Raw genomic sequence first — 42,178 nt, 5'->3', positions numbered from 1 at the left:
CGGTCATCGCCACTGGCAGCAGGCCTGGCGCAGCCCGGAGCTGAAGTCGCAGTACGATGTGGTGATCATTGGCGGCGGCGGCCACGGTCTGGCGACGGCTTATTATCTGGCGAAGGTTTACGGCATCCGTAATGTCGCGGTGCTGGAAAAGGGCTGGCTCGGGGGCGGCAACACCGGCCGCAATACCGCGGTCAGCCGCTCCAACTATTTCTATCCCGAGAGCACGCGTTTCTACGAGCATTCCCTGAAGGCCTATGAAGGCCTGGGGCGCGAGCTGAATTTCAACATCATGCTGAGCCAGATCGGGATCATCAACCTGGCCTGCAGCCGCCACGAGCTGGAGATCTTCCGCCGCTGGGCCACCGCTATCCAGGTGCAGGGAGTGGACTCCGAAGTGCTGAGCCGGGAGCACATTGCCGATATGGTCCCCATGCTGAATATGAGCGCCGGCGCCCGCTATCCGGTGCACGGGGGCTTTATCCAGCGTCGCGGCGGCATCTCCCGCCACGATGCGGTGGCCTGGGGCTATGCCCGCGCGGCCAGCAGCCTGGGGGTCGACATCATCCAGAACTGCGAGGTGACCGGGATCGAGGTGAGTGACGGCCGGGTGCGCGGGGTCAGGACCAGCCTGGGCAGCGTGCGCACGGACAAGCTGGGGATGGCCGTGGCGGGGCACAGCACAGTGGTCGCGGCGCTGGCGGGGGTGAAGCTGCCCATCGTCAGCCAGACCCTGCAGGCGATGGTCAGCGAACCGGTCAAGCCCTGCCTGGACCATGTGGTCATGTCGCCGATGGTGCACTGCTACATCTCCCAGTCCGATCGCGGCGAGATCGTCATCGGCGGCGGCGCCGATACCCACCCCTCCTACGGCCAGCGCGGCAGTCTGCAGTCGACGGAGGCGGTACTCAACGCAGCGGTGGAGCTGTACCCGATGCTGAGCCGGATGAAGCTGATGCGGCAGTGGGGCGGTATCGTCGATATCGCGCCGGACGCCAGTCCCATCGTATCGAAAACGCCGGTCACCGGTTTCTATGTCAGCACTGGCTGGGGTACCGGTGGCTACAAGGCCATTCCCGCTGGCGGCGAGACCCTGGCCCACACGATTGCCCACGACGCACCGCACCCGCTGGTTGAGCCTTTCTCCCTGGACCGTTTTGCCCGCGGTCGCTTGATCGACGAAGGCGCCGCGGCGGGCGTGGCGCACTAGGATGGCAGCGCCATGATGCGTATCGAATGTCCCTGGTGCGGAAGTCGCAGCGAAGACGAATTCGTCTGTGGTGGCCAGTCCCATATCGTCCGGCCAGACCCCGCTGCCGCCAGCGATGAAGAGTGGGCGGTGTATCTGTACCAGCGCGACAACCCCAAGGGCCTGCATTGCGAGCGCTGGCTGCACCGATTCGGCTGCGGCCAGTGGTTCAATCTGGTGCGGGACACCGTGAGCCACAGGGTTCACGCGGTCTATCCGGTGACCGGCCCCAAACCGGAATTGCCCGCTGCCGACGGAGGCGGGGCGTGAATCGCAGCCGCGAGCGCCTGTCCCATGCGCGGGTGGATACCCGGCAGCCGCTGACGTTCCAGTTCGAGGGCGAGACCTATCGGGGCTATGTCGGGGATACCCTGGCCTCGGCCCTGTTGGCCAACGGTGTGAGCATAGTCGGGCGCAGTTTCAAGCTGCATCGGCCGCGGGGCGTGTTCGCCGCCGGCCGGGAGGACGCCAATGCGCTGGTGCAGTTGGAGAGCGGCCCCCGGACCGAGCCGAACGCGCGGGCCACCCTGGTTCCGCTGTACCCTGGTCTTGTCGCCAGAGGTCAGAACGCCTGGCCTTCACCGGCCTGGGACCTGCTCGCCACGCTGGGCCTGTTGCAGAAGCTGCTGCCGGCGGGGTGCTACTACAAGACTTTCATCTGGCCCAACTGGAAGTACTGGGAGGGCCTGGTGCGCCGCCTGGCGGGGTTGGGGCGGGCGCCATTGGCACCGGACCCGGAGTACTACCTCAAGCAGACCGTGCACGCGGAGGTGGTGGTCGTGGGCGCCGGCCGCGCGGGCCTGGAAGCGGCGCTTGCTGCGGCACAGGATCCCGCCTGCCGGGTGCTGTTGCTGGATGAGCAGGAAGCGCCCGGCGGCAGCCTGCTGGCGAGTCCGGACCCGGTGGACCGGGCCTGGCTCGCCAGCACCCTGGAGCGCGTTGCGCAGTGCCCTAACCTGACCCTGATGCCCCGGACGTCGGTCAACGCTTACCATGATCACAACCTGCTGGCCGCCCTGCAGCGGGTCGGCAATCACCTGGGTCCACAGGCGGATCCTGCCGAGCCACGGGAAATCTTCTGGCGTATCTGCGCCGGGCGGGTGGTGCTGGCAACCGGCGCCCTGGAACGGCCGCTGGTGTTTCCCTACAACGACCGGCCCGGCATCATGCTCGCCGGCGCGGTGCGGGAATATACTCACCGCTACGGTCTGACCCTGGGCCAGCGCATCGTGTTCTTCACCAACAACGACTCGGCCTGGCACACCGCCCTGGAGCTGGTGGCCTGCGGCGTTCCGGTAGCAGCTGTGGTCGATGTACGGCTCCGTGTTGCGCCGGAGCTGCTGCGGCAGGCTACGGCGGCGGGCATCCGGGACAGGCTGGGGTACAGCGTGGTGCATACCCGGGGCCGGCGGGCGCTGCGGCAGCTGCTGATACAGCGTCTGGCCAGTGGGGGTGATGGTCTGCAGGGGCCGCGGGAAACCCTCGATTGCGACCTGTTGGCGATCTCCGGGGGCTGGACGCCCACCCTGCACCTCTACTCCCAGTCCGGCGGCAAGCTCGACTGGCGCGACGAAGACAGCTGCTTCGTGCCCGGTGCGGCGAGCCAGGCGGTGACCGCAGTCGGGCGCGCCAACGGCGATTTCCCCCAGCCGCTGCACACGCAGGCGCAGTGGCTCACCCCCGGCGTGGCCGCCGACTGCCAGTGGGTGGACTTCCAGTACGACGTCACCGCCGCGGACATCCAACTGGCGGCACGGGAAAACTATGTCTCGGTAGAGCATGTCAAACGCTATACCACCAACGGCATGGCCATCGACCAGGGCAAGACCAGCAACGTCAACGGCCTGGGCATTCTGGCGCTGGCGACCGGGCGCAGTATTCCCGAAGTCGGTACCACCCGCTTCCGCCCGCCGTACCATCCGGTCACGATCGGCGCCTGGGCCGGTGTTGAGCTGGGCGCCCTGTACCAGCCTTTCCAGCGCCTGCCCGCGCATGCCTGCCACGCCGCGCTGGGTGCACAAGTGGCCGATATCGGCGGCTGGCAGCGCCCTGAATACTACCCGCAGGCAGGGGAGAGCGAAGCGCAGGCCATCGCCCGGGAGGTGCTGGCGGTGCGCAATGCCGTGGGACTGCTGGATTACTCGCCCCTGGGCAAGCTGGAGGTGCACGGCCCCGATGCCCGGGAATTCCTCAACCGCATGTACCTGAACCATCTCGGAACCCTGAAGCCGGGCGCGGCCCGCTATGGCCTGATGCTGAACGAACAGGGCATTGTCGTGGACGATGGTGTGGTGGTGTGCCTGGCGGAGGATCACTTCCTGCTGCATACCACCAGCGGCGGTGCCAGCGCGGTGCACCGCGCCCTGGAGGAGTGGTTGCAGTGTGAGTGGGTGGGGCTGCGGGTGCTGGTCAGCAACGTCACCACCCAGTGGGCGACATTCATGCTCAGCGGGCCCGGCGCGCGCGGCGTGCTGGCGCAATTGCCCTGTGATATCGACTGCAGTCGTGATGCCTTTGCGCACATGCAGTTCCGCAGCGGCAGCCTCTGCGGGGTGCCGGTGCGCATTCTGCGCGCCAGCTTCACCGGCGAAGTGTCCTTCGAGGTCAGCGTGCCCGCGGCCTGCGGCCAGTCCCTGTGGGAGGCACTGCTGGCCGCGGGAGAAGAATATGGTATTACGCCATTTGGCATAGAAGCCCTGATGGTGCTGCGCACCGAGAAGGGCTATCTCCACGTGGGCTCCGACACCGACGGCAACACCATGCCCCAGGACCTGGGCTGGGGTGACACCATCGGCAAAAAGCCTGTCGATTTTGTCGGCCGCCGCTCGCTGGCGCTGGAGGTGGGGAAGGATCCGCAGCGCCTGCAGTTTACGGGCATTGCGCTGCTGGACGAGACCGCAACCACTGTCAGCGGCGCCCATGTCCTCAGCGAGGATGGCAACAGCAGCGCCGGCTACGTCACCTCGGCCTGCTTCAGTCCGACCCTCGGCCGCACGGTGGCGCTGGGGATTGTCGCCGGCGCCCGGGCGCGGCAGGGTGAGACGGTGTCGGTGTACTATGAGGGCAAGACCCAACCGGCGCGGCTGGTGGCCCCCTGTCAGGTCGACCCGGAGGGTGTGCGTCTGCAGGCTGACGTGGCAACACAGCCGCCGGCCAGACCTCGGTCGTCGGCCGTACCTCAGCCGGCCAAAAACCCGCAAATCCTGACGCCCCGCAGCCCCCTGGCTGGCGACAGTGGCATTGCCAGGCCCGGGTTCCGCCTGCGGGAAGAAACAGGCATTGAACTGCTGCGCCTGCAGGTCTTTCATCGCGGCGAAGGCCAGGTCGAGGCGCTGGCGACGGCACTGGACACGGCGCTGCCGAGTCCCGGGATCGCGCACCCGCAGGGGGCGCGGACCTGGCTCTGGTGTGCTCCCGGTGATTGGCTGCTGGCGGTGCCGGCCGGCACCGGCGCCACTGAGCTGGCGGCGTTGAGCGCCGCTGCAGACGAATTGCTCGCGGTCGCAACCGCGGTGACCGACAGTCGGGTGCTGCTCAGGCTGGGCGGTGCTCGGCTGCGCGATGTGCTTGCCCGCGGCACCACGCTCGATCTGCATCCGCAGCAATTCGGCGACCGGCAATGCGCGGTCACTCGGTTCGCCGGGGTGCCGGTGCTGCTGTTGGCAGAGGGCGATGAGATGTTGCTGCTTGCCTGTCGCTCGCTGGCAGCGTACCTGCTGGCGTGGTTCGGGGCGGCCAGCCGGGACTGCTGAGGTCGTGGATGTGTCAGCGCACCAGGTTTACGGGTTAGAATGCGTTGATGAAGACTCTGGAGCAACAAGTGACCGAAATCCTTGCGAGCCATTCGGAACTGCGTTTGGCAATTCTGTTCGGCTCGCAGGCAAGTGGTCAGGCGACTACTGACAGTGATATCGATGTCGGTGTGCTTGCATATTTCCCCCTGTCTGCGGAGTTCAAGCTGGAGTTGATGCAGCAGATCGCCCTGGAGTGTGGTCGTCCGGTTGATATCGTGGACCTGCACAATGCCGGTGAACCGGTTCTCGGGCAGGTTCTGAAGGGAAAGCGCCTGCTGGGCGACGATACGAGTTATGCACAGTTGTTGACCCGCCACCTTATGGATGCGGCAGACTTCCTGCCACTACAGCGGCGGATTCTGGCTGAGAGAAAAGCCTCGTGGATCAACTGATCATCGAGCAGAAGATGGAGTCATTGCGGCGCTGCATACAACGCATCGCCGAGAAGACGCCGCCGGATGTAAGCCTGCTGATTCGTGACCCTGATCTGCAGGATATCCTGGTCCTGAACCTCACGCGCGTCGTCCAGCTCTGTGTGGATATTGGTAGCCATAGCATCAGTGCTACCGATGAATCTGCACCGACCACGATGGGTGAGGTTTTCACCAAGCTGGAAAAGCTGGGTGTCATATCCCCCGCCACAAGCGAAGCGATGCGCAAGGCGGTTGGCTTCAGAAACGTTGCGGTCCATAACTACGAAGCGATTAACTGGGAGATCGTTTTTGCCATCTGTAGCAAGTTCTTGTCTGACTTCCAGAGGTTTGTAGCAGAAATAACCATCGCCGCTGGTCGTTAGCCAGCTGAGTTTCCGCGTCATCGGCACACTAACGCGAAAAACTCACAAACTGCGAATAATTTATTCAACATTCGGCCTGTATCCGACTCATTACGGCAAGCTTTTGCGCCAGCCCTGGGCTATTGTCGACCGGATAAGACAAGGAGCCACCATGCACCAGATACCCGCATTCGGGGACAGCCCGCTTCAGCGCTTTTCCCTGCATGAGAACCTCGCGGAGGCCATCGCTGCCTTCAGCCTGCCCGACATTCTGGGTTTCGGTTCGGTGTTTGCTCCTGCGATGTTCCGCGCCGACTACCGCGAAGGGAGTTGGCAGCCCGGCGAGTTCCAGCCCTACGGTCCGATCAGCATTGATCCCGGCGCCAAGGTGCTGCACTACGGCCAGGAGGCCTTCGAGGGGCAGAAGGCCTACCGGGTCGGCGACCAGCCCACGGCTCTGTTTCGCCCAGCCATGAACTGGCGGCGGCTGAATGCCTCCGCCGCCAGGCTGTGCCTGCCGCCGCTGCCGGAAACCCTGTTCCTGGATGGCGTGTTCGGCGTCACCGCGCTCAATGAAGCGTTCATTCCCGGTGCCAGCGGCCAGTCCCTGTATCTGCGTCCCTTCCTGTTTGGTACCGAGAGCAACCTGGGCATGGCCGCATCGCGTGAGGTCAGCTTCATGGTGATCGCGAGCCCCTCCCAGGCCTACCACGCCGGCAGCATGAGCCTGCTGATCGAGCGCGCCGAGTCACGGGTTGCCGGTGGTGGCATAGGCGCCGCCAAAGTGGGCGGCAATTATGCCTGCGCCCTGCAGTCGGCGGCCCGCTGCGCCGAGCTCGGCTACGACCTCACCTTGTGGCTGGACCCGCTCCTGCAGCGCAATATCGAAGAGCTCAGCGGCATGAACTTTTTTGCGGTGGTCGACGGCCGTCTGCTGACTCCGGTGCTGACCGATTCGATCCTGGCGGGCGTCACCCGTGATTCGGTGATTCAGCTGGCCCGTGCCCGGGGGCTGGAAGTGGTGGAGTCGTCCATCGCCATTGAGGAGCTGCTCGGCTGGATCGAGACGGGCCGCTGCAGCGAGTGTTTTGCCTGTGGCACTGCGGCGATAGTCGCCCCTATCCGGGAGCTGGGGGAAGCCAACGGTACCCGCTATGCCTTGCCGCAGGCGGAAGGTGAAATCACCGCGCTCCTGCGCAAAGCGCTGTTGGATATCCAGGAAGGCAGGGCGGAAGACCCATTCGGTTGGATGGCACCGCTGCCGCGAGAGTACCGACAGCTGACTGGCAGGAACGACCGGGCATGAGTTCAGACAACGTTACCTACGCGCATACCTCTACCGTTACCGGGGGCACCCTGGCCGAGATCCGCCCCGAGCAGCGCCAGGGCGCCCTCCGCGGCGCCCAATTGCTGGCGAAAGCCCTGCAGGCGGAGGGCGTGGAGGTGCTGTTTGGCTACCCCGGCGGCGCCAACCTGGAAATCTTTGACGTGCTGCGGGACTTCGGTATCCGCTGCATCCGCACCGAACACGAGCAGGGCGCGGTGCATGCGGCCCAGGGCTATGCCCGCGCCAGCGGCCGCGTCGGCGTGTGCCTGGCAACCTCCGGGCCCGGGGCCACCAACCTGGTCACCGGGATCGCCGACGCCAACAGCGATTCAACGCCCATTGTTGCCATCACCGGCAACGTGCCGTCGCACCTGCTGGGCAAGAATGCCTTTCAGGAAGTGGACATCGTCAGCATTACCCGGCCGGTCACCAAGCGCAGCACCCTGGTAAAAAAGGTGACCGAGATTCCCGAAGTGGTGCGGGAGGCCTTCGCCCTGGCGGGGGGTAACCGCCCCGGGCCGGTGTTGATCGACATCCCCAAGGATATCCAGCAGCACTACCCCCGCGATGCGGACGGCAATCACGTGCCGCCGCGGATTCCGGCGGTCGTCGAGCGCCCGGAGCCGGAGATCGGCGGTCTCACCGCCAACCAGCTGGAAGAGGCCTGCCGCCTGATCGGCGAGGCGCGGCGCCCGGTAATCTACGCCGGCGGCGGCATCATCTCCGCCAACTGTGCGGACCTGCTGTTGCAGCTGGCGGAAAAACTGCAATGCCCGGTGACCACCACCCTGATGGGCCACGGCGCCTTTCCGCCCGGACACGCGCTCGCCCTGCACACCCTGGGCATGCACGGGTCAAAATACGCCAATGTGGCGGTGAACGAGGCGGATCTGGTCATCGCCGCCGGGGTGCGATTCGACGACCGTGTCACCGGCAAGGTGGATGCCTTTATCGCCGCGGGCAAGATTATCCATATCGATATCGACCGCGATGAGCTGAACAAGAACAAGACCGTCACCCTGCCCATCTGTGCGGACATCGCGCGCGCGCTGGCGCAGCTTTGCGATTGCGATCTCCGCGGAGATGGCCGCAAGGCCTGGCTGGACTACCTGGCGGGCATCAAGCGCCAGTTTCCCTACGACGTGCCGGAAGGAGAGGCGATCAGCCCGCAGTTCGCAATCCGCCTGCTCAATGAGATCACCGGCGGCGACGCCATCGTCAGCCTGGGTGTCGGCCAGCACCAGATGTGGGCCATGCAGCACTACCAGCCGCGGCAGTCGCGCTCTTTTCTCAGCAGCTCCGGTTTCGGCACCATGGGCTACGGCCTGCCCGCCGCCATCGGCGCCAAGGTCGCCTGCCCCGGGCGCCAGGTCATCGACATTGACGGCGACGGTTCCCTCAACATGACCATCCACGAGCTGGGTACCTGCCACCGCTATGGCATCGGGGTCAAGGTGGTGGTGATCAACAACCAGTGGCTGGGCATGGTCCGGCAGTGGCAGGATATGATCTACGAGGGCCACCGCTCGGGTTCGGACCTGTCGGACCCGATGGCGGTGAAAGCGCCTGGAGATATCGACATCTATCCGGATTTCCCCGCCATTGCCGCGGGCTACCGGGTGCGCGCCGAGCGGGTATCGGCGCCGGCAGAGTTGGCAGCTGCTTTCGAGCGCATGCTGGCGGATCCCGATGAACCCTACCTGCTGGATGTGATCGTCGCCGCCGAGGAGAACGTGTACCCGATGATCCCGGCGGGCGGCACCTACCGGGATATCATCATGGGGCCCGGCGACATGCCGGCGGCGGCGCGGGAGCAGCAGGGGAGCAATGTGTAAGTTCAGCTCCCCGCCTTGTCAGCGTTTTGCTACCAGCCCGGTAGCCCGCAGGGCAGTTTCCAGCTGCGTCCAGCGCTGTTCCAGGCTTCCGCTGTAGCCCACGGCTATGCGCACCAGCCCGGGGCTGATCGCGGCATTCTGCAAGGCCTCCTCCGGCATTTCGCTGGAGGTGCTGGAGGCAGAGCAGGACAATAGCGTATCAAAATAGCCAAGGCTCACGGCTACATAGCCGAACTGGTGATCGTTCTGCAGCGTGTTCATCAGCGCCATGGCCTTCTCCTCGGTGCCCGCATCAATGGTCAGGAGTCCGCCGTAGCCAAAATCCGGATGGCGCAGGCGCTCCAGCAGCGCCTGGTCCGGATGCCCGGAAAGGCCGGGGTATCCCACCGTTACACCCAGCGTTGCCATGCGCCCGGCCAATGCCAGGGCGCGCTCCCCGTGCGCGGCCATGCGCAGTGGCAGGTGTGGAAGCCGCAGGGCGACGCTGGCGGCGACCGAGGGATCCAGGGTCGGGCCGAGGATCATCAGTGGCCCCACATGCAGGTCCATGAGATTGCCGATGAACTCGGCGCTGGCGCAAACCGCGCCGCCGATCAGGTCCGAAGCACCGCCGATGAACTTGGTCAGGCTGTGCACAACGATATCGGCTCCGAGGCGTGCCGGGGACAACACCAGCGGTGAGAACGTATTGTCGACCACCAGCGGAATTCCCGCTTCATGCGCGATGCCGGCGAGCGAGGGAATATCAGCCACGCGCAAGGTCGGATTGGACATGCTCTCCACATAAAGCAGCCGGGTCCGGTCGGTGATTGCGTTCTTCACTGCAGTCAAGTTGGTGGTATCGACGAAACTTGTCTGCACGCCGGTCTTGGCGGGCATGAAGTCATTGAGCAGTGCCCAGGTACCACCGTAGATCGTGTGACTCGCCACCACATGGTCGCCCGCGCTACACAGCGCAAAGATGACCGCTGAGATGGCCCCCATCCCGCTGGCGCTGCAGTAGGCTGCCTCTGTACCTTCCAAGGCTGCAAGCTGGCGACCTAGCTGGTAGACGGTGGGGTTGAAGTGGCGACCATAGAGATAACAGCCACCGCTCTCAGGGCTTTTACGGCCCGCGAAGATGTCTGGCATGGTCGCCGGATCGACCACCGTGAAGGTCGAACTGGCTTCGATGGACATGTTGACGCCACCGTGTTCACCAAATTCATGGCGCAGGCTGGCGAGGGCTTCAACGGGTTCATGGCGGGTCATGGCGCGGCTCCGGTACGTAGGCTATGGAAGGACAAAATTCTGTCCATTGGCGCTCAATATGGACTATATTTGGTCATATATTTAAACGACGAAGAATATTTGGAGATCATGGCAGAAAGCGGTTTAGATAGAACAGACTTCGAAATTCTTCGGCAATTGCAGAACAATGCGCGGATCAGCAACAAAGAGCTGGCACGCAGGGTGGGGTTGGCGCCCTCGACCACATTGGTTCGTACCCGGCAGCTGGAGCGCGCGGGCGTCATCCGCGGCTACCGGGCCGAAGTGGACATGTCCGCGGTGGGCATGGGCCTGCAGGCGCTGATCGCAGTGCGCCTGAAGCAGCACACGGCAGCAGATGTTGCTGCGTTCCGGGACTACGTGCTGGAACTTCCCGAGGTCCTGCGCCTGTATCATGTTGCCGGAGCCGATGATTTTCTTGTGCATGTCGGGCTGCAGGACTCCAATGCCTTGCGCGACTTCGCGATGAATGCCCTTACCACGCGCCCCGAAGTTGCTCACCTGGAGACCGGGCTTATTTTCTCCTGTGTCGCGCCCTGGGAGGACTGAGCCTGGTGCCACAGCCTCTCACTGGGCACGCTGTAGTCAGCGGCACGTGGCCGGCGAGCTACCCTCCCGGAGCCTGCGGGCGGTAGACGAACCCAGAGCGGCCGAACCCGGTGCACTCTTCAACGCAAGAATTCACACGCTGGACCCGGATGCACCGACTGCCGAGGCCATGGCCTGGGATGAACAAGGTCGTATCGTATTCCTCGGCGCGAGTGATGAGCTGAACGCCTCCCACCCGGAATTGCGGTCCGTCGATGCGCAGGGGAAGACAATCCTGCCCGGCTTGATCGATGCCCACGGACACGTCATGGGCCTGGGTTTTTGCGAAAATTCAGGCCGACCTGACTGCCGCCGAGAGCCTGCAGGAGGCCATTGCGACGCTGGAGGCGCACGCCGCAACCCTGCCAAAGGCGTCTGGCTGACGGGGCGTGGCTGGGATCAGACACGCTGGGAAGGCCAGGCCTTTCCCGAGCGCCCGGTGTGGCTGGTACGCGTCGACGGCCATGCCGGCTGGGCAAACAGCGCCGCGCTGGCGCTGGCAACGAAGGATCTGTCGGGCGCCTGGCAGCCCCGGGGCGGGGCCGTCCAACGCGACGCCACGGGTCAACCGAATGGCATCCTGATCGATACGGCCATGCGCTTCATCGAAGACGCCATGCCGGCAGCGGGTGCAGAAAGCCGCGTTCGTGCACTGCAACTGGCACTTGCGGAAATTGCACGCTCGGGCCTGACCGGGGTCCACGACATGGGCGTCAGTCTTGAGGATTTCGAGCTCTATCGTCAGCTCGATCACGCAGGCAAACTACCGGTGCGTATTACCGCTTTCGCCGACGGCGACGCGGCGATGCTGGACTGGCTGTGCGCCAATGGCAGTCACGAGGGTGATCGGCTGCAAGCGCGCTCGGTGAAGATCTACGGCGATGGTGCGCTGGGCAGCCGCGGCGCGGCCCCGCTCGATGACTACAGCGATGATCCGGGCAACACCGGACTGTTGTTCAAGTCCGACGGCGAGTTGCAGGAACTGGTCGATCGGGCGCTGGGTTGCGGTCTACAGCTGGGCATCCACGCCATCGGCGATGCCGCCAACCGTCAGGTGATTGATGCGATTGCCTCCGGCAGGGCCAGCCAGCCCGACAATCCGGGTCGTCACCGCATCGAGCACGTCCAGATCATCCACGCCGACGACATCCCGCGCCTGGCCGAGCACGACATCATTGCCAGCATGCAGCCCATTCATGCCACCTCCGACATGCGCTGGGCCGGTGACCGGTTGGGCGATGAGCGCCTTGAGGGAGCCTACGCCTGGGCCAGCATGTTGGAACGGGGCATTCACCTGGCCTTGGGCTCCGACTTCCCGGTCGAACCCGCGAATCCCTGGCTCGGTATTCATGCCGCCGTCACCCGCCAGCGCAGAGGCCTGCCGCCCGGCGGCTGGCAGCCGCAGGAGGCCCTCACGCTGGGGCAGGCACTGCACGGTTTTACCCTGGCCGCGGCCCGGGCCGGATTCGCCGAGATCACGGTTCTGCGGACAGTCGTCGGCGGTGAGACGGTGTTCGCGGGAGAGCAGTGAGCAAACCTCACATTTGCTGATCATGTCTGGCAGCAGTCCCGCTGAAGCGGCTTTCACTGCTTGAGGTCGACTCACCGCCAGTGTTTCTATTGCGAATCAAAATGAAAAGTCGCCTGAGGTCAGGACTATGGCTGGTTCGCATGATCTGGAGTGCCGGAACAGCGGCGGAGTTCTGGCGCTCGGTCGCAGAACCGGCCTCAATTAGAATAATGCGCTCCGTTGGGCCAATTGAAGCATCCATCAGCCCCGCGCGCTGGCGGGCAACCTGGTCGCCACGCTGCTTGCCGGTGGCGGCCTGTTCCTGGTCCTGGGCATGGGAATGTCCTGGTTGTGGTTGTTCTCGCTGATGATCGCCATCTTCCTGACGGCCAGCAGCAGGGTTAGCATCGCGCTCTCGTTGCTGCTGATTGGCGTCGTGGGCAGTGTGCCGGAGGTTTTCGCCGACCGCATTGAGTGGGTCACGTTCCTGGCGGTCGCGGTACAGATCGCGGTGTTCTCGTTTGTGTTCGCCTGGCGAACCTCGCGCCAGCATCACCAGCTCGATATCATGGCCAACCGTGATCCGCTAACCGGGGTCGGCAACCGCCGCTCCCTGCGCCGCAAAATTGCCGCACGGGTCGAAGCCGCCAGGGTTGGTGGCGAGAGTGCTGCCCTGGCGCTCATTGACCTGGATTACTTCAAGGAGGTCAACGACCGCCACAGCCATGATGCCGGCGTTAAGGTGCTGGTCGACCTCGCGGGGATCGCAGTGGATACGATGCGTGCCTGCGACAGCTTCTAACGCTATGGCGGCGAGACATTCGTGCTGGTGATGCCGTGCACTCCGCCAGAAGGAATCGCCCCCGCCCTCGAGAAGTTGCAGCAGGTCATTCGCGCACGGCTGCGCGGGCCCGACGGGCCGGTGACTGGGTCCATCGGTGCGGCTGGACTCAACGTCGACCACAACCCCGGCCAATGGTTGCCACGCGCCGACCGCGCTGTACACGGCCAAATCCGCGGGACGTGACCACGTCTGCATCGCCGGCCATTGGCCGTTACGGGCGAGCCAGGTGTATAGCGAAGCCCGGAGTCAACCCCACAGCTCTCGCCCGGGGAGCCCCACAACGCCACCTTCGCCATACTCCAGGCCGTGCTTGATGTCCGACTTGAGTAACAGCGGTCCGTCTATGTCCACGTACTGGCAGAACTGGCCGATCACGTAACTCGGCGCCATCGACAGCGAGCTGCCACACATGTTTCCCACCATCAGGTCCAGCCCGGATTTCCGCGCCGCATCCACCAGCGCCAGTCCCTCAGTGAGACCGCCGCACTTGTCCAGCTTGATATTGAGCACGCTGTAGCGCCGGGCGGCGGTGGCGAATTCGCCCAGATGCAGGCAGGATTCGTCTGCCCCCAGGGGCACCGGCGATGTGAAGCCTTCGAGTGCCTCGTCCTCGCCGCGGGGGAGGGGCTGTTCGATCATGGCGATGCCGAGTCGCGCCGCGTGGGGCAGATATTCCTGCAGGGCGGCAAAGTCCCAGCCCTGATTGACGTCGACAATCAGCCTGGCGTCCGGCCGGGCGGCACGGATTGCCTCGAGCCGCTCGATCGGGTTGCTGGCATCCAGCTTGATCTTGAGATTGGGAAACTGGCGGGCTTCCCGGGCCCGTTCGCCCATGTCCTCCGCAGGCGCGACCCCCAGGGTGTAGACGGTGGTCAGCTGGCGCGGCGTGATCGACAACAGTTCCCAGATACGTTTGCCCGCTGCCTTGGCCCGATAATCCCAGAAGGCGCAGTCGAGGGCGTTCCGTGCACCACCGGCGGGCAGGAGGCTCTGGATCCTCTCGGTGGAGAGAGAGCGTTCGAGACTGCTCGTCACGGCCTCGAGCTGCGCCGCCATGGAGTCGGCATTTTCACCCAGGTAGTAGGCCCCCAGCGCCTCGCCCCTGCCGCAGACGCCATCCCGGCTCACGGTGACGCGCAGCGTCTCGCTGGATTCGAATACATGGCCGGTGATCGCGAACGGTGCCGCCATGGGAAAGGCGATTTTCTCGATGCTTATCTGCATGTGCGGGTAGACTCCTCAGGGTTGGAATTGCTGTACCAGATGGTCGACGATGGCGCCGGTTCCCTCGACCAGCGGGTCGACACAGGGCAGGTCGTAGCGCCGGGCGAGAGCGGCGAGGTAAGCGCCGCGTTCAGTGGCGGGCAGGGTCGAGCTGTTGATGCTGACTCCCACGCAACGAATGTTCCGGTTGGTCATTGAACCGACCGCCACGGTGCGGGCAATGACGTCCTCTATGCTGGGTACCGGATAGTGCTCCCAGCCCGATATCTGTTCTCGCCCTGCCTCATGGCAGACGACAAACGCGTCCGGCTGTGAACCCAGCAGCAGGCCGTGGCTGACAGGGGCGTAGGCCGGATGGAAGATGCCGCCCTGACCCTCAATCACATCCCAGTGCCCGGGACCATTGTCCGGTGACAGCAGTTCCGCTGCTCCGCTGAGAAAGTCGGAAACCACCGCGTCCAGGGGGATGCCGCGCCCGGCGATCATGATGCCGGTCTGCCCTGAAGCTCTGAAATCAGCGTCGAGCCCGGCGCTGCGCATGTCCCTCTCCAGCTGCAGGGCGGTGTATTTCTTGCCCAGGGCACAATCGGTGCCCACGGTCAGCAAGCGCAGGCCGCTGCGCTTTTTGCCGGTGGCTACCGGCAATTCCGCCGGTGGCACCCGGATATCGACCAGACGGGCACCGCTGCTGGTGGCCGCAGCAGAGAGGCCGGGGTTGTCGGCCAGGCGGGTATGCAGGCCGGCGACGATGTCCAGACCTGCCCCGGCGGCGGCTACAAGCGCCGGCTGCCAGCTCGCCGGCAACGCGCCACCGACAGGCGCGGTGCCAATGATCAGAGACTTGACCCCGGCCGCGACCGCTTCCTCGATGGACATGTCCGGCAGGCCAAGGTCTGCCGCGTCCGCGCTGAGCCGGAACTGCCCGGCACAGAGCTGGCGTCGCCAGTCGACCAGACCGGCTCCGGTCTTGGCATAGGTCCTGCGCGATTCGTCGCCGAGGAAAATCAGGTATGGGGGCTGTAGTGAAATTGCATGCATGTCAGTCTCCTGGCGAGGATAGCCGGTGGATTTTCCAGATACCCAGGGTCAATAGTGGCAGAATGAGAATGACGATGAACACCCAGGTCAGGAAGCCGTAGCCTTTGGCAATAAGGTCCACAATGCCGATTGCGGTGGCGCCATAGACTGACACCAGCAAGAGGCCTGCGGCGATCAACGGGCGTGCGAATTGCGGCAGCTGGTGGCCTGTTTCATGGGCGTGCACGTCGATGCGCTCGTTGATCGAATGCAGTAGTCCGGTGCCGGTCTCGACGAAGGTGCCGAAGACCACCAGCTGGAACAGCAGTTGCAACCACGGTGTCTGCAGCTGGGCCATGAGATACAGGGCGGGGACCGGCTGTTCGGCAATCTGCGGGTACTGGGACATCATCGCGAGATAGAACATGAATGCCGGCACTACGGCGATGGCGCCGGTAATCATTCCGGCACTGATCGCTTGGCGCCGGCTGGTAAGCAGCACCATGCAAAACAGTACTGCAGGCAGATTGATGTTGTAGCCCGCATATCGGACGCCGTTGATCAGCCAGCTCTCTCCGCCCTGGTCTGCATCCAGCGTGTGCTGGATAGCATCGCCGAAGCTGACGAAGGTGATGATGAACAGGGCGATGTATACCAGGTAGAGTAATACAGACCAGAACGCCAGTGCCTTCTGGATCACCGCCGAGCCAAGAAACGTCAGCAGGCCCACCAGCACCATCATCGTAATCGTGCCGGCCATTGCCGGTACTCCCAGCAGGGTGCGCACCAGTTCCCCCGCCGCCGAGCCGACCACCGCGAGAATGAGGATGACCAGGGCAATATAGGCGATCTCGTAGAATATCCACGCCGGCCCCAGCAAATGGCGACAGAAAGTCCGGTAGTCGAAGGAGCGTGTAACCCGGGCGAACTCGTAGGCTGCGGCCATGACGATGCTGAAGACGAGACCCGCGACAACAATGCCCAAGAGTCCCCCCACGGGTCCCGAGGGTACAAAGAACTCCACCAATTCGCGGCCGGTGGCATAGCCACCACCGATGATCACCGACTGGAAGATCAATCCCGGAAGGAGGTAGGCGCGCCATGCGGTCATGTCAGCAGTCGCTGACCGGAATCGACTTTGCCGATCGCCTCCGAGGCAGGTTCCCACGCCTCACCGGACAAGGCCAGGTTGACAGAAGCTCCCAAGGCCGTGAGACAACAGTACCAGATAGATGTTTTTATTGTTGAGGTAAGAATCACCTTGTCTCCCGCCAGTGAGTTTGGGGTGTCTGTGAAGTTCCGGGTGCGCCCTGCAAGCATCCCGTGCCTTGAGTAGATGCTACTCTGATGGCTGCAGGTGTTTCGTGCATCCAAGCGGAACAGACGTTAGCACAAACATGTTGGCATGACAACGAAATGGCGAGCGCCTGCCTTAACATTCGCGATCCTGTCGTGGCCCGATCCGCACCAAGGAGAGACAATACCTCTAGCGCCCGTGCCGACCTGATGGCCTTCGGCAGTAGTGCCAGTAACCTGAAGCGGTTTGCCCTCAAGGCCTGGGGGTGACGTGTACTTGGCTGCATCACGCAAGAGGGTCCGGCCACTGCCAGCGACATTGTGCGCCTTGGTGTACGAGGACAAGGGTAGCATCAGCAGGCCGAACTGTTCACCGATGTCCTCAGTGACATCGGTCCGGGCCCTCGGCGGGCCCGTATTCGACCTGTGCACGTACCCCAAGCCATTATGTTGTCATAACAACAGTCATGTGCTATCTTTTCCCATTCGCATCCAGCCCGGTTGTCAAATCGGAGTATCCGGCGGGCCGGGAAGTACACCATAACGACGATGGAAAGCAGATATGACGGGGAACAGATTGGGAAAATCGCGCTTGGCTCACTTTGTGCGCGAGCACGCCAGTGGCATCGCAAGGCTGTCGGCGGCGGTTGCCATGTCAACCCTGCCAGCGGGCGCGGTACTTGCCCAGGAATCCGCGGGCGGCATTCTGGAAGAGGTGATTGTCACCTCCGCGGCGACCCGGCTGCAGTCGGGGTTTGAGTCCCCGAAGCCGGTTACAACGGTCAGCCGGGAACAGCTTGACTCGCGTGGACTGGTAAACGTGGCCGACTTCCTCAACGAGATCCCGTCCTTCATCGGCACCACCACGCCGGCCACGACGACGCTCTCGTCCAGCCTCAATGGCGCCAACCTGCTCGATCTGCGCGGCCTGGGCCCGAACCGGACCCTGGTGCTCGTGGACCGGCGCCGCTTCACCCCGACCAATGATACCGGAGTGGTGAACATCAACCTGATTCCACAGTCCCTGATCCGGAATGTGGAGGTAGTCACCGGGGGAGCCTCCGCGCAATGGGGCTCCGACGCAGTGGCCGGTGTCGTAAACTTACAGCTCGATCGCGAATTCGAAGGCGCTCGGATCGATACCCGCTATGGCGAGGCCGGCGAGGGTGATGCCGAGACGGAGTTTGTCTCCTTCGCCTTTGGGGTCGCCAGTGATGACGGTCGCAGCCACCTGGTCGTCGGAGGTGACATGGAGAACCACGATGGTGTTGTGAACCAGAGTGATCGCGACTGGGGCCGGGAGCGTTGGGGGGTTGTTGGCAACCCCCTGGACACGGGCCCCGATGATGGTGTGCCGGCGCGCCTCATCACCCGCGATGTGGTGCTGGGACTGGGTACTGCGGGTGGCTATCTGCCGCTGGTACTGGGCAATCATCCGGCAGTCGCCCAGACCCGCTTTGGTCCCACTGGCGAGTGGCTGCCCTACGATATAGGCGCATTCCCGATTCCCAGCGCATTTGCCGCGCTGCCGTTCCAGGTGGGTGGTGACGGTACGCCGTTTGGTGATTCCGCCAGTCTTTCTGCACCCTATGACCGAAAGTCCTTCATGGCGATAGCGACCCATGATCTCACTGCCAGCGTCACGCTGTTCGCGGAGGCATCCTGGGGCAAGACCAGTTCCAGAAACGAGACAGTGTACCCGTGGAGCTTTATCGGCGGCGGTCCGGATATCATTGCCGCGGACAATCCGTTCATCCCGGATCCGCTGCAGCAGGTCATGGCGGAGAACGCCATTCCGGTGCTGGTAATGGCCCGCACCAATATTGATCACGGGGCGATTACCTCGGACACCACCAACGAGACCACGCGTTTTCTGGCCGGGTTGAAGGGTGATCTGGCGAAGGCCTGGCGCTGGGAGCTCTCGGCGGCTGCCGGTACCACCGATTCCCGGGCTCTGCAGTTCGATAATGTCATCAAGGCCAACCGCAACTTTGCCATTGACGCCGTGCGCGACCCCGCCAGTGGCAACATCGTGTGTCGGGCCAACCTCGGTGGTGCCAACGGCGCACCCGGGTGCGTACCGCTGAACCTGTTTGGTGACGGTGCTCCCAGCCAGGCCGCCCTGGACTACATCCACGACACTGCAAGCCTGCAGTGGGAAGTACGGCAAAAAGTGTTTGCAGCCTCCATGAGCGGTGAACTGCTGGAGTTGCCCGCCGGACCGGTTGCCCTGGCTTTCGGCGCCGAGTACCGCGAGGAGAGCTCGTCCACCACGCCCGACAAGACCGCGGTGGAGGGGGGCTATTTCATTACTAACGTGGTGCCGCTGGAAGGCGAGTACGATGTCTCCGAAGCGTTTCTGGAGGCGGGCATGCCGGTGCTGGCGGGCGCGAATGGCATGAGCATGGAGGTCAATGCTGCGATTCGCTTTACCGACTACAGCACAAGCGGAAGCGAGAATACCTGGCAACTGGGGGCAACCTTCAGCCCCTACCACGATCTCACTTTCCGCGGCACGGTATCCCGGGACATCCGCGCCCCGAATATTGGCGAGCTGTTCCAGACCTCGCGCCTGTTCTTTCAGAACCTGGTTGACCCGTTCAGCGGCGGGGCGTCACGCCTGGTTCAGGTTCCGGTCGGCGGCAACACCGAGCTGGTACCCGAAGAGTCGGATACCGTGACTTTCGGCGCCGTGTACCAGCCCGCGTGGCTGGACGGGTTGAGCCTGTCCGCGGACTGGTACCAGATCGAGATCGATGGCGCGATCAGTAGCCTGCCGGCACAAACTGTTGTCGACGCCTGCTTTGCCACCGGTACGCTTTGCGAGCTGGTTACCTTGCAGAACGGAGAATTGTTCCGGGTGCAGGAGAATTTGGTCAATGTGGCCCAGCGCAATGTCGAGGGCGTGGACCTGGAAGCGGTCTACGAACTGCCGGAGCTGAGGCGTGGAAGCCTGACCCTGCGCTGGCTGGCAAGCTACGTCAAGGAGCAGTCGTTCTCGCCGGATGGGATCAACGTGCTGGACGACGCCGGCGTAGTGGGCCCGGATGCCGCGGGTGGCAATCCCACGCCCGAGTGGCGTTGGAACCTGTCCGCTGACTACAGGCTCGGGCAGCTCGGCGCAACCGCGCAATTGCGCTACGTCGGCGGTGGGGACTACCTGGCGAACCAGACCAGCGAAGATATCAACGACAATAGTGTGGATGATGTCTACTACGTCAATCTGGGCGCTCGCTACGACATTCCCTGGGGCGACAGCGGCAACCTGCAGCTCTATGGCGGGGTCAACAACGTCTTTGACGAGGATCCGCCGGTCGCCCCCCTGGACTTCATCAACAACCTGGGGACCAATAGTCAATTATACGATGTCGTTGGCCGCTACTTGTTTGCCGGTGCGAGACTTACTTTCTAGCGGGTTGACGCAGACATAAATTCAAGAGGGAATATTGAATATGGACTCACAGCGAGTTTTCCGGAGGCTTTTTGCAGCCTTCTTGCTGACGCTGATGGCGCAGCAGCCTGCACTGGCCGGGCCGGCAGCCGGCACAGACGGGGCAACACCCTATGACCTGGTGCTGGTCAATGGCACTGTCGTCGATGGCACGGGTGAGGACGCATTTACAGCCGACCTGGCGATAGTGGATGATCGTATCGTTGCCATTGGCAAGTTGGATACGACCGCAGCGAAGCAGGTGGTCGATGTCAGCGGCAGGGTCGTCGCTCCGGGTTTTATCGATGTGCATTCCCATGCGGACCGTGCCCTGGATGATCCATCCACGGCATCAATCGAGGGCTTCCTGCGTCAGGGTGTGACGACCGGGGTCTACGGGGTCGACGGGTTCCTCGATCTTGAGCACATGCAGCGCTACGCCGAACTCGGGCACCAGGGCGGCATGGGCATGAATTTCATGGCCTACATCGGCCATAACGCGGTGCGCCGGGAAGTGATGGGGATGGATAATCGGGCTCCCGACGCTGCCGAATTGCAGCGCATGCAGGACCTCGTCAGGGACGCAATGGAATTCGGTGCCGCGGGTCTTTCCACGGGCCTGATGTATCTGCCCGGCAGTTACGCCAGCACCGAAGAGGTGGTGGCACTGGCGAAGGTCACCGCTCAATACGGCGGCGTCTATGACTCTCACGTGCGGGATCCCGCCAAGAACCTGCTGGCGTCGCACCAGGAATGCCTGGACATCGGTTACGTGGCTGGGGTCGACCCCCATCCGGGGCATATCAAGGCGGTGGGTGCGGCAAACTTCGGCAAGGGCCCCGACATCGTCAAGCTGGTCGAGGCCGGTATTGCGCGGGGGCAGAACGTCACCGTCGATCTGTATCCCTATGATGGCGCTGCCACCGCCCCTGTGATCGCCCTGCTGTATCCCGGCGACGACGACCGGGGCCAGGCGCTCACGGAACGCCTGGCTGGAGTGATGAGCGGTAAGCTTGAAGCAGGCGATTCAATGGAGCAATTGACGGCGGACCTGCGCCAGTACTGGCGCGATGCAGCCGCGCAAGCCGAAGTGCTGGAGCAGGCCAGGGCAGTCACCGAGCAGCCGCCGGAGGGGTTGTACAGTTGGATCGAGGTGGTGGGCTACCAGTCGATGCGGATCGTCGTCAGTGAAAGCAAGGAGTATGAAGGACGGTTGGTGACCGAGCTGGCGGAGGATCTGGGCATCGCCCCGTTCGAACTGTATCGCCAGCTGATCGTTGCGGAAGGTGACAATGCGATGGTTACCCTCGGAGCGATTCAGGAAGACGATATTCGCATTGTGATGCGCGAGCCCTGGGCGATGATTTCCTCCGATGGTGCCGAAGTCGACCCGGAACATCCGCGCGGTCGAGGATCCTTTCCGCGGGTCCTGGGCCGCTACGTACGGGAGTGGGGTGTGCTCGGTCTGGAGGAGGCCGTGCACAAGATGTCAGGACTGCCTGCACGATATCTCAAGCTCACCGATCGGGGTATTCTGCGCGAGGGTGCGATTGCCGATATCGTGGTGTTTGACCCGGAGACAGTCATCGATCGCGCCACGTGGGCGGAGCCGGCGCTGTATGCCGAGGGCGTGGAGCACGTGTTTATCGGCGGCGATGCAGCATTGCTGCACGGGCAGGTGAGCGAACAACGTTTTGGGCGGTTTGTACCGTTTGCGCCGGGCGCTACTGATTAAGCGATCTCCCGTCGAACCCGAAATTTGCTGGGCATTTGCGCGGATCTCCCGTGTGAACGGCCCGTTGCGGGGCGCAGACTTGATGCCGGCGGGCTGGCGGTTGCTCCCGGGTTCATCAATATGCTGAGCTGGGCCACGGAGTCGCTGATCGAGGACGGGCGTGGTCTCTCTGACATCCAGCAGGGCGTGACCCAGGAAGTCTTTGGCGCGGGCTGGTCCATGGGCTCGCTCAATGAGACGATGAAAGCCGAGGCGCGCGAGCGCCAGACCGACGCTCACTACGACATTGAGTAGACCACACTTGGCGAGTACCTGGAGTTTCTCGAGCGGCGTGGCGTGTCTCCCAATGTCGCCTCCTTCGTGGGCGCCACCACGTTGCGCATCAAGCATGTCGGCTCCTCGCTGATCTACATACCGGCCTTTTACGCGGCCACCGAGGAGTTGATTGCTCTGGTTGACGTCGCGGCCGACTACGGCGGTTCCTACATCACGCACATGCGCTCGGAGGGCAACCGGTTGCTCGAGGCTGTGGATGAGTTGCTGGCCATTGCCGATGCCACTGGCGCCCCGGTGGAGATTTATCACCTGAAAGCGACGGGCAGGGACAACTGGGGGAAATGGACCAGGTTATCAATCGGATCAATGCAGCCCGCGCCCAAGGTTTCGCCATCCGTGCCAAGTTGTATAACTACACGGCGGGCTCCACGGGCCTCAACGACGCCATGCCCCCCTGGGTGCGGGAGGGCGGGTTTGATGTCTGGATCGCGCGACTGCGTGGTCCGGATATCCGCGCCGGCACTCGCGCCGGAGGGCACGTTCCTGCAGAGCAGCACCCATCCGCGCGCCTACGGCAACTTCGCCCGCTTTCTGGCAGCGGGTCATTACGCCGATCTCGTGATCTTTGATCCCGACACTATCCAGGACCATGCCAACTATCTGGAGCCGCACCAGTTGGCCAGCGGCGTGCGCCACGTATTGGTCAACGGTGAGCAGGTGCTGGCCGACGCTGCGCATACCGGCGCCTTGCCAGGACGTGTTGTCCGCGGCCCGGGGTATGTGGGTGCCCCTGCGCTGTGATAAGCTCCCGTCACCAGCTTCGGGGGAGAGTCATGATTCGTACTACTGTCGTCAAGGCGGCCACCCTGGTCGCGATCACCCTGCTGATCCCGGCCTGCACCTGGGTCAAGATCCCCGATGACGCGCGCGCGGTTGCGATCGTCGAAGCCAGTGCGGTCGGCAACTGCCAGCGTCTGGGCAGTGTGTCGACCAACGTCGCCTGGAAAGTGGCGGGCATCAAGCGCGGTGAGAACAAGATCCGGGTGGAACTGGACAATCTCGCCCGCGAGCGCACCTTTGGCATGGGCGGCAACACCGTGGTGCGGGAATCCATCCGGGAAGGCACCGGCGAGTACAGCGCCTACAAGTGCCCCTGAGCCCGGATCTGCTTCGGGATGGTGTTCACCTGCTGTGCCACCCCTCGCCCGCGACTGTCGGCGGCCGCCTCCAGACCGGCCCCTGACAGCAAAATAGCCTGGATGTCTCCCAGGGCGCCCCAGTCGTTCGGCTCCACGGCATACCCCATTTTTTCCAGCCCCTGACGCACACTCGCATCAATCGGACGCTGGTCGTGGCGCAGTAGCCACGCCTCTGGCAGCTGGTGGTGAAAACGGGTGGCGTCGACCGCGGCCTGCAGCGGCATGTCGAAGTCGTAGAGATTGAGGATCACCTGGAACACCGAGGTGAAGATCGTGCTGCCCCCGGGCGTGCCGATCACCAGGGCGGGTTTGCCACCCTGCAGGAGCATGGTCGGAGTCATGGAGGACAGCATCCGCTTGCCCGGCGCGATGGCATTGCGCTCGTTGCCGACGACACCAAAGGCGTTGGGTACACCGGGCTTGGCCGAGAAATCGTCCATCTCATTGTTGAGCAGAAAACCGGCACCTTCGACCACCACGCCGGAGCCGAACTCCCAGTTGAGCGTGTAGGTGAGGGCAACGGCATTGCCTTCGCCGTCGATAATGGAAAAATGGGTGGTGTCCGGGGATTCCAGGCCAGGGGGCACCGCGGAGGGGCTAGATATCTGCTCGGGATCGATGCCTTTGGCGCGCGTCGCGAGATAGTCCGGTGCCAGCAGGGCGGCTACCGGCACCGCCACATGGTCCGGGTCACCCAGATAGGCGGCGCGATCCGCGAATACCCGCTTGTTCAGTTCCGCAAGCAGGTGCAGGTAGGGCACCGAGTTGTGCTCGAGTCCGGCAAACGCAGGCGCGGCGGCGTCGCGCAGGGCCAGCAGCTGCAGCAGGGCGATGCCGCCGGAGCTGGGGGGCGGCGCGGACAATACGGTGAATTCCCGCCAGGGCATCCGCAGGGGCTCGCGCCAGCGCGCCTCGTAATCCGCCAGGTCCTGCAGGGTGATCAGGCCGCTACTGCGCTGCATCTGCGCCACCAGCAGGCGCGCGGTTTCCCCGCGGTAGAAGTCTTCGGGGTCGGCGCCAATCCGCTCCAGGGTGGCTGCCAGCGCCGGTTGCCGAAACCGCTCGCCGCCGCGCATCGCGCCAAAGTGCTGGGCGAAATTGGTTTCTCCCGCGACTTCTCCGACCTTGTTCCGGGCCATCGCCGCGAGATCCGCCGGAACCTCGAAGCCCTCCCGTGCCAGGGTGACTGCCGGCTGCAGCAGATCGGCCCAGGGCAGGCTGCCATAGCGCGCATGGGCCTCCTGCAGGCCTCGCACGGTGCCGGGCACGCCCGCAGCGAGGCCGCCGACCAGCGCTGCCCGCTGCAGGAAATCGCCGTCCGCATCGAGATACATGTCGCGGCTGGCAGCCTGCGGTGCCTGCTCTCGGAAGTCGAGGAATCGCGCCTCGCCGTCAACGACGCTGAGCATAAAGCCGCCGCCGCCGATATTGCCGGCTTCGGGATAGGTCACTGCGAGTACAAACGCGGCAGCTACCGCGGCGTCGACTGCGTTACCGCCGGTCTCCAGCACCCGGGCTGCCACCTCTGCCGAGTAGCGATCCGGCATGGCGACGGCTGCGCTGGAGGTTCCCCAGCTGTGGGAAGTGAAGAACAGCAACAGCAGACTGCTGCACAACACGGCCAGGTGGCCGTACAGGGTGGTCTGGAGTGAGGGCAGGCGGTGGATGGCAGTTCTCCCCGGGGTCAGCCGATATTGACAGGCCTATTGAACGCTGCGATCAGGCTGCGGTCAACGGCTCTCCCTTGGCCTGCACTCGCGCCATGGCGCCCCGAGACCGCCTTGGGCATAATGGCGGTCCGATTGTGGGGCACGGGCAGCGCGTCAGCAGATGTACCACCAGTATTTTGGCCTCGATGAAGCACCTTTCTCCATCGCGGTAAATCCGCGCTATCTGTTCATGAGCCCCCGGCACCGGGACGCGCTGGCCCACCTGCTGTACGGGGTCGGCGCCGGCGGCGGCTTTATCCTGCTCACCGGTGAGGTTGGCACCGGCAAGACCACGATCAATCGCTGCCTGCTCGAGCAGCTGCCGCCGGTAACGGACGTCGCGATCATCCTCAACCCGGCGCTCAATGCGCTGGAATTGCTGGCGACGGTCTGCGATGAACTGGGGATCGACTACAATCGCAAGCGCCCCACCCTGAAAACCCTGACCGACAGCCTGCACCGTTTTCTGCTGCAGAACCACGCGGACGGGCGCAAGACGGTGTTGATGATCGACGAGGCCCAGCACCTGGATTTTGATGTGCTGGAACAGATCCGATTGCTGACCAACCTCGAGACCAACAGCGAAAAACTGCTGCAGATCATCCTCATCGGCCAGCCGGAGCTGGCACAGCTGCTGCAGCGCCCGGAGTTGCGCCAGCTCAACCAGCGCATTACCGCCCGCTACAACCTGGCGCCATTGAGTCCCGACGAGACCGGCGCCTATATCCGTCACCGGCTGCAGGTGGCCGGGCTGGCGCCAGGGCGTGAGCTTTTTCCCCGGGACGTGGTGCGCGGAATACATCGCACCACGCGGGGCATTCCACGCCTGATCAACGTGCTCTGTGATCGTATCCTGCTGGGCACCTATGGCCGCAATCGTCCCCGCGCCGACCGGGACATGCTGGCGCTTGCCGCCGCCGAGGTGATGGGGGAAGAGGGTCTGCGGCGCAATCGCTCGCGCCGCACCCTGTGGCTGGCTGCCGGCGCGGTGCTGCTGCTGGCGCTGGCGCTGCTGTTGCTGTGGTGGTTTTGGCCTCCGGACACCGTGCCTGCGCAGCCGCTGCAGTCCTCGCCCGCGCCGGCAGCGGTCGAGGACAGGGCGGCTGGACCGGTTGCCGCGCCTGCTGCCGTCGCCCCGGCGCCAGCCCCACCGGCACCGACTCCGGTGGGATCTCGGCCGCCGGCAACTCCGCCCGCGGCAACGGCCGACGCCTGGCAGCTGGCGCCGCAGGCGGCCCTGGAGCAGCTCTGGCAACTGCAGGCTGAAGGTCCGGCACCTGCCCTGGAACAGCTTTGCGACGATGTCATCCGTTTCCCCCTGAGCTGTCTGCGTGGCCGCGCCGAAACCTGGCAGGAACTGCTGGCACTGCAGCGCCCGTTGCTGCTGGACCTGGTGACACCAGCGCGGTTTGCCGCGGCGGCGCTGTTCCTGGGTGAGGACGATGGCCGCGCCCTGTTGTGGTCGGGGAATGCGCTGCAGCGGGTTCCCTTTACTGAAGTGGCGCCGCTCTGGCGCGGTGGTTACCGTCTGCTGTGGCGGCCGCCGGCAGGATTCAGCGGCCCCATCGGCCGCACCGAGGTCAGCCCCGCGGTCGCTGATGTGGCGGCACTGTTCGCGCGCCTCGACGGCCAGCCGCAGTCGCTCGCGGGCAATCGCTATACTGCGGCCCTTGCGGACAGGGTGCGGCTGTTCCAGCGCGAGCAGCAGTTGCTGGCGGATGGTGTGGTGGGCGAGCAGACACTGTTGCGCCTGAATTTGCTGGCGGGCCGCGATCTGTCCGCCCAGGCCGCCCTGGAGTCATTGAGAGCGGCTGCAGCGACTACAGGGGAACCCGCGCCATGAAGGCAACAACAGGCCTGGAAATGCCGGGCAACGGGGTACGGGCATGTCGCTGATTCTGGAAGCACTCAATCGCGCCCGGCGGGAGCAGCACGATGCGGCGCCGGTCCCGGGTGTGGACAGCGACCACTACTATCCCGCGGTTGATGAGAGTCCCTGGCGGCAGCGCGGTTTGCTGGGCGCTCTCGCGGTGGCCCTGCTGGTGATCGGAGTATTGCTGGGCCGTGAGTTCAACCGCGACGGGAGGGAACCCACCCCCGCGGCACCGGTGCAACCCGCTGTGATGGCGGAGGCTCGGGTTGCGCCATCTGCGGCGCCTGCGGTGGCCACAGCAACGGCTCCCGAGACCGGGAGTGCCCCGGCGTCACAAGCGGCACCGGAGGCCCCCGTGATTCTGGAAGCAGTCCCGGAGCCAGTCCCGGAGACAGCTCCGGAGGTTTCTGCGTCCGCGGTGGCCACCTCCCCCCCGCAAGCCCCAGCACCTGCAACCGCGGGCACCGGAACCAGCGCGGAGGTGGCGGCCCTGTACCAGCAGACCACCGTCCCGGAAGAGGCCCCGGAAGTGGCCGAAGCCTCTGCAACGGTACCCGCCAGCGAGGAGCCCGTGGTGGATATCGCCAGCCTGGTGACCGCGGCGGAGCAGGCGCTGGAGGACGTGCGCCTGGCAGAACACCCGGCGCCCTTTCTCGGCGACCTGTCCCAACAGCGCAAGGACGCGGTGCCCACCCTCATGTACCTGCAGCACGACTACCGCAACGAAGGCGGCTCGACCGTGACCATCAATGGTCAGCAGGCGCGCGCGGGGCAAACGGTCGGCCGCGGGGTGACGGTGGAGGAAATCCTGCCCGACTCGGTGGTACTGAGCCATGCTGGTCAGCAGTTTCGGCTGCGGGCGCTCAACAGTTGGGTAAACCTGTAGCGACAGCCTGAATGCTTGACATGAAACACTGGTTTGACGATCTGGTACCTGAATCATGAAGTTCATCATCGCCCTGGTCCTCCTGCTACTTTTCTTCGTCCTCGCGCTGAGTGCTCTTCTCGCCTGGGACCTGCGTGCCGACAGGGCGGAATGGCAGCGTCTCGCGGCGCTGCAGCCGGACGCTCCGCAACGATTCTCCGCCAGCATGATCGAAGACCTGCCCGAGCCCGCACGGCGCTACTTCAGTTTTATGATCGAACCGGGAACGCCGCTGCTGCCCGTGGCCGAGATTGAGATGAGCGGGCAGTTCAGCCTCGGGAGCAAGGACAACCCGGCCTATCAGCCGATGGAGGCGCACCAGATCCTCGCTGCCCCCGACGGTTTCCTTTGGTCCATGCGTACCCGCGGCGGGATGCCGGTGTCGGGATCGGACTCCGGATCCTGGACACGGTTTCGCATCTTCTGGCTGATTCCCGTGGCGCGGCTGGGCGGGACGCCGGATCATACCCGGTCGGCCTTCGGCCGCTACGTTGCCGAGGCCGTGGTCTGGACGCCCGCGGCGCTGCTGCCCGGGCCGGGAGTTAGCTGGGCGGCGGTGGACGATGACACGGCACGGGTGACTGTTCGCCACGGTGATCTGAGCCAGGCAGTGGATGTGACTGTCGCCAGTGATGGCAGGCCCGTTGTTGCATCGTTTCAGCGCTGGAGCAACGCCAACCCCGACAAGGTACACCGCCTGCAGCCCTTTGGCGCCACCCTGGCGGATTTCCGCGAGGTCGGAGGCTATCGACTGCCGTTCCGGGTGGAGGCCGGCAATATGTACGGGACCGAGGACTATTTTCCCTTTTTCCGCGCCGAGGTTTCTGCCATCCGGTTTCCCGAAGCGGCGCCATGATGGCCATGGTTCTTGCCGTTCAGGGCGCGCTGCCGCTGGCGCTGCTGGTGCGGCAGGCGGCGGCGATATCGGCACCAAAGCCGCGCAGTATCTCGACGAAACGCACAGTCTCGGTCAGGAATGGTGCGTGGCCCGAGTCGTCGAACACCACCATTCGCTTGCCGCACCGCACCTCGACTTCTTGCACGAGGCGCACGTAGAGATCGTGGTCGCGGAATTCCCCGGTCCGTGCCCCGGATCAGCAGCCATTGCGTCATGCCGCCGATTTCCGCCGGGATCAGTTCGGCAATGGCATTGGGCGCGTGGATCGGTGCGGTTCGGGCCGGCAGGCGCTTCCACAGAACGCCGCCTGCAATGGCAGCGATGAGCACCAAGGCGAAACGGGCAAGGGTCACGGAGGTGCGGCGCCCCCGCTGAACCGCCTGCGACTGCGATATGGTCCCATCCGAGATGGTCGAGCAACTCCACCAAGACCGGTCAACAAGGCGCGTCGTCTGATCACTTTGCAGCCTCAAGAGCCAGGTCTGCGATCGCCTGCTCCAGCGCGTGAGCCAGATCGCTCGAGTCGTCGATGAATCCCACGTCGGTGTTGATCTGGAAGGCGACGGTTATGCCGTGATCGGCGTAGTGGCGCAGGCTCGAGACATAGCCCGGGATCCAGCCGCCATGTCCGTACACCGGTCCTCGCGGTGTGTCCGTGTAGATCGCGACACCCAGGCCGTAGAACACACCGGGGGCAACCGGCACCCCGTCGAGCAGGCGGTCAAGGTAGTCTTCTGCCATCGCTTCGCCGCCGAACAATAGCTGCCCCCAGCGCGCAAGGTCCTGCGAAGTCGAGGCCAGTCCGCCACCGGTCCATTCCATGGCCGGATTCCAGAGCAGCCGGCCTTCGGTATCTGCCGTTCGTTCCGGCAGGCCGAAAAGATTGTCGTGCGCCACGTAGCCTACCGCGATACCGGGAAGGTCACGGCTGTCAGAGGGGAAGGTGCCGGTGAGTGCCAGCGGACCAATAAACCGTGTGCGCACGATGTCTCGGTAGGCCTGCCCCGTCACTGCCTCAATCACCAGCCCGAGCAGGATATACCCGGTATCGCTGTAGGCCCAGGCGGAGCCCGCAGCGAACAGCGGTGCCATACCCGCCACAAAGCCCAGGAGATCTTCGGGGAGCACCGTACCTTCGGCCTGCGTAATCTCTGTCCAGGCGGCGCGGAACGCAGGCAGATAGATGTGGTCGGGTAACCCGGCGCTGTGTTGCAGGAGCTGCCCGAGGGTCATGGTCCGGGCGTTGGGCAGAGCACTGAACCACGGCCGGTCGCCAAGGTGATCGGCCAGCAGGTCGGTCCGGGACAGGCGCCCCTCGTTTTCCAGCGTCAGCAGCGTGGCGGCGACAAAGGTCTTGCCGATACTTGCAGCCAGCATGGGTGTCTCGGGCGTCATCACACGGCCGTTTTCGATATCGGCGAGGCCGGTGGCCGCGGTGACGATAGTGCCGTCCGCCAGGGCAAGTGCGGCCGTCGCGCCGGGAAAGCTGTAGCGCGCGCGGAAGTCCTCCAGTGTTGCATCCAGCCGCGCCGAAAGATCGGCATGGTCCCGGGCGCTCGCGGGCTCGCCGGCACTGAGGCTTGCCACGACGCTGGCCGCAATGAGGAATCTGCGCATGCGTCTAGTCCGCGGCCCCGGGCGCGCGGGCCTGTGTCGCCGGTACAACCCCGGTCACCGCGCCCCCACGGGCAAACATCGTGTTGCGGTGCCACCACACGACCACGACTGTCACCACGACCAGGATGATCGTGTCCCAGGGCTGGGCGTCCGGCCAGAACGGGTTGATCAGTTGCCAGTGGAACAGCATCGGCCACAGCAGGCTGCCCCGCGCCTGGTTGAAAACGGGCGTGAGCAGCACCGCAAGCGTCACATTTCCAATAAAAAAGGGAAGGAAGGACCAGTCGGCGTAGACCGTGCCAGACAGTAAGAACGCGGGCAGGTGCCAGACTCCCCAGGCCGCGCCGATCAGCAAGCCCGCCCAGATGGGCGCCATATGCCGCTGCAGCAGGGGTTGTGCCACGCCGCGCCAGCCGAACTCTTCAATCGGGCCCAGAAACAGCATCATGAACAGGAGCGCCACGACCGGGACCATGCCCTCGGGCGGCAGCGGCGCCAGAACCGGACCGCCCTTGAGCAGCGAGCCGGTGACGAAGACCAGCGGCAGTCCGGCCAGAATGAAGGCGACCCAGCCCGCCGGGATTCGCCACAGGAATAGTCGACCCAGGAAACTGCGCAGGCCTGCAGTGCCGGAATGGAGCCAAACGACCACGAAGGCCGCGATTGCCGGCGCCCAGGTCGCGAGGAAAAAGAACGGGTGTGAACCGCTGATCTCGCCGAAGATGGCGGCGGCCCTGTCCGGGAAAACAATGTAGATCCCGATCAGTCCCCAGGTGATCAGAAAGGTAATACCGACGAAGGCAACAAGCGCTGTTGACGGTACTCTGGGCGGGAGTGTCAAAGACGGTTCGACAGGCATCGGCAGCGCTTCAGGGACTGGAAGATCATGGTGGAAATATTCGCACATGCGCCGTAGGGCGTCCCTGATGTGGATCAACCCGGGTCGGGGGTGCGGGGTGTGTCATGGGCGCGACGATTTACCTATACTGCGGATGGCGAACAGCGCCAATTCAGGGGTTCCCGGGAGGGTACGAAAAATGCAGGCTGACGTTGTCGGCACGACTGTGAGGTATCGATTGCTCCGATGATGGACTGGACCCACCACCACGCGACAATCAACGGCATCCATATGCACTACGTGGAGCAGGGGCAGGGCATGCCGGTAGTGCTCTGCCACGGCTTCCCGCACTTGTGGTTCAGCTGGCACCGGCAGATCAGCGCGCTGGCCGCGGCCGGGTACCGGGTGATTGCTCCGGACATGCGCGGCATGGGCCAGACCGAGGCACCGGCGGCGGCGGAAGCCTATGATATCGACCACATCACTGCGGATCTGCTGGGTTTGCTGGATCATATCGGTGAGCCGCGCGCGGTGTTTGCCGGGCTTGATTTTGGTGCCTTTGCGATCTACGACCTGGCGCTGCGGCACCCGGAGCGGGTGATCGCGGTGATTGGCCTGGAAAATCCGGCAGCGCCGCACAACCCCGACGAGCCTCCCCTCACTGAATACCGGCGCATGGGCGAGCAGCATTTCCTGCACATCGAGTACTTCCGCGAGCCGCCGCGGGCGGACCTGGAGCTGGCTGCCGCGCCGCGCCGCTTCCTGCACAAGGTTTTCCATACCCTCAGCGGTGCCTGTAATTACTTCGAGATGTTCCGCCATCCGCCGGGCACCTCCTATATCGACGCCATGGAGGAGCCGCCACCGCTGCCCTGGTCCTGGCTGTCGGAGCTGGAACTGGAGTTCTTTGTCTCCGAGTACAGCCGCAGCGGTTTCACCGGGGGCCTGAACTGGTACCGTTCGTTCGATCTCAAGTGGGCCCAGCGCAGGCCCTTCGAGGGCGTGCAGAGCACCGTGCCGGCCTACTTTCTCGGTAGCGAGCACGATGTGGATCTGGAAGGGTTTCACGGCGAGGACCCTATTGGCCAGATGCGGGGGATCTTTCCGGATCTGCGCGAGGTGCGGATGATCCCGGGTGCGGGACACATGGTGCAGCTGGAAGCCTCGACGGAGGTGAACGCGATATTGCTGGAGTACCTCGCGGATATTCGCCTGCGCGATCGGGAGACCACGCCACCGCAGCGCTAGCAGGGGGCAAGGCACGGCGCCGCGGCACCAGTGGCAGCCCTCGCTAGCAGATCGCCAGTGCCAGTCCCTGCTTTGCCAGTACCGCCTGCTCCTGCTGCAGTTCCTGGGCGGTCAGCGGGTGTTGCACCAGCCAACCCTCCGGGAACTCCAGCCGCAGGGCGTCCGCTTCCAGGTGGACAGCGAAATCCGGCAGTGCCTCCAGCTGCTCCACGTACTTGAATATCAGCGCCAGCCGGATGAGGCTGATGAGCCGCAACAGGCGCGGGCGCTCATTGTCCGGGACCGCGGCCCACAGGGTCTCGTCCAGTTTGCCGCGCTGGGTGGCGGCCAGTAGCGCCATTTGTTCCTGCTCTTCCTGGGAAAACCCGGGCAGATCGGCGTTGAGCAGCAGATAGGCACTGTGCCGCTGGTAATGCTTGTGGGAGATGGCCATGCCGATTTCATGGGCCAGCGCGGTGCGCTGCAGCAGGTCGCCATCGGTCCGGCGCAGTTTCCAGCCGCTGCGGGTGGCGTTGAACAGGGTGAGGGCACGGCGCGCCATCAACTCCGCCATCGGGGTATCCACCCCGTAGCGCTGCATCAGGGCGTTGATCGTTCTCTCCCGCACGTCCTCGTGGCTCAGGCGCCCCATCAGGTCATAGATCACGCCTTCCCGCAGCGCCCCGCGGGAAGTGCGCATTTGCCTGATACCGAGCTCATCGAACAGGGCGCTGGCTATGGCTACCCCGGCGGCGATGACATTGCGGCGCTGGCTGCTGAGCCCCTCCAGGGCGATGTTGTCGAAGCGCTTGAAGCGCAGCAGGCGCTTCTCCAGTTTCTCCAGCCCCTTGCGGTCGATGCCGCCATCGCTCCAGCCCTGGCTGAGCAGCACCGCCTCCACCGCCTGCAGGGTGCCGGAGGAGCCCACGCACTCCGCCCAGTGGCCGGCGTGGTAGTGGTAGCGGATGTGGGACACCTCCAGGCGCGCCCGGTTATAGGCGTGGCGGTAGTTGTCCTTGCTGATCTTGCCGCCGGGGAAACAGCTGTCCGAGTAGGAGACGCAGCCCATTTGCAGGCTCTCCAGGCGCCGGGGTTCGAAGCGCTCGCCGATAATCAGCTCGGTACTGCCGCCACCGATATCGATCACCAGCCGCGACTGGGCGTCGTCGGCCAGGGTGTGGGCGACACCCAGGTACACCAGCCGCGCTTCCTCGCGACCGTAGACCACGTCCACGGGAGCGCCCAGGATTTCCTGCGCCGGTCGGGTGAAGTCGCGGCGATTGTCGGCCACCCGCAGGGCATTGGTGCCGACCACGCGGATGCGCTCTGCATCGACGCTGCCCAGCATCTGGGCGAAGCGGGCCAGGCAGTCGAGCCCGCGTTCGATGGCCTCCGGTGACAGCCGGTTGTCGACCAGACCGGCTCCGAGCTGGACTTTTTCCGCCAGCACTTCCACCGGGCGCATTTCCCCGTGCTCTACGCGGGCCACGATCAGGTGAAACGAATTGCTGCCGAGGTCGACCGCTGCCAGCAGGCTGCCGTCAGGAAGGGGTTCGCGCGTTTGGGGTTCCAAAATGGGATTCGTCTCGCGGCTGGCGTTTGCCTGCGATCATAAACGATAGCCCGTTCGGACGCACGGATCCGACCGTCACGCTGGACTCAGGACAGCAGCCAGGCGGCAACAAGCGGCGTCAGCAGGCCGGTCGCTGCGCTGAGTAGCAGCACCTGGCCGCTGATCTTCGACAATTCTGCAAGAGGGTCGCCACCCGCGTGGACCCGGGCCAGGACCGGCCATTCTATGGCCCCGGCGAAACCGAGACTGCCGAAGGCGGCCGCCAACAGTGCCACCCCGCCCGGTGAGTCGGCGGAGAACGCCAGCCAGAGCAGGGCGATGGCGACTGCCGAGCCCAGGGTGCCGGCGTAGCTCATGACGAGGAATTGCCCGCGGCCATTGCGCTGGAAGTCCCAGTCGAAGGCGAACAGGTTGAGTCGTTTGGTACGGTGGTAGCTACCGCGAGCAGTGAGCGCGCCGGCGTAGTGGAACCACTCATGCACCAGGGTGGTGGTGATCGCTCCTGCCAACAGGCCGGTGGCGACGCTGACCAGTGCGGCCAGCGGCTGCCCCGAATTCACGGCCCAGTTGTTGGTCGCAGTAAACAGACCCAGCATGAAGAGGGTGATCCCGAGGTGGGAAAAGGCAACCAGGCTGGTACTTATGCCGCCGGTAGGCTCTGCAACCGGCGCGGAGTCATCGAGTGTGTTGTCCATTGTCTTTCCCGCACGGTGAGACTGATAATGAACTTACGCAAGTAACGGCGCGCTGGATGCGGGCCCGAACGGGCCTATTTGCGCCCGGCGCCCGAGGGGCGAGCCACGTAGCCGCCCTGCTGGCCGCTGATGCCGGATTTAATGCTCTCGATCTTGCCGCCTGACTGCAGGAACATTCTGGTCTGTTCTTCGATGGAGGAAGAGGTTTCAACGGCTGCTGGCTGCTTTTTCTTGGCGGGGGCGCGTTGGGGCTTGGCGGCGGACATGATCAGTGCTCTTGCAACGGGTGGCCGACCAGTATACCGCAAAAGCACTGCAGCTGTCTGCCCCGGGTGTCTCAACCCATGGCGGCGTGATGCTCAGGTGGCGATGACGCGGGGGGTCCGCAGGGGCATCCGGGTCAGCAATTCGTAGCCGATGGTGCCCGCATGGCGGGCGACCTCGTCCACCGGCAAGCCCTCACCCCAGAGAATGACCGGGTCGCCGATTGTAACGGGTGGCAGGTCGGTCACATCGACCGTAATCATATCCATGGAGACCCGGCCTGCCAGTGTGGCTCGCCGGCCGTTCACCAGAACAGGGGTGCCGTTGGTTGCCGTGCGCGGGTAGCCGTCGCCGTAGCCTATGGTTACCGTTGCGATACGGGAAGGGCGTTGTGCCTGCCAGCTGGCGCCGTAGCCGACGCATTCGCCGGCCGCAATCTCCCGCACCGAGATGACCGCAGATACCAGTGTCATGACAGGCCGCAGGCGTTCCGCCGGGGACTGGGCTTCGCCGAAGGGAGAGTTGCCCCAGAGCATGTAGCCCGGCCGGATCCAGTCATAGTGGGCCCGCGGCCAGGCCAGGGTGGCGGGGGAATTGGCCGCGCTGCGCAGCCCCTCCAGATCTGCGGTGGCGGCCTCGAACAGCGCGATCTGCTGCCCGGTCTGCGGGTTGTGCAACTCGTCGGCGGAGGCAAAGTGGGTGGACAGCACCGGCAGTCCAGCCACATTGTCACAGGCAAGCAGCCGCTGGTAGAAGCTGGCGGACTGCGCGGGCAGGACGCCCAGGCGGTGCATGCCGGTATCGATCTTGAGCCAGCAACCAAGCGGTGCCGGCAGGGAGGCCTGTTCCAGCCACTGGAGCTGGAGGTCATTGTCAACGGTGATCCATAATCCCGCTGCGGCAGCGATCGGCAGCTCACCGGCTTCGAAAACCCCTTGCAGGAGCAGGATCGGGCAGCGGATACCTGCGTCGCGCAGCGCCAGGGCTTCCTCTGTGCAGGCGACCGCCAGCGCATCCACCCGGGGTTCGAGCTCCCGTGCCATAGTCACCGCGCCGTGGCCGTAGGCATTGGCCTTGACCACGGCCATCAGGCGCGCCGCGGGCGCCAGCTCCCGGGCCAGGGCGACGTTGTGGTGCAGGGCGCTGAGGTCCAGGCGGGCCTGGCTGGGGCGGGTCATCAGTAGTCGTAACGGTGCCGGGTAAACAGGCTCGCCGCGGCGAGCCAGACATCGCCGATGCCGCCCTGTCCCACCGGCTTGCCGTCGATCTCGATGACCGGAGCCACCTCTTTGCTGGAACTGGTCAGCCAGACTTCATCGGCGGCGTGGACCTCCGCCATGGTCACCACCCGCTCTGCTATCGGAATCTCGCTATGCTTGCGCAGAATATCCAGCAGCATCAGCCGGGTGATTCCAGGGAGCTTCTGGTGATCCAGCTCCGGGGTGGCGACAGCCCCGTCCTTGACCACGAATACGTTGCACGCCGCGGCCTCGGTCAGCTCGCCGGCCTCGTTGTAGAGAATGGTCTCCCCGTGGCCCCGGCTGTAGCCGTGCTGGTAGTGCATGACGTTACCCAGCAGGGCGGTGGATTTGATATTGCAGCGGCGCCAGCGCAGGTCTTCAGCCGTGGAGACGCGGTAGCAGGTGGCCGTTGTCTTGTCGGCCACGGGCGCAGGCGGGATTTCGAAAGCGAACGCGTAGAGAGTCGGGGCGACATTCTCGGGATAGGCGTGATTGCGTCGACTATCGGCGCCCCGGCTGATGTGGAAATAGATGCCCAGATTGCCCCTGCCGTTGCGGGCTATCAGCTCGTTGGCAATGCCTCGCCACTGGGTCTCGTCTACTTTCAGTTTGATCTCAATGGCATCCAGGCCCTGCTGCATGCGCTGCATATGGGGCCCGAATCCCACCAGCTTGCCGGCGTAGGAGGGGACCACCTCGTAGATGCCGTCGCCAAACAGGAAGCCCCGGTCCATCGGCGAGATGCGGGCTTCACTCATTGGCAGGTAGTCGCCGTTCAGGTAGACAATGCTCATGTTCGAATCCTGTTTTGGTTCGTGTTCAGTTGTGCAGAAAGCCGGTCAAACGGCGGATTTCGCCAATGACCGCATCGCCCTCGGTGGGGGGCATACCATCCTCGGTCAGGGTGTTCTCGCGGGTCACGCCGTCGACGCTGCCACGCTCAGACAGATAGTGCAACGTGGCCAGCGGTGAAAAAGCCCCGAGCAGATCGCGTTCTGACCACAGTCCGAGAAAGGCGAGCAGGCCGTAGGCGCCCCAGTTGGAAACGTCAGCCACCAGCAGTTCATCGCAACTGGTGACCGCCACCCGGATATCCAGAGCGGCGATGGCGTCGGCGATCTTGCCCATACCGATCTCGTTGCCGCCGTCACCAATGCCGATGGTCGGGCACTTCGCCCGGGTCAGAAACGGGTCGAAGACGCCGCAGCGGGAGCTGATATCCTCGCCGCGCATGTTGTAGTAGCGGCCATCTGCAGTCCGGCCGGGTCGCTCGATGGAGATAACGGCAGCGGGGGTGTTTGCTTCCAGCCAGGAAATGGCTGCCTGCTCACCGCCGTCGGCGGGCTCGCAGGCCAGGGGCAGGATGCGATAGTCCGCCGCCATGGCGTCGGCCAGCGGCCTGGCGCAGGCGATCACGGGCTGTGCACCGAGGGCCTCAAGACCCTGGTACAGCGCAATGGCCCCCACCGGGCCATCGGTTTCGAAGGTGTCTCCCACCGGGAAGCCGGTGCCGATCAGCACCGTCCCCTTCAGGTCGCGCAACAGCGCCGCCGCGCGCCGGTAGTAACCGGGCCTGAGCGCGGCTCGCGCGGTCTGCATCTGGCGCGGATTACGTGCGACCAGCAGGGCCTCGATGGTTTCGCTCAGGATCTGGTCATTCAACGGTCTTGCTCCTGGGGCACTGCCTGCAAGGGCATGTGGTGTATACGCCAATGGTTGAGGTGCAATGCATTGTGGGCGGCGTGGGGGCTGATGGCCGCGAAGTGCACGGTGCCGCCGGGCTGCAGCTGTGCCATGCGACCGGCGTCCAGGGACAGGGCGGCACCGATCTTGGGGTAGCCGCCGATGGTCTGGCGGTCATTGAGCAGCACGATTGGCTGGCCATCGGCGGGGATCTGGATAGCGCCAAAGCAGATACCCTCGGAGAGAATACCCTCGATGTTGCAACGGATGGCAGGGCCCTCCAGTCGGTAACCCATGCGATCGCAGCGCTGCGATACTGTCCAGCCGCTGCTGAAAAAGCGCCGCTGCTGCAGGCGGTCAAAGTGGTGCTGCTGGTAACCGGGTATGACTCTGACAGTGACCTGTTGCTGGTAGCGCGGGCGCTGGTCGCGGGGCAGCTGCAGGCGACGATGTTCGGTCACCGTGGCGCAGGGCAGGACATCGCCCGGCGCCAGCTTGTCGCCGCGGAGCCCACCCAGCTGCTCCCGCACCACGGTTGCGGTGCTGCCAAACCGGGGGGCGATAACAAAGCCGCCGGCCACGCCCAGGTAGCTGCGACAGCCGTCTGTGGCATAGCCCAGGCTGATGTGGTCGCCGGCCTTGACCTTGTGCACCGTCCATAGCGCTCGCGCCTTGCCGTTGATTGCCAGGGGCATGCTGGCGCCGGTTACGCACAGGAAGGTGTCGGTGTGGGCGTCCAGTTCCAGTCCGCCAAAGCTGGCTTCGATGGCGGTTGCCGCCGGGTCGTTGCCCAGCAGACGCTGGCAGAGCGCGAAGGCGTCCCGGTCCAGCGGGCCGCCGGTCGTCAGGCCTATGCCGTGCTGGCCGTAGCGGCCCGGATCCTGGAGCAGGCTCAGCAGCCCGGGCTGGCGCACCACCAGACTCATGCCAGCTCTCCGCCCAGTTCCAGAAACCGCTCCCGGCTGATCGGCTCAAACCGCACTCGATCGCCTACGGCTACCGGCATGCTGGGCTCGGCATCCGGGTCGAACATGCGTTGCGGGCAGTTACCGATCAGGTTCCAGCCACCCGGTGACACGGCTGGATACACTGCGGTCTGGCGATCGGCGATGGCCACCGCGCCCCGCGGCACCCTGGCGCGAGGTGTTGCCAAGCGGGGTGCGGCGATGCGCAAGTCCACCTCGCCGAGATAGGCGAACCCCGGGGCGAAGCCGATAGCATAGACGCGGTACTCGGCACCGCTGTGCAGGGCGATCACTTCCTCCACCGGCAGTTTGCACTGCTGTGCCAGGCGTTCCAGATCGGCGCCGGACTCGGTGCTGTAGTAGACCGGCAGCACGACTTCCCGGCCACCGCTGCCGGCGCTGGCGCTGTCGATAGCCTCGCGGATACCGTGCAAACGGTGAATGACACTCATGTGGTCGGTGCGAAGCGGATCGTAGATCACCAGCAGCGACGCGTAGGAAGGCACCAGATCAATGAGGTCGGGCCCCAGCGCCCGGCGGGCCGCCGCGGTCGCGGCCTGAACCCGGGCGGCCACTTCCTCCGTGGTTTTTTCGCCCAGGTAGAGTATTACCGCATTGTCGCCGGCGTAGCTCAATTGCATGCGCGGGTCAGGCTCCCTTGATCAACGCGCGCACGGCTTCGATAGCGCGTACACCCTCAAGATTGTCACCATGCACACACAAGCTGTCAGCGGCCATTGGCAGGCGCTGGCCGCTGATCGTGGTGACGGTGCCCTGGCGGCACAATTCGTCCACCTGGGCCAGCATGCGTTCGCGATCGTGCACCGCGTGCGGTCGCTTTCGCGATAGCAGGCGCCCGTCATCGTCATAGCAGCGATCGGCAAAGGCTTCGAGCAGGAGTTGCAGGCCCAGCGCATGCGCCTCTTGCCGGTGTTCCTCGGCCTGCGGCGTCGCCTGCAGCATCAACGCCAGTGGCCGGTGGTAGCCGGCTACCGCCGCCATGATGACGCGCCGCAGCGAGCTGTTGGCCATCATGTCGTTGTAGAGCGCGCCGTGGGGCTTGACATAGCCCAGTTGCAGACCGTGACAGGCGGCCATGCCGTCCAGGGCAGCTACCTGGTAGCGCAGGCTGCTGGCCAGCTCCGCATCGTCCAGGTGCATGCTGCGGCGGCCGAAACCTACCAGGTCCGGGTAGGCGGGATGGGCACCCACGCTGACGCCGTGTCGCGCTGCCAACGCCAGGGTTTTGTCGATGGTAACCGGGTCGCCACCGTGAAAACCGCAGGCAATATTGGCCTGGTCGATGTGGGGCATGACGTCGGCATCCATGCCCATGTTCCAGCTGCCATAGCTTTCGCCGAGGTCACAATTGAGAAGCATTATCGGTCCTGTGCTCAGAAGCGCGTGTGGTCAGAGTATAGCCAGTTGGCTGTTGCGCAGGTCGGTCACCAGCATGCAGCCCGGACTGTGGGTGATGGCCAGCGGCGGTCGCGCCTGCTCCAGCGCAACCTGCGGGGTAACGCCGCAGGCCCAGAAAACCGGCAGTTCCCCGGCTTTCAAATTGACCCGGTCACCGTAATCCGGCCGCTCCAGGTCCGGTATCCCTATCTGCGCCGGATCTCCCAGATGGATGGGCGCGCCGTGAACCGATGGGAACCGGGTGCAGATCTGGATCGCCCGAATGGCATCTGCGGCCTTGAAGGGGCGCATGCTGACGACCATCTTGCCGGCGAAGGGCCCCGCTGGCTGGCAGTCGATATCGGTGCGATACATGGGTACGTTGACGCCTTCGCTGACGTTGCGCACGTCCAACCCGTCGGCCAGGAGTGCTTCTTCAAAGGAGAACGAGCAGCCCAGGGCAAAGGTTACCAGATCGTCCTGCCACAGACCGTTGATGTCCTCGCACTCCTCCTGCAGCTTGCCGTCCCGGAAAACGCGGTAGCTTGGCACGTCAGATCGGATGTCTATATCCCCCAAAAGTGGTAGCGACGGGTCGCCCGGTGAGGCGGAGCTGGCGATGAGCGGGCAGGGTTTCGGATTGGCCTGGCAAAAACGCAGGAAATCGCTGGCCCAGGCAGCGGGCAGGATCACGATATTGCACTGCACGAAGCCGGCGGCGAGACCGGAAGTGTTGCCGGAATGCTGACCACTGCGGATACGGCGGCGGAGTTCGGCAGGTGTTGGGGTGTTGGGCATGTTAATCCTCGTCGGAGAGGGGGTTGGCCTTGGCACTGGAGACCGCGCCCCGAAAGCAGGATAATAGTGCGTTGCGATCCATCATAGTTGATTCCCCTCATGCTCGACCAGTTGCTGCAGGTGCTTTCCCCGCGATCGGCGGGAGAAGACGTTTTTGTTGCTGAGAACATGCATCCCGAGGCCTTCCGGGTCTACGGCGGGCAGGTTCTGGCGCAGGCGCTGCGGGCCGCTGCCGCGACCGTCGAGCCGGACCGGGCAGTGCACTCCCAGCACGCGTATTTCCTGCGCCCCGGTGATCCCGGCGAGGAGATTCGGCTGGAGGTTGATCGAGCCCTGGATGGCGGCAGTCTCAGCTCCCGGCGGGTCGTTGCCCTGCAGCGGGGCAAACCGATCCTGGTGTCCTCCGTCTCCTTCCAGCGCGCAGGGCGCGGCGATGATTTCCAGCAGCCGCTGCCCGCCGTGCCCGCGCCGGAAACCCTGCCCAGCGAGCGTGAGCGGGCCCTGGCGGAGGGTACCATGGATGCAAGCTTTATGGTGACCACGGGTCTTGAGCTCGATGTGAGGCTGGTGCATCCGGTTGACTGGCAGAATCCGCAGCCCTTGCCGCCCCATCTGGAAGCCTGGATGAAAACCACGGGCCCTTTGCCCCAAGGCAATGCCCTGCACGCCTGCCTGCTTGCTTACATGTCGGATATCTTGTTGATCGATGTCTGTCTCGCTGCCACGGGGCGCAGTTTCCTGCTGGACGATTGCCAGATCGCCAGTCTCGATCACGCGCTCTGGTTCCACAGCCCGGTGAGGGCCGACGAATGGCTGCTGCACGCTGTGGAGGCAGAGCGGGTGAGTGGCGGGCGCGGGCTTGCTCGGGGCAAGGTCTACAACCGCGAGGGCGTCCTTGTCGCATCCGTCGTCCAGCAGGGGCTCATGCGCCTGCGTTGACGCGTTGCCTCACCGGGTGGGTAACCTTATGATGAGGGGCTGGTTCGCGCTGTTCACCATAAGGATTCCACCATGCCACATCCCGCCATTACCGCTGAAACCTACCCGCACAAGCCGGCCATCATCATGGGCGGCTCCGGCGAGATGGTCACCTACGCCGAGCTCGATGA

37 protein-coding genes and 1 pseudogene are annotated in these 42,178 nt (G+C 64.5%); 20 read left to right on the top strand and 18 right to left on the bottom strand.

Going from position 1 to position 42,178, the window contains the following annotated elements:
• The 7 genes from RJQ10_RS06570 to ilvB form a co-directional block, all read left to right on the top strand.
• Positions 1-1,207 (top strand): sarcosine oxidase subunit beta family protein (locus RJQ10_RS06570; RefSeq protein WP_350144847.1); only part of this gene is annotated, 1,207 nt, incomplete at its 5' end.
• Positions 1,208-1,219: 12 nt separating this feature from the next.
• Complete coding sequence (locus tag RJQ10_RS06565) at positions 1,220-1,516, top strand: sarcosine oxidase subunit delta (protein WP_350144845.1); 297 nt, start codon at positions 1,220-1,222, stop codon at positions 1,514-1,516.
• On the top strand, positions 1,513-4,998 hold the full coding sequence (locus RJQ10_RS06560; RefSeq protein WP_350144843.1) for a 2Fe-2S iron-sulfur cluster-binding protein: 3,486 nt from the start codon (positions 1,513-1,515) through the stop codon (positions 4,996-4,998). The genes RJQ10_RS06565 and RJQ10_RS06560 overlap by 4 nt, the downstream gene beginning before the upstream one ends.
• A 68-nt stretch (positions 4,999-5,066) precedes the next feature.
• On the top strand, positions 5,067-5,432 hold the full coding sequence (gene mntA / locus RJQ10_RS06555) for a type VII toxin-antitoxin system MntA family adenylyltransferase antitoxin (RefSeq protein ID WP_350144841.1): 366 nt from the start codon (positions 5,067-5,069) through the stop codon (positions 5,430-5,432).
• Positions 5,420-5,836: a type VII toxin-antitoxin system HepT family RNase toxin gene (gene hepT / locus RJQ10_RS06550; protein WP_350144839.1), complete on the top strand. Its 417-nt coding sequence runs from the start codon at positions 5,420-5,422 to the stop codon at positions 5,834-5,836. The genes mntA and hepT overlap by 13 nt, the downstream gene beginning before the upstream one ends.
• 151 nt (positions 5,837-5,987) lie before the next feature.
• Positions 5,988-7,121: a branched-chain amino acid aminotransferase gene (locus RJQ10_RS06545; protein WP_350144837.1), complete on the top strand. Its 1,134-nt coding sequence runs from the start codon at positions 5,988-5,990 to the stop codon at positions 7,119-7,121.
• Positions 7,118-8,977, top strand: a complete 1,860-nt coding sequence (gene ilvB, locus RJQ10_RS06540; protein ID WP_350144835.1) for a biosynthetic-type acetolactate synthase large subunit — start codon at positions 7,118-7,120, stop codon at positions 8,975-8,977. The genes RJQ10_RS06545 and ilvB overlap by 4 nt, the downstream gene beginning before the upstream one ends.
• 18 nt (positions 8,978-8,995) lie before the next feature.
• On the opposite strand, the gene RJQ10_RS06535 is transcribed toward ilvB, so the two are convergent.
• Positions 8,996-10,228 carry an aminotransferase class I/II-fold pyridoxal phosphate-dependent enzyme gene (locus RJQ10_RS06535; RefSeq protein ID WP_350144833.1) on the bottom strand — a complete coding sequence of 411 codons (1,233 nt, stop codon included), beginning with the start codon at positions 10,226-10,228 and terminating at the stop codon, positions 8,996-8,998.
• A 108-nt stretch (positions 10,229-10,336) separates the two neighbouring features.
• Between RJQ10_RS06535 and RJQ10_RS06530 the strand changes: the two genes are divergently transcribed.
• The 3 genes and pseudogenes from RJQ10_RS06530 to RJQ10_RS06520 all read left to right on the top strand — a co-directional run bounded on the left by RJQ10_RS06530 (position 10,337) and on the right by RJQ10_RS06520 (position 13,371).
• Positions 10,337-10,795 carry an Lrp/AsnC family transcriptional regulator gene (locus RJQ10_RS06530; RefSeq protein WP_350144831.1) on the top strand — a complete coding sequence of 153 codons (459 nt, stop codon included), beginning with the start codon at positions 10,337-10,339 and terminating at the stop codon, positions 10,793-10,795.
• Between the two features lie 46 nt (positions 10,796-10,841).
• Positions 10,842-12,365 (top strand): amidohydrolase, encoded by a 1,524-nt coding sequence (locus RJQ10_RS06525; RefSeq protein WP_350144829.1) that lies wholly within the window; start codon positions 10,842-10,844, stop codon positions 12,363-12,365.
• 313 nt (positions 12,366-12,678) lie between these two features.
• Positions 12,679-13,371: pseudogene (locus tag RJQ10_RS06520) on the top strand (GGDEF domain-containing protein).
• A 63-nt stretch (positions 13,372-13,434) separates the two neighbouring features.
• On the opposite strand, the gene RJQ10_RS06515 reads toward RJQ10_RS06520, so the two are convergent.
• The 3 genes from RJQ10_RS06515 to RJQ10_RS06505 are packed head-to-tail and all read right to left on the bottom strand — an operon-like array spanning position 13,435 to position 16,540.
• Positions 13,435-14,412: a dipeptide epimerase gene (locus tag RJQ10_RS06515; protein ID WP_350144827.1), complete on the bottom strand. Its 978-nt coding sequence runs from the start codon at positions 14,410-14,412 to the stop codon at positions 13,435-13,437.
• A gap of 15 nt (positions 14,413-14,427) precedes the next feature.
• The gene (locus tag RJQ10_RS06510) at positions 14,428-15,450 is read right to left on the bottom strand and encodes an N-acetyltransferase DgcN family protein (protein WP_350144825.1); all 1,023 of its coding nucleotides are present in this window, start codon (positions 15,448-15,450) and stop codon (positions 14,428-14,430) included.
• A 1-nt stretch (position 15,451) separates the two neighbouring features.
• Positions 15,452-16,540 carry a YkvI family membrane protein gene (locus tag RJQ10_RS06505; RefSeq protein WP_350144823.1) on the bottom strand — a complete coding sequence of 363 codons (1,089 nt, stop codon included), beginning with the start codon at positions 16,538-16,540 and terminating at the stop codon, positions 15,452-15,454.
• 837 nt (positions 16,541-17,377) lie between these two features.
• Between RJQ10_RS06505 and RJQ10_RS06500 the strand changes: the two genes are divergently transcribed.
• The 5 genes from RJQ10_RS06500 (at position 17,378) to RJQ10_RS06480 (ending at position 23,323) form a co-directional block, all read left to right on the top strand.
• Entirely contained in the window at positions 17,378-20,137 is a 2,760-nt protein-coding gene (locus RJQ10_RS06500) for a TonB-dependent receptor domain-containing protein (RefSeq protein WP_350144821.1), read from the top strand.
• A gap of 40 nt (positions 20,138-20,177) precedes the next feature.
• Positions 20,178-21,890, top strand: coding sequence for an N-acyl-D-amino-acid deacylase family protein (locus RJQ10_RS06495; RefSeq protein WP_350144819.1), 1,713 nt, complete (start codon positions 20,178-20,180; stop codon positions 21,888-21,890).
• Between the two features lie 120 nt (positions 21,891-22,010).
• Positions 22,011-22,184 (top strand): hypothetical protein, encoded by a 174-nt coding sequence (locus tag RJQ10_RS06490; RefSeq protein WP_350144817.1) that lies wholly within the window; start codon positions 22,011-22,013, stop codon positions 22,182-22,184.
• 459 nt (positions 22,185-22,643) lie between these two features.
• On the top strand, positions 22,644-22,967 hold the full coding sequence (locus tag RJQ10_RS06485) for a hypothetical protein (RefSeq protein WP_350144815.1): 324 nt from the start codon (positions 22,644-22,646) through the stop codon (positions 22,965-22,967).
• Positions 22,968-22,999: 32 nt separating this feature from the next.
• A complete protein-coding gene (locus RJQ10_RS06480; protein ID WP_350144813.1) occupies positions 23,000-23,323 on the top strand; it encodes a DUF4156 domain-containing protein in 324 nt (107 codons plus the stop codon).
• Here RJQ10_RS06480 and ggt read toward each other — a convergent pair.
• Positions 23,308-24,984: a gamma-glutamyltransferase gene (gene ggt, locus RJQ10_RS06475; RefSeq protein ID WP_350144811.1), complete on the bottom strand. Its 1,677-nt coding sequence runs from the start codon at positions 24,982-24,984 to the stop codon at positions 23,308-23,310. The two genes, RJQ10_RS06480 and ggt, sit on opposite strands and share 16 nt — an antisense overlap.
• A 211-nt stretch (positions 24,985-25,195) precedes the next feature.
• On the opposite strand from ggt, the gene RJQ10_RS06470 reads away from it, so the two are divergent.
• The 3 genes from RJQ10_RS06470 to RJQ10_RS06460 are packed head-to-tail and all read left to right on the top strand — an operon-like array spanning position 25,196 to position 28,728.
• Positions 25,196-26,917: an ExeA family protein gene (locus RJQ10_RS06470; RefSeq protein ID WP_350144809.1), complete on the top strand. Its 1,722-nt coding sequence runs from the start codon at positions 25,196-25,198 to the stop codon at positions 26,915-26,917.
• Between the two features lie 43 nt (positions 26,918-26,960).
• Positions 26,961-27,833: a general secretion pathway protein GspB gene (locus RJQ10_RS06465; RefSeq protein ID WP_350144807.1), complete on the top strand. Its 873-nt coding sequence runs from the start codon at positions 26,961-26,963 to the stop codon at positions 27,831-27,833.
• Between the two features lie 55 nt (positions 27,834-27,888).
• Complete coding sequence (locus RJQ10_RS06460; RefSeq protein ID WP_350144805.1) at positions 27,889-28,728, top strand: DUF6544 family protein; 840 nt, start codon at positions 27,889-27,891, stop codon at positions 28,726-28,728.
• A 19-nt stretch (positions 28,729-28,747) separates the two neighbouring features.
• On the opposite strand, the gene RJQ10_RS06455 is transcribed toward RJQ10_RS06460, so the two are convergent.
• The 3 genes from RJQ10_RS06455 to RJQ10_RS06445 all read right to left on the bottom strand — a co-directional run bounded on the left by RJQ10_RS06455 (position 28,748) and on the right by RJQ10_RS06445 (position 31,228).
• Entirely contained in the window at positions 28,748-28,924 is a 177-nt protein-coding gene (locus RJQ10_RS06455) for a hypothetical protein (RefSeq protein ID WP_350144803.1), read from the bottom strand.
• Positions 28,925-29,226: 302 nt separating this feature from the next.
• Positions 29,227-30,387, bottom strand: a complete 1,161-nt coding sequence (locus RJQ10_RS06450) for a serine hydrolase domain-containing protein (RefSeq protein ID WP_350144801.1) — start codon at positions 30,385-30,387, stop codon at positions 29,227-29,229.
• A 4-nt stretch (positions 30,388-30,391) separates the two neighbouring features.
• Positions 30,392-31,228, bottom strand: a complete 837-nt coding sequence (locus RJQ10_RS06445) for a CPBP family intramembrane glutamic endopeptidase (protein ID WP_350144799.1) — start codon at positions 31,226-31,228, stop codon at positions 30,392-30,394.
• 243 nt (positions 31,229-31,471) lie between these two features.
• Between RJQ10_RS06445 and RJQ10_RS06440 the strand changes: the two genes are divergently transcribed.
• Positions 31,472-32,473, top strand: coding sequence for an alpha/beta fold hydrolase (locus RJQ10_RS06440; RefSeq protein WP_350144797.1), 1,002 nt, complete (start codon positions 31,472-31,474; stop codon positions 32,471-32,473).
• Positions 32,474-32,516: 43 nt separating this feature from the next.
• Here RJQ10_RS06440 and RJQ10_RS06435 read toward each other — a convergent pair whose 3' ends face one another.
• The 10 genes from RJQ10_RS06435 to RJQ10_RS06390 form a co-directional block, all read right to left on the bottom strand.
• Complete coding sequence (locus tag RJQ10_RS06435) at positions 32,517-34,025, bottom strand: Ppx/GppA phosphatase family protein (RefSeq protein WP_350144795.1); 1,509 nt, start codon at positions 34,023-34,025, stop codon at positions 32,517-32,519.
• Positions 34,026-34,111: 86 nt separating this feature from the next.
• Positions 34,112-34,720, bottom strand: a complete 609-nt coding sequence (locus RJQ10_RS06430) for a hypothetical protein (RefSeq protein ID WP_350144793.1) — start codon at positions 34,718-34,720, stop codon at positions 34,112-34,114.
• 74 nt (positions 34,721-34,794) lie between these two features.
• Positions 34,795-34,986 (bottom strand): hypothetical protein, encoded by a 192-nt coding sequence (locus RJQ10_RS06425; RefSeq protein ID WP_350144791.1) that lies wholly within the window; start codon positions 34,984-34,986, stop codon positions 34,795-34,797.
• A 93-nt stretch (positions 34,987-35,079) separates the two neighbouring features.
• The gene (gene alr / locus RJQ10_RS06420) at positions 35,080-36,162 is read right to left on the bottom strand and encodes an alanine racemase (RefSeq protein ID WP_350144789.1); all 1,083 of its coding nucleotides are present in this window, start codon (positions 36,160-36,162) and stop codon (positions 35,080-35,082) included.
• A complete protein-coding gene (locus RJQ10_RS06415; protein ID WP_350144787.1) occupies positions 36,162-37,019 on the bottom strand; it encodes an aminotransferase class IV in 858 nt (285 codons plus the stop codon). The genes alr and RJQ10_RS06415 overlap by 1 nt, the downstream gene beginning before the upstream one ends.
• A gap of 25 nt (positions 37,020-37,044) precedes the next feature.
• Positions 37,045-37,887: a glutamate cyclase domain-containing protein gene (locus RJQ10_RS06410; RefSeq protein ID WP_350144785.1), complete on the bottom strand. Its 843-nt coding sequence runs from the start codon at positions 37,885-37,887 to the stop codon at positions 37,045-37,047.
• Entirely contained in the window at positions 37,884-38,834 is a 951-nt protein-coding gene (locus tag RJQ10_RS06405) for a 5-oxoprolinase subunit C family protein (RefSeq protein ID WP_350144783.1), read from the bottom strand. The genes RJQ10_RS06410 and RJQ10_RS06405 overlap by 4 nt, the downstream gene beginning before the upstream one ends.
• Positions 38,831-39,514, bottom strand: coding sequence for a 5-oxoprolinase subunit PxpB (gene pxpB, locus RJQ10_RS06400; protein WP_350144781.1), 684 nt, complete (start codon positions 39,512-39,514; stop codon positions 38,831-38,833). The genes RJQ10_RS06405 and pxpB overlap by 4 nt, the downstream gene beginning before the upstream one ends.
• Positions 39,515-39,521: 7 nt before the next feature.
• Positions 39,522-40,253 carry a 5-oxoprolinase subunit PxpA gene (locus RJQ10_RS06395; protein WP_350144779.1) on the bottom strand — a complete coding sequence of 244 codons (732 nt, stop codon included), beginning with the start codon at positions 40,251-40,253 and terminating at the stop codon, positions 39,522-39,524.
• A 30-nt stretch (positions 40,254-40,283) separates the two neighbouring features.
• Positions 40,284-41,069 carry a putative hydro-lyase gene (locus RJQ10_RS06390; RefSeq protein ID WP_350144777.1) on the bottom strand — a complete coding sequence of 262 codons (786 nt, stop codon included), beginning with the start codon at positions 41,067-41,069 and terminating at the stop codon, positions 40,284-40,286.
• 99 nt (positions 41,070-41,168) lie between these two features.
• Here RJQ10_RS06390 and RJQ10_RS06385 point away from each other — a divergent pair, with 99 nt between their 5' ends.
• Entirely contained in the window at positions 41,169-42,008 is an 840-nt protein-coding gene (locus RJQ10_RS06385) for an acyl-CoA thioesterase (RefSeq protein ID WP_350144775.1), read from the top strand.
• Positions 42,009-42,178: the final 170 nt, after the last annotated feature.

Origin of the sequence: Haliea sp. (genome assembly GCF_040222615.1) — a bacterium.
Lineage (GTDB): Bacteria > Pseudomonadota > Gammaproteobacteria > Pseudomonadales > Halieaceae > Haliea.
This window is presented reverse-complemented; position numbering and strand designations above follow the sequence as displayed.

Excerpts from the sequence above, each read along its gene's own strand:
- RJQ10_RS06565 (WP_350144845.1), top strand. The coding sequence starts at position 1,220 with ATGATGCGTATCGAATGTCCCTGGTGCGGAAGTCGCAGCGAAGACGAA.
- RJQ10_RS06545 (WP_350144837.1), top strand. The coding sequence starts at position 5,988 with ATGCACCAGATACCCGCATTCGGGGACAGCCCGCTTCAGCGCTTTTCC.
- ilvB (WP_350144835.1), top strand. The coding sequence starts at position 7,118 with ATGAGTTCAGACAACGTTACCTACGCGCATACCTCTACCGTTACCGGG.
- RJQ10_RS06535 (WP_350144833.1), bottom strand. The coding sequence starts at position 10,228 with ATGACCCGCCATGAACCCGTTGAAGCCCTCGCCAGCCTGCGCCATGAA.
- RJQ10_RS06530 (WP_350144831.1), top strand. The coding sequence starts at position 10,337 with ATGGCAGAAAGCGGTTTAGATAGAACAGACTTCGAAATTCTTCGGCAA.
- RJQ10_RS06515 (WP_350144827.1), bottom strand. The coding sequence starts at position 14,412 with ATGCAGATAAGCATCGAGAAAATCGCCTTTCCCATGGCGGCACCGTTC.
- RJQ10_RS06510 (WP_350144825.1), bottom strand. The coding sequence starts at position 15,450 with ATGCATGCAATTTCACTACAGCCCCCATACCTGATTTTCCTCGGCGAC.
- RJQ10_RS06505 (WP_350144823.1), bottom strand. The coding sequence starts at position 16,540 with ATGACCGCATGGCGCGCCTACCTCCTTCCGGGATTGATCTTCCAGTCG.
- RJQ10_RS06500 (WP_350144821.1), top strand. The coding sequence starts at position 17,378 with ATGTCAACCCTGCCAGCGGGCGCGGTACTTGCCCAGGAATCCGCGGGC.
- RJQ10_RS06495 (WP_350144819.1), top strand. The coding sequence starts at position 20,178 with ATGGACTCACAGCGAGTTTTCCGGAGGCTTTTTGCAGCCTTCTTGCTG.
- RJQ10_RS06490 (WP_350144817.1), top strand. The coding sequence starts at position 22,011 with ATGCTGAGCTGGGCCACGGAGTCGCTGATCGAGGACGGGCGTGGTCTC.
- RJQ10_RS06485 (WP_350144815.1), top strand. The coding sequence starts at position 22,644 with ATGTCTGGATCGCGCGACTGCGTGGTCCGGATATCCGCGCCGGCACTC.
- RJQ10_RS06480 (WP_350144813.1), top strand. The coding sequence starts at position 23,000 with ATGATTCGTACTACTGTCGTCAAGGCGGCCACCCTGGTCGCGATCACC.
- RJQ10_RS06470 (WP_350144809.1), top strand. The coding sequence starts at position 25,196 with ATGTACCACCAGTATTTTGGCCTCGATGAAGCACCTTTCTCCATCGCG.
- RJQ10_RS06465 (WP_350144807.1), top strand. The coding sequence starts at position 26,961 with ATGTCGCTGATTCTGGAAGCACTCAATCGCGCCCGGCGGGAGCAGCAC.
- RJQ10_RS06460 (WP_350144805.1), top strand. The coding sequence starts at position 27,889 with ATGAAGTTCATCATCGCCCTGGTCCTCCTGCTACTTTTCTTCGTCCTC.
- RJQ10_RS06450 (WP_350144801.1), bottom strand. The coding sequence starts at position 30,387 with ATGCGCAGATTCCTCATTGCGGCCAGCGTCGTGGCAAGCCTCAGTGCC.
- RJQ10_RS06440 (WP_350144797.1), top strand. The coding sequence starts at position 31,472 with ATGATGGACTGGACCCACCACCACGCGACAATCAACGGCATCCATATG.
- RJQ10_RS06430 (WP_350144793.1), bottom strand. The coding sequence starts at position 34,720 with ATGGACAACACACTCGATGACTCCGCGCCGGTTGCAGAGCCTACCGGC.
- RJQ10_RS06425 (WP_350144791.1), bottom strand. The coding sequence starts at position 34,986 with ATGTCCGCCGCCAAGCCCCAACGCGCCCCCGCCAAGAAAAAGCAGCCA.
- alr (WP_350144789.1), bottom strand. The coding sequence starts at position 36,162 with ATGACCCGCCCCAGCCAGGCCCGCCTGGACCTCAGCGCCCTGCACCAC.
- RJQ10_RS06415 (WP_350144787.1), bottom strand. The coding sequence starts at position 37,019 with ATGAGCATTGTCTACCTGAACGGCGACTACCTGCCAATGAGTGAAGCC.
- RJQ10_RS06405 (WP_350144783.1), bottom strand. The coding sequence starts at position 38,834 with ATGAGTCTGGTGGTGCGCCAGCCCGGGCTGCTGAGCCTGCTCCAGGAT.
- pxpB (WP_350144781.1), bottom strand. The coding sequence starts at position 39,514 with ATGCAATTGAGCTACGCCGGCGACAATGCGGTAATACTCTACCTGGGC.
- RJQ10_RS06395 (WP_350144779.1), bottom strand. The coding sequence starts at position 40,253 with ATGCTTCTCAATTGTGACCTCGGCGAAAGCTATGGCAGCTGGAACATG.
- RJQ10_RS06390 (WP_350144777.1), bottom strand. The coding sequence starts at position 41,069 with ATGCCCAACACCCCAACACCTGCCGAACTCCGCCGCCGTATCCGCAGT.
- RJQ10_RS06385 (WP_350144775.1), top strand. The coding sequence starts at position 41,169 with ATGCTCGACCAGTTGCTGCAGGTGCTTTCCCCGCGATCGGCGGGAGAA.